54 protein-coding genes (1 of these 54 running past the window's edge) are annotated in these 55,965 nt (G+C 69.1%); 33 read left to right on the top strand and 21 right to left on the bottom strand.

Going from position 1 to position 55,965, the window contains the following annotated elements; all coding sequences use genetic code 11:
- The first annotated feature begins 167 nt into the window (after positions 1-167).
- From INR38_RS04070 to INR38_RS04055, 4 genes are all read left to right on the top strand, one after another.
- Positions 168-1,541 (top strand): aminotransferase class III-fold pyridoxal phosphate-dependent enzyme, encoded by a 1,374-nt coding sequence (locus INR38_RS04070; RefSeq protein WP_034397609.1) that lies wholly within the window; start codon positions 168-170, stop codon positions 1,539-1,541.
- A 7-nt stretch (positions 1,542-1,548) separates the two neighbouring features.
- Positions 1,549-2,622: a GNAT family N-acetyltransferase gene (locus tag INR38_RS04065; protein WP_207442522.1), complete on the top strand. Its 1,074-nt coding sequence runs from the start codon at positions 1,549-1,551 to the stop codon at positions 2,620-2,622.
- On the top strand, positions 2,604-3,515 hold the full coding sequence (locus tag INR38_RS04060) for a hypothetical protein (RefSeq protein ID WP_013800035.1): 912 nt from the start codon (positions 2,604-2,606) through the stop codon (positions 3,513-3,515). Before INR38_RS04065 ends, INR38_RS04060 begins: the two co-directional genes overlap by 19 nt.
- Positions 3,516-3,583: 68 nt before the next feature.
- Positions 3,584-4,888, top strand: coding sequence for a cyclopropane-fatty-acyl-phospholipid synthase family protein (locus tag INR38_RS04055; RefSeq protein WP_207442521.1), 1,305 nt, complete (start codon positions 3,584-3,586; stop codon positions 4,886-4,888).
- Here INR38_RS04055 and INR38_RS04050 read toward each other — a convergent pair.
- From INR38_RS04050 to INR38_RS04010, 9 genes are all read right to left on the bottom strand, one after another.
- Positions 4,851-6,077 carry a DegT/DnrJ/EryC1/StrS family aminotransferase gene (locus tag INR38_RS04050; protein ID WP_207442520.1) on the bottom strand — a complete coding sequence of 409 codons (1,227 nt, stop codon included), beginning with the start codon at positions 6,075-6,077 and terminating at the stop codon, positions 4,851-4,853. The two genes, INR38_RS04055 and INR38_RS04050, sit on opposite strands and share 38 nt — an antisense overlap.
- Positions 6,070-6,564 (bottom strand): DMT family transporter, encoded by a 495-nt coding sequence (locus INR38_RS04045; protein ID WP_034397603.1) that lies wholly within the window; start codon positions 6,562-6,564, stop codon positions 6,070-6,072. The genes INR38_RS04050 and INR38_RS04045 overlap by 8 nt, the downstream gene beginning before the upstream one ends.
- A 1-nt stretch (position 6,565) precedes the next feature.
- Entirely contained in the window at positions 6,566-6,934 is a 369-nt protein-coding gene (locus tag INR38_RS04040; RefSeq protein WP_012202070.1) for an EamA family transporter, read from the bottom strand.
- Positions 6,924-7,871: an alpha/beta fold hydrolase gene (locus INR38_RS04035; RefSeq protein WP_207442519.1), complete on the bottom strand. Its 948-nt coding sequence runs from the start codon at positions 7,869-7,871 to the stop codon at positions 6,924-6,926. Before INR38_RS04035 ends, INR38_RS04040 begins: the two co-directional genes overlap by 11 nt.
- Before the next feature lie 174 nt (positions 7,872-8,045).
- Complete coding sequence (locus INR38_RS04030) at positions 8,046-8,750, bottom strand: MtnX-like HAD-IB family phosphatase (protein ID WP_202757681.1); 705 nt, start codon at positions 8,748-8,750, stop codon at positions 8,046-8,048.
- Positions 8,743-9,687: an HlyD family efflux transporter periplasmic adaptor subunit gene (locus INR38_RS04025; protein WP_034397595.1), complete on the bottom strand. Its 945-nt coding sequence runs from the start codon at positions 9,685-9,687 to the stop codon at positions 8,743-8,745. The genes INR38_RS04030 and INR38_RS04025 overlap by 8 nt, the downstream gene beginning before the upstream one ends.
- Positions 9,684-10,442, bottom strand: coding sequence for an ABC transporter ATP-binding protein (locus INR38_RS04020; RefSeq protein WP_013800028.1), 759 nt, complete (start codon positions 10,440-10,442; stop codon positions 9,684-9,686). The genes INR38_RS04025 and INR38_RS04020 overlap by 4 nt, the downstream gene beginning before the upstream one ends.
- 15 nt (positions 10,443-10,457) lie before the next feature.
- Complete coding sequence (locus tag INR38_RS04015; protein ID WP_012202065.1) at positions 10,458-11,612, bottom strand: ABC transporter permease; 1,155 nt, start codon at positions 11,610-11,612, stop codon at positions 10,458-10,460.
- On the bottom strand, positions 11,609-13,081 hold the full coding sequence (locus tag INR38_RS04010; protein ID WP_043795644.1) for an efflux transporter outer membrane subunit: 1,473 nt from the start codon (positions 13,079-13,081) through the stop codon (positions 11,609-11,611). The genes INR38_RS04015 and INR38_RS04010 overlap by 4 nt, the downstream gene beginning before the upstream one ends.
- A 344-nt stretch (positions 13,082-13,425) precedes the next feature.
- On the opposite strand from INR38_RS04010, the gene INR38_RS04005 reads away from it, so the two are divergent.
- The 3 genes from INR38_RS04005 (at position 13,426) to INR38_RS03995 (ending at position 16,452) form a co-directional block, all read left to right on the top strand.
- Positions 13,426-14,430, top strand: coding sequence for a fimbrial protein (locus INR38_RS04005; protein ID WP_207442518.1), 1,005 nt, complete (start codon positions 13,426-13,428; stop codon positions 14,428-14,430).
- A gap of 133 nt (positions 14,431-14,563) precedes the next feature.
- Positions 14,564-15,289, top strand: coding sequence for a response regulator (locus tag INR38_RS04000; RefSeq protein ID WP_012202062.1), 726 nt, complete (start codon positions 14,564-14,566; stop codon positions 15,287-15,289).
- Positions 15,274-16,452 (top strand): ATP-binding protein, encoded by a 1,179-nt coding sequence (locus INR38_RS03995; protein ID WP_207442517.1) that lies wholly within the window; start codon positions 15,274-15,276, stop codon positions 16,450-16,452. The genes INR38_RS04000 and INR38_RS03995 overlap by 16 nt, the downstream gene beginning before the upstream one ends.
- Before the next feature lie 42 nt (positions 16,453-16,494).
- Here INR38_RS03995 and INR38_RS03990 read toward each other — a convergent pair whose 3' ends face one another.
- Entirely contained in the window at positions 16,495-17,103 is a 609-nt protein-coding gene (locus tag INR38_RS03990) for a TetR/AcrR family transcriptional regulator (protein ID WP_012202060.1), read from the bottom strand.
- Between the two features lie 96 nt (positions 17,104-17,199).
- Here INR38_RS03990 and INR38_RS03985 point away from each other — a divergent pair, with 96 nt between their 5' ends.
- Complete coding sequence (locus tag INR38_RS03985; RefSeq protein WP_207442516.1) at positions 17,200-18,894, top strand: acyl-CoA dehydrogenase family protein; 1,695 nt, start codon at positions 17,200-17,202, stop codon at positions 18,892-18,894.
- 45 nt (positions 18,895-18,939) lie between these two features.
- Positions 18,940-20,460, top strand: coding sequence for an AMP-binding protein (locus INR38_RS03980; protein WP_207442515.1), 1,521 nt, complete (start codon positions 18,940-18,942; stop codon positions 20,458-20,460).
- A gap of 45 nt (positions 20,461-20,505) precedes the next feature.
- Here the strand turns inward: INR38_RS03980 and INR38_RS03975 are convergent, their stop codons facing one another.
- Positions 20,506-21,618, bottom strand: a complete 1,113-nt coding sequence (locus INR38_RS03975; protein WP_207442514.1) for a siderophore-interacting protein — start codon at positions 21,616-21,618, stop codon at positions 20,506-20,508.
- A gap of 123 nt (positions 21,619-21,741) precedes the next feature.
- Positions 21,742-22,770 (bottom strand): AraC family transcriptional regulator, encoded by a 1,029-nt coding sequence (locus INR38_RS03970; protein ID WP_034397583.1) that lies wholly within the window; start codon positions 22,768-22,770, stop codon positions 21,742-21,744.
- A gap of 135 nt (positions 22,771-22,905) precedes the next feature.
- Between INR38_RS03970 and INR38_RS03965 the strand changes: the two genes are divergently transcribed.
- From INR38_RS03965 to INR38_RS03955, 3 genes are all read left to right on the top strand, one after another.
- The gene (locus INR38_RS03965; protein ID WP_065344929.1) at positions 22,906-24,105 is read left to right on the top strand and encodes a threonine ammonia-lyase; all 1,200 of its coding nucleotides are present in this window, start codon (positions 22,906-22,908) and stop codon (positions 24,103-24,105) included.
- A gap of 106 nt (positions 24,106-24,211) precedes the next feature.
- The gene (locus INR38_RS03960) at positions 24,212-24,361 is read left to right on the top strand and encodes a hypothetical protein (protein ID WP_013800017.1); all 150 of its coding nucleotides are present in this window, start codon (positions 24,212-24,214) and stop codon (positions 24,359-24,361) included.
- A gap of 325 nt (positions 24,362-24,686) precedes the next feature.
- On the top strand, positions 24,687-26,552 hold the full coding sequence (locus tag INR38_RS03955) for a phosphoenolpyruvate carboxykinase (GTP) (RefSeq protein WP_043823347.1): 1,866 nt from the start codon (positions 24,687-24,689) through the stop codon (positions 26,550-26,552).
- Positions 26,553-26,845: 293 nt separating this feature from the next.
- Here INR38_RS03955 and INR38_RS03950 read toward each other — a convergent pair whose 3' ends face one another.
- Positions 26,846-27,265: a hypothetical protein gene (locus tag INR38_RS03950; RefSeq protein ID WP_047472899.1), complete on the bottom strand. Its 420-nt coding sequence runs from the start codon at positions 27,263-27,265 to the stop codon at positions 26,846-26,848.
- 141 nt (positions 27,266-27,406) lie between these two features.
- On the opposite strand from INR38_RS03950, the gene INR38_RS03945 reads away from it, so the two are divergent.
- From INR38_RS03945 to INR38_RS03860, 18 genes are all read left to right on the top strand, one after another.
- Positions 27,407-28,366 carry a LysR family transcriptional regulator gene (locus tag INR38_RS03945; protein WP_013800015.1) on the top strand — a complete coding sequence of 320 codons (960 nt, stop codon included), beginning with the start codon at positions 27,407-27,409 and terminating at the stop codon, positions 28,364-28,366.
- A gap of 48 nt (positions 28,367-28,414) precedes the next feature.
- On the top strand, positions 28,415-29,314 hold the full coding sequence (locus INR38_RS03940; RefSeq protein WP_207442513.1) for a metallophosphoesterase: 900 nt from the start codon (positions 28,415-28,417) through the stop codon (positions 29,312-29,314).
- A gap of 63 nt (positions 29,315-29,377) precedes the next feature.
- Positions 29,378-29,800, top strand: a complete 423-nt coding sequence (locus INR38_RS03935; protein ID WP_012202049.1) for a universal stress protein — start codon at positions 29,378-29,380, stop codon at positions 29,798-29,800.
- Between the two features lie 210 nt (positions 29,801-30,010).
- Positions 30,011-33,655, top strand: a complete 3,645-nt coding sequence (locus INR38_RS03930; RefSeq protein WP_242698952.1) for a choice-of-anchor U domain-containing protein — start codon at positions 30,011-30,013, stop codon at positions 33,653-33,655.
- Positions 33,656-33,829: 174 nt separating this feature from the next.
- Positions 33,830-34,510, top strand: coding sequence for a fumarylacetoacetate hydrolase family protein (locus tag INR38_RS03925; RefSeq protein ID WP_047217571.1), 681 nt, complete (start codon positions 33,830-33,832; stop codon positions 34,508-34,510).
- Positions 34,507-35,268, top strand: coding sequence for a fumarylacetoacetate hydrolase family protein (locus INR38_RS03920; protein ID WP_016452249.1), 762 nt, complete (start codon positions 34,507-34,509; stop codon positions 35,266-35,268). Before INR38_RS03925 ends, INR38_RS03920 begins: the two co-directional genes overlap by 4 nt.
- 27 nt (positions 35,269-35,295) lie before the next feature.
- Positions 35,296-36,753 (top strand): 5-carboxymethyl-2-hydroxymuconate semialdehyde dehydrogenase, encoded by a 1,458-nt coding sequence (gene hpaE, locus INR38_RS03915; protein ID WP_207442511.1) that lies wholly within the window; start codon positions 35,296-35,298, stop codon positions 36,751-36,753.
- A gap of 45 nt (positions 36,754-36,798) precedes the next feature.
- Complete coding sequence (locus INR38_RS03910; RefSeq protein WP_207442510.1) at positions 36,799-37,791, top strand: tripartite tricarboxylate transporter substrate binding protein; 993 nt, start codon at positions 36,799-36,801, stop codon at positions 37,789-37,791.
- A gap of 20 nt (positions 37,792-37,811) precedes the next feature.
- The gene (locus INR38_RS03905) at positions 37,812-38,138 is read left to right on the top strand and encodes an aromatic ring-opening dioxygenase subunit LigA (RefSeq protein WP_012202043.1); all 327 of its coding nucleotides are present in this window, start codon (positions 37,812-37,814) and stop codon (positions 38,136-38,138) included.
- 1 nt (position 38,139) lies between these two features.
- Positions 38,140-38,958: an extradiol ring-cleavage dioxygenase gene (locus tag INR38_RS03900; protein WP_012202042.1), complete on the top strand. Its 819-nt coding sequence runs from the start codon at positions 38,140-38,142 to the stop codon at positions 38,956-38,958.
- Positions 38,959-39,393 carry a 5-carboxymethyl-2-hydroxymuconate Delta-isomerase gene (locus tag INR38_RS03895; protein WP_016447338.1) on the top strand — a complete coding sequence of 145 codons (435 nt, stop codon included), beginning with the start codon at positions 38,959-38,961 and terminating at the stop codon, positions 39,391-39,393.
- Position 39,394: 1 nt separating this feature from the next.
- Positions 39,395-40,228 (top strand): 2-oxo-hept-4-ene-1,7-dioate hydratase, encoded by an 834-nt coding sequence (gene hpaH / locus INR38_RS03890; protein ID WP_207442509.1) that lies wholly within the window; start codon positions 39,395-39,397, stop codon positions 40,226-40,228.
- A 45-nt stretch (positions 40,229-40,273) separates the two neighbouring features.
- Positions 40,274-41,728, top strand: a complete 1,455-nt coding sequence (locus tag INR38_RS03885; RefSeq protein WP_207442508.1) for an NAD-dependent succinate-semialdehyde dehydrogenase — start codon at positions 40,274-40,276, stop codon at positions 41,726-41,728.
- Between the two features lie 18 nt (positions 41,729-41,746).
- Complete coding sequence (locus INR38_RS03880) at positions 41,747-42,568, top strand: aldolase/citrate lyase family protein (RefSeq protein WP_012202038.1); 822 nt, start codon at positions 41,747-41,749, stop codon at positions 42,566-42,568.
- A gap of 86 nt (positions 42,569-42,654) precedes the next feature.
- Entirely contained in the window at positions 42,655-43,143 is a 489-nt protein-coding gene (gene hpaR / locus INR38_RS03875; RefSeq protein ID WP_013800005.1) for a homoprotocatechuate degradation operon regulator HpaR, read from the top strand.
- A 44-nt stretch (positions 43,144-43,187) separates the two neighbouring features.
- Positions 43,188-43,823, top strand: a complete 636-nt coding sequence (locus INR38_RS03870; protein WP_013800004.1) for a 3'-5' exonuclease — start codon at positions 43,188-43,190, stop codon at positions 43,821-43,823.
- Positions 43,824-44,013: 190 nt separating this feature from the next.
- Positions 44,014-44,517, top strand: a complete 504-nt coding sequence (locus INR38_RS03865; protein ID WP_012202035.1) for a flavin reductase family protein — start codon at positions 44,014-44,016, stop codon at positions 44,515-44,517.
- Between the two features lie 210 nt (positions 44,518-44,727).
- The gene (locus tag INR38_RS03860; protein WP_207442507.1) at positions 44,728-46,143 is read left to right on the top strand and encodes an amino acid permease; all 1,416 of its coding nucleotides are present in this window, start codon (positions 44,728-44,730) and stop codon (positions 46,141-46,143) included.
- On the opposite strand, the gene INR38_RS03855 is transcribed toward INR38_RS03860, so the two are convergent.
- Positions 46,140-47,339, bottom strand: coding sequence for a DUF5666 domain-containing protein (locus INR38_RS03855; protein WP_207442506.1), 1,200 nt, complete (start codon positions 47,337-47,339; stop codon positions 46,140-46,142). The two genes, INR38_RS03860 and INR38_RS03855, sit on opposite strands and share 4 nt — an antisense overlap.
- 148 nt (positions 47,340-47,487) lie before the next feature.
- Between INR38_RS03855 and INR38_RS03850 the strand changes: the two genes are divergently transcribed.
- From INR38_RS03850 to INR38_RS03840, 3 genes are read left to right on the top strand one after another with little or no spacing between them, the layout of a single operon-like run.
- On the top strand, positions 47,488-48,198 hold the full coding sequence (locus INR38_RS03850; RefSeq protein WP_325100485.1) for a PepSY domain-containing protein: 711 nt from the start codon (positions 47,488-47,490) through the stop codon (positions 48,196-48,198).
- Positions 48,198-48,878, top strand: coding sequence for a response regulator transcription factor (locus INR38_RS03845; protein ID WP_013800000.1), 681 nt, complete (start codon positions 48,198-48,200; stop codon positions 48,876-48,878). Before INR38_RS03850 ends, INR38_RS03845 begins: the two co-directional genes overlap by 1 nt.
- Entirely contained in the window at positions 48,868-50,205 is a 1,338-nt protein-coding gene (locus tag INR38_RS03840) for a sensor histidine kinase (protein WP_097204796.1), read from the top strand. Before INR38_RS03845 ends, INR38_RS03840 begins: the two co-directional genes overlap by 11 nt.
- 19 nt (positions 50,206-50,224) lie before the next feature.
- On the opposite strand, the gene minE is transcribed toward INR38_RS03840, so the two are convergent.
- The 7 genes from minE to INR38_RS03805 all read right to left on the bottom strand — a co-directional run.
- Complete coding sequence (gene minE / locus INR38_RS03835) at positions 50,225-50,488, bottom strand: cell division topological specificity factor MinE (RefSeq protein WP_012202033.1); 264 nt, start codon at positions 50,486-50,488, stop codon at positions 50,225-50,227.
- Positions 50,489-50,494: 6 nt separating this feature from the next.
- On the bottom strand, positions 50,495-51,307 hold the full coding sequence (minD, locus tag INR38_RS03830) for a septum site-determining protein MinD (protein WP_012202032.1): 813 nt from the start codon (positions 51,305-51,307) through the stop codon (positions 50,495-50,497).
- 49 nt (positions 51,308-51,356) lie between these two features.
- Complete coding sequence (gene minC / locus INR38_RS03825; protein ID WP_207442505.1) at positions 51,357-52,103, bottom strand: septum site-determining protein MinC; 747 nt, start codon at positions 52,101-52,103, stop codon at positions 51,357-51,359.
- A gap of 168 nt (positions 52,104-52,271) precedes the next feature.
- Positions 52,272-53,060, bottom strand: coding sequence for a crotonase/enoyl-CoA hydratase family protein (locus INR38_RS03820; protein ID WP_207442504.1), 789 nt, complete (start codon positions 53,058-53,060; stop codon positions 52,272-52,274).
- A 24-nt stretch (positions 53,061-53,084) separates the two neighbouring features.
- Complete coding sequence (locus tag INR38_RS03815) at positions 53,085-54,101, bottom strand: acyl-CoA dehydrogenase (protein WP_207442503.1); 1,017 nt, start codon at positions 54,099-54,101, stop codon at positions 53,085-53,087.
- A gap of 84 nt (positions 54,102-54,185) precedes the next feature.
- Positions 54,186-55,343: an acyl-CoA dehydrogenase family protein gene (locus tag INR38_RS03810; RefSeq protein WP_034397559.1), complete on the bottom strand. Its 1,158-nt coding sequence runs from the start codon at positions 55,341-55,343 to the stop codon at positions 54,186-54,188.
- A gap of 88 nt (positions 55,344-55,431) precedes the next feature.
- A protein-coding gene (locus INR38_RS03805; RefSeq protein WP_207442502.1) for an acetoacetate--CoA ligase crosses the window boundary here: on the bottom strand, positions 55,432-55,965 show its 3' end. 1,530 nt of this gene lie beyond the right edge of the window; only the last 534 of its 2,064 coding nucleotides appear in the window; its start codon lies beyond the right edge, outside the window; it ends in the stop codon at positions 55,432-55,434.

Below are 55,965 nucleotides of genomic sequence, written 5' to 3'. Positions count from 1 at the left end.
TTCTCCCATCAATTGATAATGATTATCATTTGTTTTGTCTCATTTACGTCACAGGGGCCGATCCAGGCTCCGCGCGGGCCTCCTCCACAAACCCCACACAAAGACTCGACAGCGCAGCAAGATTGCCCGCTCACACTGCGGCGGCTGAATATCTGGAGCCCTTTGCTGTGATCAATAACGCCCAACTTCTGGCCGACGAAGCCAAGTACTGCTCGTTCGGGGATACCGTCCACTACGTCAACCCGCCCAAGATCTTCTCGGGCTGCGAAGGCAGCTACATGTACGACGAGGCCGGCACGCCCTACCTTGATCTGCAGATGTGGTATTCGGCCGTGAACTTCGGCTACAAGAACAAGCGCCTCGAGCAGAAGATGATCGAGCAGCTGCAGACCCTGCCCCAGGTCGCCAGCCAGTACCTGCACCCCACCAAGATCGAGCTGGCCAAGTTCATCGCCCAGGATGCGGAGCGCAAGTGGGGCCATGCCGGCCGCGTGCACTTCAACGTGGGCGGCGCCCAGGCCATCGAGGACTCGCTCAAGGTCGTGCGCAATGCCAGCGGCGGCAAGAGCCTGATGTTCGCCTTCGAGGGCGGCTACCACGGCCGCACGCTGGGCGCCTCCAGCATCACCTCCAGCTACCGCTACCGCCGCCGCTACGGCCACTTCGGCGACCGCGCGCAGTTCATCCCCTTCCCCTACCCGTTCCGCCGCCCCAAGGGCATGACGTCCGAGGAATACGCGGACTCCATCGTCCGGGAATTCGCGCGCAAGTTCGAGAACGAATACCACGCCATCTGGGACCCCAAGACCAACCAGTGCGAGTACGCGGCCTTCTACGTGGAGCCCATCCAGGGCACGGGCGGCTACGTCGTGCCGCCGCCCAACTTCTTCAAGGGCCTCAAGAAGGTGCTGGACGACCACGGCGTGCTGATGGTGGTCGATGAAATCCAGATGGGCTTCTGGCGCACCGGCACGCTGTGGTCGGTGGAGAACTTCGGCGTCAAGCCCGACGTGCTGGTCTTCGCCAAGGCGCTGACCAACGGCCTCAACGCCCTGTCGGGCCTTTGGGCGCGCGAGGAGCTGATCAACCCCACCATCTTCCCGCCGGGATCGACGCACTCCACCTTCGCCTCCAACCCGCTGGGCACGGCCCTGGGCCTGGAAGTCATGAAGATGACCCACGAGATGGACTTCGGCCGCCAGGTGCGCGAATCGGGCGCCTACTTCCTCGAAGGCCTCAAGGAGCTGCAAAAGCGCCACAAGGAAATCGGCGATGTGGACGGCCTGGGCCTGGCGCTGCGCGCCGAGATCTGCACCGAAGACGGCTTCACGCCCAACAAGGCGCTGCTGGACAAGATGGTGGACATCGGCCTCGAAGGCGGCCTGGAATACCAGGGCCAGAAACGCGGCCTGGTGCTGGACGTGGGCGGCTACTACAAGAACGTGATCACCTTCGCGCCCTCGCTGATGATCTCGCGCCCCGAGATCGACGAAGCCATGGTCCTGCTGGACCAGTTGCTCACGAAAGCCAAGGCGGCCTGAAGGCGCGATGCCCGCAGAGCGCCTGCACAACCAGCTCGAACCCCCAGGCCTGCTCGCGCAGTTCGCGGCCCATCCTCCCGAGGGCTTCGCACTGCTGCAGGACTGGCCGGCGCCGGCCTTCACGGCGCCCTTCGATCTTCTGACCACGGCGGACGACGCGCTCAAGGCGCGTCTTTTGTCGTTGCCCGGTGGCGGCTGGCTGTCGCGCCGGCTGCGCCTGTCCACCGACTTCGTGGGCACCACGGTCAGCGAGTACGCCGTGCTGCCCATGGGCATCCCTGCCGCCCGGCAGGCTGCCGCGCTGCGTGCGCGCGCAGGCCGACGCATGCTGACCATCGTCAAGGATCTGCCCCAGGATTCACCGCTGCTGCCGGACGCCGACAACGCCCACGCACGGGCGCTGGCGCAGGCGCTGGCCGATGCGGGCTTCATCCTGGTCGAGGGCCAGGCCCTGGCCCATGTGCCCATCGACTTCTCCAGCCTGGACGAATACCTTGCACGCCTGTCCAGGAGCCGCCGCCAGAACCTGCGCCGCAAGCTCAGGAGCCGCGCGCAGCTGCAGGTGCAGCGCATTCCCACGGGCGCGGCCTTTGCCGATGACGCCTGCGTCGATGCCTACTACGCGCTGTTCGATGCGGTGTATGCGCAAAGCGAGATCCACTTCGACAGGCTCACGCGCGATTTCTTCGCGGCCCTGCTGCGCGATGCAGGCAACGGCGGCACCGTGTTCGAGTACCGCGCGCTGCAGGACGACGGCACGCCCGGCGCGCTGCTGGGCTGGAACCTGTGCTTCGAGCACGGCGGCAAGCTGATCGACAAGTACATCGGCCTGTCCTACCCGGCCGCGCGCGAGGCCAATCTCTACTTCGTGAGCTGGATGGTCAACCTTGAATACGCCATCGAACGCGGCCTGAGCCACTACGTGGCCGGCTGGACCGACCCCGAGGTCAAGGCCCAGCTGGGCGCCAGCTTCACCTTCACGCAGCATGCGGTCTTCATCCGCAATCCGCTGCTGCGCGCACTGGGCCGGCGCTTTGCCGGCCACTTCGAAAGCGATCGCCAATGGAGCGAACAGAACTGAATGCCCAGCCGGTCGTGCTGGATGTGGATGGCTCGGTGGGGACCTTGCCCGGCGAGCTGCGCCTGCCGCTGCAGGACTGGCAGGAGCAGGTGCGCTTTGGCTGCGGCCTGCGCCGCTTTGCGCAGTTCCGCGCGGCACTCGACGCGCAACTGCCCGCCGCGCATGGCACGGCCCTCATGGGCAGTGGCGACTTCCACCACCTGAGCTGGCCGCTGATCGAGCGCTGCATCACCGCCCAGGCCCTGTCCGCAGGCCGGCCGCTGCGCGTGGTCGTGCTGGACAACCACCCCGACAACATGCGCTTTCCCTGGGGCGTGCACTGCGGCTCCTGGGTCCGGCGCGTGGCCCTGCATCCGGCCGTCTCGCATGTGCATGTGGCCGGCATCACCTCCGGCGACATCGGCCGCGCGCACGCCTGGGAGAACTACCTCACGCCGCTGCGCGCCGGCCGCCTGAGCTACTGGAGCGCGGGCGTGGACACGGGCTGGGCGCGCCGCCTGGGCGTGGATGCCGCCTTTCGCGGCTTTGCCAGCGTGGCCGACCTGTCGCGCACGCTGGCGCGCATGCTGCGCGAGCAGGCCCAGCCCACCTACCTGAGCATCGACAAGGACGTGTTCGCGCCCGAGGTGGTGCGCACCAACTGGGACCAGGGCCGCATGCAGGAAGGCGAGGCCCTGGACATCATCGGCGCGCTGGCCGGCCAGATCGTGGGCAGCGACATCACGGGCGATGTGTCCTCCTGGCGCTACACGACCTGGTGGAAGCGCTGGATGAGCGCCGGAGACGGCCAGGACACGCAGATCGACGCGCAGACGCTGGCCACCTGGCAGCTGGGCCAGCATGCCTTCAACGAACGGCTGGTCGAATACATCCAGACCTGCACCAGCCCCTAGGATCCGTTCACACCCCGCATCCCCCACGTCCGCGCACCGCGGCCGACCGCAAGACAGGAGGCAACCCCATGATCGACCGGCTGACCGAAAGACTGCTGCAGCGCAGTTTCACACCCCTGGTGCGCAAGGGACTGCTCGAAATCTGCCTGCCCTGGGGACGCATGCTGGCCTTCGGCGACGGCGGCCAGCCGCAGGCACGCATCCGCTTCACGGACAGGCGCGCGCTGTGGGCCCTGATGCGCGACCCGGACCTGAACCTTGGCGAGATGTTCATGCAGCAGCGCCTGGTGGTGGAGCGGGGCAGCATCTACGACGTGCTGGAGCTCGTGCTGCGCAACGCGCGCAACCTGCCCGTGCCGGCCAGCGTGCGGCTGCTCGATGCCTGGCGCATGCGGCTGCGGCCGCTGCTGCAGCACAACCGCCGCAGCAAGGCGCGCGCCAACGTGGCGCACCACTATGACCTCGACGACCGGCTCTATCGGCTCTTTCTGGATGGCGAGCGCCAGTACTCCTGCGCCTACTTCGAGCATGGCGACGAAAGCCTGGAGCAGGCCCAGCGGGCCAAGATGCGCCACATCGCCGCCAAGCTGCTCGTGGAGCCCGGCCACCGCGTGCTGGACATAGGCTGCGGCTGGGGCGGACTGTCGCGCTACCTGGCCGAGGTGGCTTGTGCGGGCCATGTGACGGGCGTGACGCTGTCCGGCGAGCAGCTGGCGGGCGCCCGCCAGCGTGCCGGCCAGTCCCCGTGCGCAGACCGCCTCAGCTACCGCCTGGAAGACTACCGCGACACGCGCGGCACCTTCGACCGCATCGTCTCGGTGGGCATGTTCGAGCATGTGGGCACGCGTTTTCACGACGCCTTCTTCCGCCAGTGCCGGGAGCTGCTGTCCGACGATGGCGTGATGCTGCTGCACTTCATCGGCAACAGCGATGTGCCCGACTTCAACAATCCCTGGATAGAGCGCTACATCTTCCCGGGCGGCCACATCCCGTCCCTGTCGGAGTTCACGCCGGCCATCGAACGCAGCGGCCTGGTGGTCACCGATATCGAAGTGCTGCGCCTGCACTATGCGCGCACGCTGCGGCTGTGGCGCGAGCGCTTCATGGCGCGCCGCGGCGAGGCTGCCGCGCTCTACGACGAGCGCTTTTGCCGCATGTGGGAGTTCTATCTGTCCATGTCGGAAGCCGCCTTCCGCTACCAGGACATCGCCATTTTCCAGGTGCAGCTGGCACGCCGCCAGGAAGCGGTTCCGCTCACGCGCGACTATGTCGCCGAACGCAGCCAGGCCCTGCGCGGGCGCGAGCCACCGCCCGGCGCCACGCAGGCCGCAGCCGTCAGCCAGGCGCGGCGTGCGGCCTCTCCAGCAGGCTGAGCAAGGCCTCGAAGCGCGCGTCGTCGAACCACAGGCTGTTGCCCACGGCCACCAGGCGCCGTGCCCAGTCGCGCCCCTGGTCCACCACGTCCTGGCGCGCCAGGCCCAGCACATGGTCGTAGCGGCCATAGTCGGGCAGCACATGGACGAAGGGCAGCGACAGACCCCAGCCCCGCCCCCATTGCGCGCGCAGCAGCGCATCGCGCGTGGCTGCATCGCGCAGGCGCAGCAGCAGCACGGGCCAGACGCCTTGCGCACCCGGCACGGTGTCACCCACCACCTCGATCCCATCGATGGCCGACAGCCAGGCGCCGCGCTCACGGGCCTGGCGCTGCAGTTGCTGCTGGAAATCCGCCAGCCGCGCCAGCGCGCGCCGGCCCACGCGGCGGCGCCAGGCGCCCAGTTCATGGCGGGGAATGGCGTCGTCGAAATCATCGCCGGCGGCCTGCACCCAGTCGCTGCGCGACAGCGCATCGCGCAGGGGACGGCCATAGGCCAGTTCCAGCCCGGCGGGGCGGTACAGCGCCGCATAGCCCAGCAGCTCCAGGCTGCGGCGCAACTCCCAGCCCCGGTCCTGGCGCACGCTGGCCGCATGTGTCTCGCGCAGTGCCTCGCGCAGCGCGGGGTCGCGCGCCAGCAGCACGCCGCCCTCGAAGGTGGTCAGGCCCTTGCCCACGGCCAGGCTGTAGAAGCCCACATCGCCCTGCCAGCCCACGGGCTCGCCGCGCAGGCGCGCGCCCAGGGCCTGGGCCGCGTCCTCCACCACCCAGGCGCCCACGGCGCGCGCGCAGTCCACGGCCGTGGCCACGTCGGCCACGCGGCCGCACAGATGCGTGGGCAGCACGGCCAGGGTGCGTTCGCTGCACAGGGCGCGCAGGCGCGCGGGGTCCATGTCCAGCGTGTCGGGATGCAGATCGCACAGGCGCAGTTGCAGGCCGCAGTGCGCCACGGCCAGGGCCACCAGCGGGCAGGTATAGGCGGGGGCGATGACTTCGCTGCGGCCCGGCGCCAGGCGGCGCAGGGTCTGCAACGCCACCATCAGCGCCGAGGTGCCCGAGCATTCAAGCTGCACGGCGGGCACGCCCAGCCACTGCGCCAGCGCCGTCGCCAGGTCCGCATCGCCCCAGGGCAGCAGGTCGGCCGCGCGCAGCGGCAGGCCCGCCGTGGGCGGCAGCACGCGTTCAGCCACGGTGCGAGCCGTGCTCGGCCGAGGCCGCCAGATGCGCGGCGCCCGCGCTGGCCGAGCCCGCGCCCGGGTTGCCGCCCGCATGGCCCGGCGTGTCATCGTCTGCGCCGGGCCCCTCGGCCTCCTGCGTCTCACTGACGGCCAGGCAGGCGATGCCGGCCACGATGAACAGGCAGCCGATGATCTGGGGCATGCCTATGCGCTCGTCGAACAGCCAGTACGACAGCGCCAGCACGGAAAGAATCTCCAGGTGCGATGCCGCAAAGGCCGGGCCGATGGGCGCGCGCTTGAGCAAGGTCATCCACGAGAAAAAGGCGCCGATGTAGCCCACGAAGGCGCCATAGATCCAGGGCTGGCCGAACACGCGCGCCAGCCAGGCCGTGGAGAACTCCAGCGGCAGCGCCGCATTGCCGGCCTGCTTGAAGCTCAGCTGGGCCAGCGTGTCGAAGGCCATGAGCACCAGAAAGCCGATGAAATAGAAACGCTTCATTTCAATGGAGGCCCACGATGGCGACGCCTATGGACACGAGGACAATTCCGGCGACCCGCATGGGTGCCAGCTTCTCGGCAAACAGCAGCCGGCCCGCGATCATGATGGCCACGATGTTGATGGAGCCCAGCAGCACGCCTTCGGACAGCGGCACCAGCGAGAGAAAGGCCAGCCACAGCACGAACTCGGCCACATAGCAGCCCACGCCCAGCCACAGCCAGGGCCTGGAGGCCATGAAGCGCCAGCGCGCCAGGCCGTCGAGATCACCGGGCTGGCTGGCGGCTGCCTTGAAGGCCAGCTGGCCCCCACTGTCCACCAGCACGTTCAGCACCCACAGCGTGATGACCAGCGGCGAGAGATCACTGCCCATGCCGTGCGGCCTCCGCAGCCCGCACCTCGCGGGGGGCGGCACCGCTGGCGATGCGCGCCACGAATTCGGTGGTGCGCGCGATCACGGTTCGGCGGTCGCGGTCGATGGTGACCATGTGGTAGCTGTTGTCCAGCAGCACCAGCTCGACATGGGCCTGGCTGGCGCCATGCACGATGTCATGGGCGTTGGCCACCGACGAGATGTCGTCGTTGCGCGCATGGATGACCAGGCAGGGCGAGCGCAGCTGGGGCAGGCGCGCCAGCACATGGGCCGAGAGGCGGCGCAGCTCGATGATGGACCACCAGGGATTGCCCGGCAGGCCGGCCGCCGCGCTGTCGCCCGAATGCATTTGCTCGACCACGCGCGCGCGCAGGGCCTCGTCCTTGATGCCGTAGGGCGGCTGCTCCATGAACACGCTGTGGCGGCCAATGCCCAGCGCGCGGAACAGCGGCAGCAGGAAGGCCAGGCGCGTGTAGAAGGGAATGCTCCAGCCGTCGTAGCGGAAGGTGGTGGACAGGGCGCAGACGCCGTCCACCTTGTCGGGGTGGCGCTGGGCCACGGCCAGGGAGAGCACGGCGCCCATGGACAGGCCGCCGACCACCACATGGTCCATGTGCTGCGACAGTCGCTGCAGCCCGGCCTCCACGCTGGCCAGCCAGTCGGTCCAGCGCGTGTCCACGAGATCTTCCATGCTGCCGCAATGGCCGGCCAGCTGGACCACATAGACGGTGAAGCCCTGCTTGTTCAGCCCCTTGGCCAGCAGGCGCATTTCGGCAGGCGTGCCCGTGAGCCCGTGCACCAGCAGCACGCCGGTGCGCGCGGCAGCGCCCGTGCCCGGCATGACGAATTCATGCTCGGTCACGCAGACATTGTCCAGCCCCGTGGCAGCAGCCTGCTCGCTGTGCTGAACCAAGGAGAGCCCATCACTCAAATTCATGTCAATTTTCCATGACGCTGCGCGTCGCCCTCTGACCGTGAAACTGGCGTGCCCTGAAGCCAGAGACACCGAGGAAGGGCCTTGGCCGGCCGCGCCGCCCCGCACCGAAGGTATCGTCCCCCTTGGGGGGCGCCGTGCAACGGGAAGGCGCGAAGCGACTCAGGGGGTGGTATGTCATGCCAGCGCCTCCAGGCCCAGGACCACCTTGTCGAGAAAGGCCGTGGCCTGCTCGAAATGCTCGAAGGGCGCATGGGCGATGCCCCGGCTTTCGCAGTGGGCGATGAGCTTGTACTTGGCCAGCACGAAGTCGGCCCGGCCCGAGACGCAGAAGTCCGAGGTGCTGTCGCCCACGTAGAGCACGCGGCCGTGCAGGGCCTGCTGCTCGGCCAGGCGCTCGCACTTGCAGTTGCCGCTGGCGCGCGCGCACTGCGCGCTGGCCCAGGGAGAGTCCAGGCGCCAGCTGCGCTCGCCGGTCTGCACCAGGCGGTTGGCGATGACCTGCAGATGGCCCAGGCCATGGCGCTCCAGCACATGGCGTATGGCGTAGTCGATGCCGTCGCTGACCACCTGCACCACCATGCCGTGGGCCTGGGCGGCCGCCACGAAGCCGGCAAAGCCGGGGTCGATCTCGATGGTGTCCAGATGGGCGCGCAGCTCGGCCTCGTCCATGTCCAGCAGCGCGACCTGGCCCTTCATGCATTCGCGCGAGCCGATCTCGCCGCGCTCCCAGGCGTCTTCCAGTTCCTGCCAGCCGGGCTTGCCGAAGCGGTTGAGCAGGGTGTCGGTCACGTCCAGCAGGCTGATCGTGCCGTCGAAGTCGCTTTGCACCATCCAGCCGGGGGCGGCGGTGTCCAGATACAGGGGAATGCGCTTATTCATGAAACTGCACCCTTACGTTTTGACCCACGCGCACGGCGGCGGCGGGAGCTTGCTCGAAGACCAGCACGCACTCGATGACACGCACCGGCCCGCGCTGCTGGTCGTCCTGCAGCCGCGCCGTGCCATAGACGGGGCTGATGCGCAGCACGCGTGCCGAGGGCAGCTGCTGCTGTGCGGCGCCATCGGCGTCCAGCGTCACCGTGGCCCGCATGCCTTCGCGCACGGCGGCGGCGAAGCTTTCGTTGATTTCGGCGCGCACCTGCAGCGGGCGCTGCGGCAGCAGCACCACGGCCGGCGTGCCGGGCACGGCCTGGCTGCCCGCATGGGTGGCCAGGCGCACCACGGTGCCGGCCTCGGGCGCGCGCAGTTCCTGGCGCTTGTGCTGGGCGCGCAATTGTTCGAGCTTGCGCTGTGCCACCTGGGCCTCGGCCGCGGCCACGTCGATCTCGGCCTGGGCATCGCGCAGCGCCTGCGCGGCCTCGTCCACGTTCTGCGCATCGGCGGCGCCCTCGCGCGCTGCGGCCTGCCAGCGCGACAGGGTCTGCTTGAGCTGGGGCAGGCGCGCGGCGCGTGCCTTCTGGCGGGCCTTGGCCAGCTGGGCCTCGGACTCGGCCACGGCCAGGTCGGCCTGGCCCGTATCGTCGGCCAGCCTCAGCAGCAACTGCCCGCGCTGCACGGACTGGCCTTCCTTGACGGACAGCTGCTGCACCACGCCGGCCACGGCGGGCGACAGGTCCAGCAGGCCGCCTTCCACCTCGATCTTGCCGCGCGCCACGGCCACGGCCGCCGGGCCGTTTTGCTGCGCCTTGGCGCTGGCCTGGCCGGCATTGGCAGGCGCATCGTGCGAAGGACCGCAGCCCGCCAGCAGCGCGGCGGCGGCCAGCGCCGCAGCCAGACCGGCAGTGGACGCGGCAAGGCCGCTCAGGGGGTACTTCATTCTTTTTCCTTCAACGGGGAGGTCTGGCGCCAGTCGCTGCGGATGGCGCCGTCCTCCATGCCGAGCACGCGGTCGGCATGGCGCACCAGGCGCGGGTCATGGCTCACGCACAGCACGGTCGTGCCATGGTTGCGCGCCGCGCGGTGCAGGATGTCGATGACGCGCTGGCCGCTTTCGGCATCCAGCGCACTCGTGGGTTCGTCGGCAAACAGCAGCTGCGGCGCCTTGGCCATGGCGCGGGCGATGGCCACGCGCTGCTTTTCGCCGCCCGACAGTTCGGCCGGGCGCATGTGGGCGCGGTGGGACAGGCCGACCTCGTCCAGCGCCTGCTGCGCGCGGCGCAGGGCCTCGTCGCTGCGCAGGCCCATGTAGCCCAGGGGCAGCTGTACCTGCTCGATGGCCGTCAGCGCCGGGAACAGGTTGAAGCCCTGGAAGACGAAGCCCGTATGGCGCAGGCGGAATTTCTCCAGCGCCCGCGTGCCCAGCTTGCCCAGGTCCTCGCCCAGCGCCATGGCGTGGCCGCTGTCGGGCGCCTGCAGGCCCGACATCAGCGACAGCAGCGTGCTCTTGCCGCAGCCCGAGGGCCCGGAGATCAGGCTCAGCTCGCTCGGGTACAGCGACACGGACAGGCCTTGCAGCACCTGCACGCTGACCATGCCCGACAGAAAGGACTTGCACAGGCGCACGGCCTCCAGGCTGGGGGCCGTGCGGGGCGCCGCCGTGGGCGCGGGGGAGTGGGCATTCATCACGTTCATGGGGTCTGGCCGTCTTCAGCGCAGCAGCGTGGCCGGGTCGGCACGCAGCAGGCTGCGCATGGCGCCCAGGCCCGACAGCAGGGACAGCACGGCCACCAGCACGGCGCAGGCCAGCACGGCCGATGCGTTCAGCGCCACGGGCACGCGGTAGGCCATGGCCAGGGCCAGCAATACGGCGCTGGCCAGCGCGGCCATCACAAAGCCCAGGCCGCCGATCCAGCAGGCCTGCTCGACCACCACGCGGCCCAGTGCCGCGCGGCTCACGCCCAGCGCGTTGAGCACGGCGTACTCGCGCGAGGAAGCGGCCACCACGGCCTTGAGCGACTGGCTGGTGACTACCGAGCCCACCAGGCAGACGATGACGGCCATGAACAGCACGCCCGCGCCGGCGCCCGTGTCGAACATCCAGTAGCGCTGCGAGCGCCGCGCGAATTCCCTGGCCGTCCAGGCCTCGTAGGGGCCGAAGCTGGGCGTGGGCTGGTTCAGGCGCTGCTTCACGGCCTTGGCCGAGGCGCCCGGGCGCACGCGCGCCACGAAATAGGTGCTGCCCTGGCCGGGGTCGCCCGCAATCTCGCGGGCCGTGGCCAGCGAGGCCAATACGTTCACGCCGCCCAGGCCACGCAGGCCGTCCACGGCCGCCACCACCTGCACGCGGTGGTTGTTGACCCAGGCCACGCCGCCTTCGCTGGTGCCCAGGGTCTGCAGGTCGGCCCGGTCCACGATCACGGCGCCGGTCTCGCGCAGGCGCTGGCGCTGCCAGGGCTGGAGCACGTGGGAAAACAGCATGGAGGCGTCATCGGTGGCAATGCCCGACAGGTAGACCGACACGCCGCCGCCGTGCTCGCTCGCCGCGCCGCCGGCCGCCGAGTCCGAGCGCCAGTCGCCGTCCACCCAGACATAGGGCTCGACCGCCGCGACATCGGGGTCCATGCGCAGGCGCATGTCCACGTCGCGGCCGATGGTGCGCCCGAAGTTCACGCTCTGCGTGCCCGGGTAGCCGATCCACAGGTCGGCCGAGGAAGCCGTCACATACAGCGCGGCCGAGCCGAAGATGCCCAGCACCAGCGCAGCCTGCATGGCCAGCAGCACGCCGGAGAAGCCCACGGCGAAGACGGAGGGAATGAAGCGGCGCCACTCGTGCACCAGCGTCTTGCGTGCCAGGGCGATCATGAGGGCGCTCCTTGTGCGAGCGGAGCCAGTGGAGCCATGCCGCTGTCGGCAGCGTCCTGGTCCTCGGCCGGCAGCGGCGCGCCGCCCAGGGCCTTGTACAGCGCCACGTAGGCCAGCGCATGGGCGGCCAGGGCCGTGGTCTGCTCGCTGCGCGCCTGCAGCGCGGCGCGACGGGGCGCCAGGCCGCCGAATTCGCTGTCCAGGCCCAGCTTCAGGCGCTGGTCCTGCACGCGCTCGCGCTCGGCCAGCACCTGCTGGGTGGACTGCAGCGAGGCGATGCGCTCGCGCTGGGCGTCCAGCGCGGCCAGTGCGGACTCGACCTCGGCCACGCCGTCGAGCACGCTCTGGCGGTAGGCCTGGATGGCGGCCTGCAGCGCCAGCTCGCTGGCGTCGGCCTGGGAACGACGGCGGCCCCAGTCGAACAGGGGAATGTCGATCTGCGGCCCGAAGGTGGGTGCGTTGTCCTGCGTGGTACGCAGGTTCTGGGTGATGTTGAACGAGTACAGCAGCGAGCCGCCGATCACGAAGCGCGGATACAGCGCCGCATGCGCAATGCCCTGCTCGGCCGCCGCGCGCTCCACGGCGGCCTGCGCCACCTGGATGTCGGGGCGCGTGCGCAGCAGGTCGGCCGGCAGGACGGCCACGCCCAGCGCCTGGGGGCCGGGCAGCGGGGCCTTGGCATCGGCCTGCAGCCACTGCGCATCGGGCCGCGTGCGGCCCAGCAAGGCGGCCAGCATGTGGGCGCTGCGGGCCTGGGTTTCGCGCAGGCTGGCACGCAAGGCCGCGCTCTGGCCGGCCTGCAGTTGCAGCTGGTGCACGGCCTCGGCCGTGCCCAGGCGCTGCTGCTGGCGCACCTGGGCCAGTTGCAGGGCACGCGCATCCAGCAGTGCCTGTTCGTCGATCAGGGCGCGCTGGCGCTGCGCCATGCGGATGTCCAGATAGCGGTGGACCACATCGGCCACCAGGGCCACGCGGGCCGCCTGCAGTCGGCCCCGTGCGTCAAGCACGGAGGCGGCGGCATTGCGCTCGCCGGCCTCGCGGGCGCCGAACAGGCCCAGGTCCCAGCTCACGTCGATGCTGGCGTGGAAATACGAGTCGATGGCCGCAATGTCCTGCAGCGTGCGCGCACCGGCCGTGAACACGGGCCGGAAGGCCGAGCCGGCCGTGCCGGCCAGCAGCCGTTGCTGGCGCAGGCGCGACTGGGCCTGGGACAGGTCGAGGTTGGCGGCCAGCGCCTCCTCGACCAGAGTGTTCAGGGATTCGTCGCCCCAGGCCTTCCACCAGCCCTGCAGGTCGGGCGCTGCGGCCGAGCCAGGTGCACCCGGCGCGGCGGCTGGCAGGGGCTGCGTCCACTGCGTGGGCACCGAGCCGTCAAGCTGCGCCGGAGGCGGCGAGGAGCAACCGGCCAGCGCCAGGGCGGCGCCCAGGCACAGGCTGGAGAGGCGATGCGTCGCGGCGGCGTGGTTCACGGGATGGACAGGCGGGAGGGGATGATCGAGGGGAGGGCCGGGAAAACGAGGCCAGGGAACCATGTCCCCGGATGGCCATTGGACGCGGCCAAGCTTGCGCGAGGTTGCAGGCTTTATGGAGGAAACATGGAGAGCGCAGCGCCTTGCGGGGACCTCTCTGCCCCAACCCGGGCAAGAGCCAGTTGCGGACCGCCCGATCACCGCGGACTCGGATGATTCCGAGTTTATTTTCAGAACGCTCCAATTCCAAGGCCGCATGCAGGTCAGTACATTGGCCGGATATCGCGCCCTATGCCACCCGTCCCAAGGCATTGATCCATATCTTCCAGGCTGGAGTTCACAGCATGTCTTTCACAGCCATCTTGCGCCATGCATTGGCCACGCCTCTCCTCTTGATTTTCTTTATGGCCCCTATTTCATCCTGGGCCCGTTGTTCCTCCCAGGGTTGGAATGCCCAGTTTCCGGGTTCAGCCAACACCCCCACCATCGTCAATGAAAATTATCCGATTGGCAGCGTTGTCTATTCCAGGACAATGAATTTACAAAATACCGGAGCCGGCAGCTACCACATTTCTTGCGACAATGATTTTTATTACATAGAAGGCATTGGAACGGAAAGCGGTGGAATATATTCCACCGCCATTCCCAACCTGGGCATGAGAATCACGTGGGAAAGAGCCGCGCCTTATTCAGGGTCCATGCTGAAACAGGGCATATTCCATTCACTGCCAAGCAACAACATGACCCTCGAGCTCGTGAAAACCGGAGAACTCACATCTGGCGGTTCCCTGAATGGCAGCTTCGCACGAATCTACTCAGGGACCGGCAATGCCCGTGACTTGCTGGCCACGATATTCTTTTCAAGTGGCATCACCGTCAACGTCAGCAGCCGCCCCAGGCCGCCGACCTGCCGGGTGTCCACGGGCAAGATCGACGTGACCATGGCCCCCGCCCCGTTCGCCGATTTCAAGGGAATCGGGTCCGTCACGGCAGCCAAGGACTTCAGCATCGAGTTGACCTGCGCGGGAGGCGAAGCCAATACACGCCTGACCGCCTTCATCACGCTGACGGATGCCACCCAGGCGACCAACCGATCGAGCACGCTGACGCTGGCCCAAAATTCCAAGGCCCGGGGTGTCGGCATACAGGTACTGAGAAACAACGTGCCCGTGAGCTTCGGCCCCGACTCCGGCAGCCTGGGCAATGCCAACCAATGGAATGCGGGCCCGGTCGCACAGGGGCAGAACAGCCTGAAGATTCCGCTGAGCGCGCGCCTGGTGCAGACAGCCGGCAGCGTGACACCTGGCATGGCCTATGGCAGGGCGACCTTCACGATGAGCTACCAATAGCCGCTGATGGGTCCGCAGGAAATGAACAGCGCCAGCCTTGCGCGCGATTGCAGACTTCGTGGAGCCAATATGGAGGGGCGGCGGCATCCAGGGCATCGCACCATAATGTGCGCCTGGCCCTGCCAGCTTTCCCATGAACTCCACAGCACAGCCAACGGCAACCACCCCCCTCGTGCTCGTCGTCGAAGACGAGCCCGCCATCGCCAGCATCCTGACGGCCTATCTCGAGCGGGACGGGCTGCGTTCGCGCATGGCCTCGGACGGCCAGGAGGCGCTGCAGCTGTTCCGCCTGCTGCGGCCCGACCTGGTGCTGCTGGACATCCACCTTCCCGGCATGGATGGCATCGACGTGCTGCGCGCCATCCGCGATGACAGCCAGACGCCCGTGATCATGGTCACGGCGCTGGCCGATGACGTGGACAAGCTGCTGGCCCTGCGTCTGGGCGCCGACGACTACGTGGTCAAGCCCTTCAATCCGCCCGAGGTCGTGGCCCGCGTGCGCGCCGTGCTGCGCCGCACCCAGGCGCGCAAGAACCCGGCGCCCGCGCCCATCCGCGTGGGCCCCATCGAGATCGACGCCGAGGCGCACAGCGCCGTGGTCTACGACAACGAGGGCCGCGCCCTGCCGCTGCCCCTGACGCTGACCGAATTCCGCCTGCTGGCCTGCCTGGCGGCCCAGCCCCGGCGCTGCTTCTCGCGCTCCCACCTGATCGAGCACTGCCTGCCCGAGAGCGATGCGCTGGAGCGCGTCATCGACTCCCATCTGTCCAAGCTGCGCCGCAAGCTGCAGCTGGCCGGCCAGGAAGGCCTGATCGAGACCGTGCGCGGCATTGGCTACCGGCTATGGCCCTGGGACTGAGGCCCAACCGCATCTGGGTGCGCTTCGGCCTGTGGATCACGGCCACCGTGCTCAGCACCATTGCCCTGCTGGCCATCGGCGTGCTGGTGTTCTCCGAGATCCAGTACCGCGACTTCTACAGCAGCCTGCCGCCGGCCGTGCAGATCGAGCTGGACGAACTCAACGCGCAGTCGCTGGAAGACAGCCCGCGCGCCATGCAGATCTACGGCCAGTACTGGACGGGCGATCTGCTGTTCGGCGAGAAATGGTCCCTGGTCATCGGCCTGCTGGTGTGCCTGCCCTTCGGGCTGGCCGTGGGCTTCTGGGTCTCGCGCCTGGTGACGCGGCCCCTGGCGTCCATGGTCGAGGTGGCCAAGCGCGTGGAGCTGGGCGACTTCAGCGCGCGCGCCCTGCCCGGCAAGGCCCATGGCGAAATGGCCGAGATGGTGGTGGCCTTCAACCGCATGATCGATTCGCTGGAGACGCTGGAGGCCGAGCGCCGCGCCACGGCGGCCTCGATCTCGCACGAGCTGCGCACGCCGCTGACCGTGCTGCAGGCGCGCCTGCATGCCATCTGCGACGGCGTCATCGCCGCAGACGACACCGAGCTGAACACGCTGCTGTTCCAGGTCGAGCACCTGGGCCGGCTGGTCGGCGACCTGCACACGCTGTCCATGGCCGATGCCGGCCAGCTGTCGCTGCAAAAGCAGCGCCTGGACCTGGCCGAACTCGTGGCCGAGACGCTGGACCACCTGCACCCCCAGCTCCTGCAGCATGGCATGCAGCTGGAGATGCACCTGCCCGCGCCCAGTGACATCGGCATGGCCGACATCCGTGCCGACGCCGACCGCATGCGCCAGATCCTCTCCAACCTCGTCAGCAACGCCATCCGCCATGCGGCCAGCGGCGCATGGCTGGGCGTGGCGCTGACGGTGGAATCCGATGTCGAAGGCCGTGCCTGGGCCGTGCTGCGCATCAGCGATGCCGGTCCCGGCCTGCCCAGCGAGCTGCGCTCCCACCCCTTCCAGCGCTTTGCCCAGGTGCCCGGCAAGCGCCGCCGCGAGGGCTCGGGCCTGGGCCTGTCCATCGTCAAGGCACTGACCGTCTCCCAGGGCGGCAGCGTGGAGGCCGACGACTCCGAGCAGGGCGGTGCCCGCTTCACGCTGCGCTTTCCGCGGGTCTGATCCTGCCCCGCTGGAGGCCGCCGGGGGCCGCTGCGGGGTCCGCTACGCGGACGGGGCCTGCGCCTCACGCAGCAGCGCATGGATGGCCCAGCCCAGCGGCGCGCGCAGCTGCTGCAGCGTCTGCTGCGGCCCCAGCGCCAGCAGCGATTGCGACACCCAGCCATAGGTCAGCGTGTGCAGCAGCCGTGCCAGGGGCTGGGCCGGCGCGGGCAGCGGCGGATCGCAGTCCTGCAATGCCGTGCCCCACAGCTGTACATAGGCCTGGTAGTGACGGCGGAAGGGCTCGGGCGCGGACACCTTGCGCTCCAGCATGAACAGCGCGGCCCACATCGGCGCCTCGCGCGCAATGCCGTCGACCAGGGTGTCCAGCAGGCGGTCCACGCGCGTGGCCAGCGGCATGCCGGCACTGTCCTGCAGCGTCTGCAGCCCCTGGGCGTGCAGGGCCTGCACCTGGCGGTGGATGCACATGGCCGCCAGCGTGTCCATGTTGCCGAAGTATTCGTAGAAGGTGCCCAGGCCCACGCCGGCCACGGCGGCCACCTCGCGCACCGTGGTGCGCTCGTAGCCCTGCTCGATCACAAGCCGAACAAAGGCGTCCTGCAGCGCCTGCGACGTGGCCTGCGCGCGCGATTGCAGGGGGCGGCGCCGCACTTTGGGCGGCTGCGGCTGCTGCCGTGAAACCCGAACACCTTTGCTGGGCATTTTTCCTAGACTTTTGCGTTGAGACCAACGATCACGGAGACACGCATGAGCACCGGCCAGACATTGCAGACAGGGCACACCTGGAACACGCACGACGTCCTGAACCAGGTCGACGAACTCACCGACTTCAACCTGCTGGAGGCCGACCCTGCCCTGGCCGAGGCCCTTCAGCGCAACGGCGCTGCGCGCCACACTCCTTCGCTGTCGCGCTATGCGCAGCAGCTGGGCGAGCGCGCCACCTGGGAGCTGGCCGAGCAGGCCAACCGCCACACGCCCGAGCTGCACCGCTTCGACGCGCGCGGCCGCATCATCGACGCCGTGGAGTTCCACCCGAGCTGGCACACGCTGCTGGGACTATACCGGCAGCAGGGGCTGATCTCCCTGCCCTTCGAGGACAGCAGCGCGGGCCGCTGGAGCGCCTGGGCCGCAGGTTTCTACCTGCACGGCCAGGTCGAACAGGGCACGCTGTGCCCGGCCACCATGACCACGGCCGCCATCCCGCTGCTGCAAAAGGAACCGGCGCTGTGGCAGCAGCTGCAGGGCAAGCTGTTCAGCCACGAATACGATCCGCGCGACCTGCCCGTGGCCGACAAGGCATCGATGTGGCTGGGCATGGGCATGACCGAGAAGCAGGGCGGCTCCGACGTGCGCGCCAACACGACGGTGGCCATGCCGGTGCACGCCGGCGGGCGTGGCGGCGAGTACCTGCTGCGCGGCCACAAGTGGTTCTTCTCGGCACCCATGTGCGATGCCCACCTGGTGGTGGCGCGCATGGGGGAAGGCGGTGGGCAGGCCTGCTTCTACGTACCGCGCTGGCGCCCGGACGGCAGCAGGAATGCCGTGCGCGTGCAGCGCCTGAAGGACAAGGTGGGCAACCGCAGCAACTCCAGCAGCGAAGTGGAGTTCGAGGACGCCTGGGGCATCCTGATGGGCGAGGAAGGCCGGGGCATTCCCACCATCATCGAGATGGCCACCTACACCCGTCTGAACTGCGTGCTGGGCAGCGCCGCCATCCTGCGCTCGGCCACGGTGCAGGCCCTGGCCTATGCGCGCCGGCGCAGCGTCTTCGGCAAGCACCTGGCCGAGCAGCCGCTGATGCGCACCGTGCTGGCCGACCTGGCGCTGGAAAGCGAGGCCGCGCTGCAGATCGCCATGCGCCTGGCCCAGGCCTATGAGCGTGGAGGCGACGAGGGCGATCCGCTGGAGCGCGCCTGGAAACGCATCATGACGCCAGCGGCCAAGTTCTGGGTCTGCAAGCGCGGCGTGGAGCTGACGGGCGAGGCCATGGAGGTGCTGGGCGGCAACGGCTATGTGGACACGGGCGTGATGGCGCGCCTGTTCCGCGAGGCGCCCGTGAATTCGATCTGGGAAGGCTCGGGCAACGTCATGTGCCTGGACGTGCTGCGTGCCATCTCGCGCGAGCCCGACGGCGCGCAGCTGCTGCTGCAGGACCTGATCGACACGGCAGCGGGCGAGCCCGCGCTGCTGCAGCAGGCGCAATCGCTGGCCCGGCGCCTGTCCGGCCCGCCTGACCAGCTCGAGGCCCAGGCACGCCGCCTGGTGCAGGACCTGGTGCTGCTGGCCCAGGCCTGCCTGCTGCGCCGCCATGCGCCGCCCGCCATGGCCGATGGCTTCATCGCCACGCGCCTGGGGGCGCAGCAGGGCGCCATGGTGGCGGGCGCCTTCGACCCGGCAGGCCTGGACATCGCCGCCATCCTGCAGCGCGCGCTGCCCGCCTGAAGCGGCCGCCGGCCCACCACACAACAAAGCACAAGGAGACAAGACATGAACCTGCTCGACGCCTTCGACAGCGCCGTGCGCAAGACGCCCGCCAAGGCCTTTCTGCGCGACCGCGGCGCCTCCATCAGCTATGCCGACATGCAGCGGCGCTCGCAGCGCGCGGCCGCCGTGCTCCAGGCCCAGGGCGTGGGCCGGGGCGATACCGTGGCCCTGATGTGCCTGAACACGCCGGGCTTTGTCGAAGCCCTGTTCGGCGCCTGGCGCCTGGGCGCCGCGCTGGTGCCCGTCAACCACAAGCTGCAGGCACCCGAGCTGCAGTACATCCTCGACCACGCGCAGTGCAAGGCCCTGGTGTTTGACGCCGCACTCGCGCCCGTGGTCGCCGCCGCGCCACACCCCTGCGCCCGCCTTGTGACCGAGGCGCAAGATGCCGTCCCGGGTGTCCAGGACTGGGACACGCTGGTGGCGGCCGCCAGGCCCATGGAAGGCACGCGGCCCGCCGATGGCGACATTGCCCAGGTGCTCTACACCTCGGGCACCACGGGCCGGCCCAAGGGCTGCCTGCTGAGCCACCGCGCCGTCACGCTGGCGGCGATCACGGCCGCACTGGGCCTGTCCATCACGCGCGAGGAACGCACGCTGATGGCCATGCCCATCTGGCATTCCTCGCCGCTCAACAACTGGTTTGGCGGCACGCTGTACATGGGCGGCACCGTGGTGCTGCTGCGCGAGTACCACCCGCAGCATTTCCTGCAGGCCGTGCAGGACGAGGGCGTGACGCTGTACTTCGGCGCCCCCGTCTCCTACTTTGCGCCGCTGCAGATGCTGCCCGACTTTGCCCGCTACGACCTCAGCAGCGTGCGCGCCTGGGTCTACGGCGGCGGCCCCATCGGCGCCGAGATGGCACGCAAGCTGGCCACGGCCTACCGCAGCGACCGCTTCTACCAGGTCTACGGCATGACCGAGACCGGCCCCACGGGCACCACGCTCTACCCCGAGGAGCAGGTGGAGCGGGCCGGCTCCATCGGCCGCGTGGCCCTGCCCGGCGTGGATATGCGCGTGGTGCGCGACGACGGCGAGGATGCCGGCCCGGGCGACACCGGCGAGATCTGGCTGCGCACCGGCAGCGTGATGGACGGCTACCTGCACGACGCCCAGGCCACGGCTGCCGCCTTCGCACCGGGCGGCTGGTACCGCACGGGCGATCTTGCGCGCCTGGACGACGCGGGCTATCTCTTCATCGTGGACCGGACCAAGGACATGGTCATCACGGGTGGCGAGAACGTGTATTCCAAGGAGGTGGAGGACGCGCTGTCGGCCCATCCCCAGGTCGCCGATGTCGCCGTCGTGGGCAGGCCCCACGCCGAATGGGGCGAGACCGTCGTCGCCCACGTGGTGACGCGCGGCGAGGCCGCGCCGCAGGCCGAGGCACTGCAGCAGTTCCTGGCCGACAGGCTGGCGCGCTACAAGATCCCGCGTGAATTCGTCTTTGCGGCCAGCCTGCCGCGCACGCCCACAGGCAAGCTGCAGAAATTCCTGCTGCGTCAGGAGCCCAACGCCACCTGAGGCGCCGGCCCCCTGCGTGGCCTGCTTCGCGGCCTACTTAGCGGCCTACTTCGCGGCCTTGAAATCCGACTCGCTCATGCCGCGCCGCCAATAGGCCACGACCAGCTGCTCGTGCTTTTCCAGACCGCGCTCCTCGCGCGCCCACTGGCGCACGGCCTGGGCGGTGTCGAATTCGCCAGCGGCCCAGACGAAGCGGCTGGCGGGATGACCGGCCAACGCATCCGGCCAGCGCACGGCGCGCAGCGCGTCGATCAGCAGCGTGGTGGTGCCGGCCTCGGCAGCGCCCCGGTGCAGCCAGTGCCATTGCAGGCCTTCGGGCGCCTGCACGGGCTGCTCGTCCTGCGGACCCTGGACCTCGGCAAACACATGGCCGCGCGTGTGCGCCGGCAGGGCGGCCGCAATGCGCAGCATGGCCGGCAGGCCGGTGTCGTCGCCGGCCAGCAGCATCCAGTCGGCCGGGGTGGCCGTGCGCCCGCCGGGGCCGGTCATGCCGATGCGCTGGCCCGGCTGGGCGCGCGCGGCCCAGGCGGACCCGGGGCCGGCGTCCTCGTGCAGCACGAAGTCCACGTCGATCCATCCGTTGGCGCCGTCTTGGGCCATTCCCATCGCACGCATGGTGTACGTGCGCATGTCCAGGCGCTCGTCGCCCTCGGGCAGGCGCAGCAGGCCGCTGGCCGACAGCGTGGGCCATTCGGGCTCGGTCACGCCCGGCTGCGGAAACAGCAGCTTGACGTGGATGTTGGTGTCCTGCGCATAGCGCGCCATGTCGTCACAGGCAAAGCGCACGCGGCGCATGTGCGGCGTGAGATCGCGCACGGCCAGCACCCGCAGCTCGCGGAAGGCCGGCGGGCGCTGCAGCGCGGCGCCGTCACCCTCCCAGGCCAGGGAGCCGTCGGCGGCGCCCGTGGCCTCCAGCAGCAGGTGGGCCAGCATGAGCTTCATGTCCTGCAACAGCTCCACGCCAGGTGCCGCCACCTCGGCATGGACCTGCCCGCCCTCCAGCCACAGCTGGCCCCGGCCGCCTTCGTAGTCGGCCACCCAGCGCGCGCCTTCGCGGCGCACGGTGATGTCGTGCTCCTGCATGTGCCCGACGATGGCGGCGATGGCCTCCTCGGCCCTGTCCATGCGCACCGAAGTGCGTGCCTGCAGCTGTGTCATTGACGGATGTCCTTTCGTTCGGTGATTGCAGCATCGCGCAGCGCCCGCGGGGTTTGCGCCAGCCCCGCCGACGTTTGCGCAGCGCGCCCATAAGCCCATAAGCCCATACGGCGGCCCTGGCCCTCAGAGCCTGGCGCGCACCAGCTTGGGAGAGATGCCGAAGCGGCGCTTGAAGGCCGTGGAGAAATTGGCGGCGCTGGAATAGCCGGCCGCATGCGCGACCTCGGAGACGCTGCAGCCCGTCTGCTCCAGCGCGGCCCAGGCGCGTTCCAGCCGCTGCTCGCGCCGGTACCCGTCGATGCTCGATCCGTAGGCCAGGCGGAACTGGCGCTGCAGGGCGCTGGCGCTCAGGCCGACCTCGCGCGCGATTTCGGCCAGCGGGCGGCAGCCGTCGCCGCCGCTGTCCAGCAAGGCCTTGAGGCGCGCCATGCGCCGGTGTTCGCGCACGCCCAGCACGCCCGGCACGGTCTGCGCCGGATCGGGCTCGGGCGCGTCCAGCGCCTGCACGGCCTCGTGCACCAGCTCCAGCGTGCGGCTGGCCAGCAGCAGGGGCGCAGAGCCCTCGCGCGCCAGCTGGATGATCTGTTCGGCCACCGCCACGGCGCGCGGCGATGGCTGCCAGGGCTGTATGGCCAGCAACTGCTGCTCCATCCAGTGCCGCAGCAGCGGTGGCGCGACCATGGGCAGGGCCTGGGCGGCAAACCATTGCGGCTGCACGGTGATGCTGAGCTTGCGCTCGAACTTGCCGCGCCGCCAATGCCGCATGAACATGTCGCCGGGCCGCGAATGGATGACGGCGCCGCAGGCCTGCACATGGGCACCGGCCGGGCTGGCGGGCGCCACCTGCATCTGCAGGCCCTGGCTGCCGAAGGCCACGTCCACGCAGCCCTCCAGCAGCACGACCAGATGCAGCCCCGGCACGGCCGGCGAACGCGTGCTCATGGTGCGCAGGTCGCGCGCCTCCACGCCATGCAGCCACAGGCCGGGCTGGACCTGCCAGGACTGCAGGTGCCCGGCCAGCAGCGCGTCCTCGGCCGTGACCTCGGCATCGAGAATGCGGTAGTCGGGACCGCTGAAGTCGCAGGCACGCAGCGTGCCCCGCCCCAGCCAGCGCGGAGGGCGTGCAGGTGTTTGGACAGAGGAAAGAGCCATGGCCAGCCGGAGCGGCGTGCGCCCCAAAGACAAGAATGATTCTCATTTTATGGATCGCGCCGGTGCGGCGCTTTCTGCGGGGAATCCATGGCGTGCCCTGCCGCGCGCCCGGGCCGCCGTGCGCCACAATGCGTGATGCTCAGCCTCCAAGACATCCAGAACGCCGCCGACCGCCTGCGCGGCGCCGTGCTCGAAACGCCCTGCGTGGAATCGCGCACGCTGTCCCAGATCACGGGAGCGCAGGTCTATCTCAAGTTCGAGAACCTGCAGTTCACGGCCTCGTTCAAGGAACGCGGCGCCCTCAACAAGCTGGCCCAGCTCTCGCCCGAGGAGCGCGCACGCGGCGTGGTCGCCATGAGCGCCGGCAACCATGCCCAGGGCGTGGCCTACCACGCGCAGCGCCTGGGCGTGCGTGCCGTCATCGTCATGCCGCGCTTCACGCCGGGCGTGAAGGTGGAGCGCACGCGCGGCTTCGGCGCCGAGATCGTGCTGCACGGCGACTCCCTGGCCGAGGCGCGCCAGCACGCCTACACGCTGGCCGAGCAGCAGGGCCTGTGCTTCGTCCACCCCTATGACGACGAGCAGATCGCGGCGGGTCAGGGCACGCTGGCGCTGGAGATGCTGGCCGAGCAGCCCGACCTGGACCAGCTCATCGTGGCCATCGGCGGCGGCGGCCTGATCGCGGGCGTGGCCACGGCCGCCAAGGGACTGAACCCGGGCATCGAGATCATCGGCGTGCAGACCCAGCGCTTTCCGTCCATGTTCAATGCCGTGCGCCAGGCCGGGCTGCCCATGGGCACCTCGACCATCGCCGAGGGCATTGCCGTCACCCAGCCCGGCGCGATCACGCAGGAAGTCGTTTCGCGCCTGGTGGACGACATGCTGCTGGTCGACGAAGGCGACATCGAGCAGGCCGTGCTCATGCTGCTGGAGATCGAGAAGACCCTGGTCGAGGGTGCGGGCGCCGCGGGCCTGGCCGCGCTACTGCGCCATCCGCAGCACTTCGCGGGCAAGAAGGTGGGGCTGATCCTGTCGGGCGGCAACATCGACCCGCTGCTGCTGGCGGCCATCATCGGGCGCGGCATGGTGCGCTCCGGGCGGCTGGCGCGCATCAAGGTCAGCGCACGCGACGTGCCCGGCGTGCTGGCGCGCATCACGGCCACGGTGGCAGCGGCGGGCGCCAATATCGAGGAAGTCCACCACCAGCGCGCCTTCACCATGCTGGCCGCGCAGAGCGTGGAGATCGAGCTGGTGCTGCAGACCCGCAACAAGGCACACATCGAAGAGGTCATCGCTGCCCTGCAGGCCGAAGGCATGCAGGTCAACGCCGTCTAGAGCCCTAGCAGGCCCATGGCCCCTTGTGTCATGGCTTTCCCCGAAGGCGCTGGCGGGCAGGCCTGCCTAGAATGGGGCATCCCCATTGGCAGCCAGGAGCTTTTGCATGTCGCATGATCCCGCAGCGAACCACGGCGAGCAGTCGCCCCCCGAAGACGCCACCGAGGCCATCGTCCCCTACATGCCCGTCATCCTGCCCCTGGCAGGTGCCGTGATGATGTTTCTGCTGGCCTTCATCGCCGTCAACATGGCCTGATACGGCCCCTTCGCCCCCTGCACCGAGCCCCGCTTTGCGGGGCTTTTTGTTTGCCTATTGCATAGGCAAACAGACAGATCATCTTGCATATTTCAATGCACAGAATGCATAGTTTTTGCCATTCGTTTGCTGACAAATTCGTGACCGCTCCCTAGAATCGAATCCCCAGCCGGTGCGCCGCCAGCTTCCGCCAGCGCCGCCTCGCCGCCCCGAGAAGAGCTTCCTTCGCGCGCCGACTGAACAAGAGCCCGTTTCTCAAAGTTGGTGCGGCAACAGGCGCGTCCCCTTTGAAAAACTGGTTTTTTCAATTGAAGGAAGCTCCGCGATGAACGCACCCGTCATGCAAGGCCTGAACATCCAGGCCCCTGCCTACGTCAAGAACAGCCGACTGATCGCCTGGGTGGCCGAGATGGCCGCACTGTGCAAGCCCGCCCGGATCCACTGGTGCGACGGCTCCCAGGAAGAGTACGAGCAGCTGTGCCAGCAGCTCGTCGATGCCGGCACCTTCAAGAAGCTCGATCCCGTCAAGCGCCCCGGCAGCTACCTGGCCTGGTCCGACCCGTCCGACGTGGCGCGCGTCGAGGACCGCACCTACATCTGCTCGGCCAACAAGGAAGACGCGGGCCCGACCAACAACTGGATGGCCCCGAACGAGATGCGCGCCACGCTGCAGCCGCTGTTCGACGGCTGCATGGCCGGCCGCACCATGTATGTGGTGCCTTTCTCCATGGGCCCGCTGGGCTCGCCCATCGCCCACGTGGGCGTGGAGCTGTCCGACAGCGCCTATGTGGCCGTCAACATGAAGATCATGACCCGCATGGGCCGTGCCGTGTATGACGTGATCGGCGTGGAAGGCGAGTTCGTTCCCTGCGTGCACACCGTGGGCGCGCCCCTGGCCGAAGGCGAGAAGGACCAGACCAGCTGGCCCTGCAACAAGACCAAGTACATTGTCCACTACCCCGAGACGCGCGAGATCTGGAGCTATGGCTCGGGCTACGGCGGCAACGCCCTGCTGGGCAAGAAGTGCTTTGCGCTGCGCATCGCCTCCACCATGGGCCGCGACCAGGGCTGGCTGGCCGAGCACATGCTCATCCTGGGCGTGACCAACCCCCAGGGCAAGAAATACCACGTGGCTGCGGCCTTCCCCAGCGCCTGCGGCAAGACCAATTTCTCGATGCTGGTGCCGCCCAAGGTCTTCGAAGGCTGGAAGGTCACCACCATCGGCGACGACATCGCCTGGATCAAGCCCCAGGCCGACGGCTCGCTGCGCGCCATCAACCCCGAAGCCGGCTACTTCGGCGTGGCCCCGGGCACGAACTACCACACCAACCCCAACTGCATGGCCAGCCTCGACAAGAACGTGATCTTCACGAACGTCGCGCTGACCGATGACAACGACGTGTGGTGGGAAGGCATGGACAAGGACACCGGCAAGCAGCCCGATCACCTGATCGACTGGCAAGGCAAGGACTGGACGCCCCAGATCGCCCGCGAGACCGGCGCCAAGGCCGCCCACCCCAACGCCCGCTTCACCGTGGCCGCGACCAACAACCCCGCGCTGGACGAAGCCTGGGACGATCCCAAGGGCGTGAAGATCGACGCCATCATCTTCGGCGGCCGCCGCTCCACCACCGTGCCGCTGGTGACGGAGGCCCGCAACTGGACCGAAGGCGTCTACATGGCCGCCACCATGGGTTCGGAAACCACGGCCGCCGCCTTCGGCGCCCAGGGCGTGGTGCGCCGCGACCCCTTCGCCATGCTGCCGTTTGCCGGCTACAACATGAGCGACTACTTCCAGCACTGGCTCACGCTGGGCGCCAAGATCGAAGGCCAGGGCGCCGCCCTGCCCAAGATCTTCACCACCAACTGGTTCCGCAAGAACGCCGACGGCAAGTTCGTCTGGCCCGGCTACGGCGAGAACATGCGCGTCCTGAAGTGGATGATCGACCGCCTCGAAGGCCAGGCACAGGGCGAGCAGACCGCCTTCGGCATTGCGCCCCAGTACGCCGAGATCAACTGGACCGGCCTGGACTTCTCCGCCGACCAGTTCGCCAGCGTGACCAGCATCGACAAGGCCGCCTGGGCCGAGGAAATGCAGCTGCACACCGAGCACTTCGACAAGCTGGCCCACAAGCTGCCCCAGGAGCTGCTGGTGACCAAGGCCGAACTGGAAAAGCGCCTGGGGACATAAAGCTCCCCCTGAGCGGCTACGCCGCTTCCCCCTCTCGCTTCGCGGGGGGGACGGCACCCTCGGTGCGGGGCGGCCCTTCCTCGGTGCCCCTTGCTTTGGGCAGCGCCAGTTTCATGGACTGTGGAAGATGCACAGAACAATGAATCCCTGAGTAGCTCTCGACCCATGGAAAAAGCCTCGCAGTGCGAGGCTTTTTTTGTGGCGTTTCAACGACGCCCCCAGACAACAAAAAAGCCGCGCCTTGTGGGCAGCGGCTTTTTTGGAGGAGCGCCGAAAGGCGCCCCAGGCAGAGATCAGTTGCCTTGACGATCCATGGCGCGGGCCAGGTCGGCCATCAGGCGGGCGTCCTGCAGGGCGGCATTCCAGATGCGCTCGTCGGCAGCGGCCTGCTGGCGGCTCTCGGTCCAGGCGCGGTAGCCAGCGCGGGCCATCATGGCAGCGCGGCGGGCGGGAGCGGAGAACAGGGCCAGGCCCATGAAGGCGGCAACCCACAGCACCACCCAGGCGCCCAGCATGTGGCCGTCGGTCCAGTTGTGGGCGACCTCGTTGACCACCACCATCAGCGCGGCCACCAGGGCAGCGAGCAGCAGGGCGCTGGCGCCACGCTTGCCGGAGAAACGCTTGGCAGCGCTCTTGCGGTCATCGGCGGCTTGATAGACATGCACCACACCAGGGTGCTCGACACAGTAGGAGTTGTAAATGAAGTTGCTCATGGCAGATAAACCCAGTTAAATAGCCGCTTTTGACGGCGTGGCGGGCGACTAGGTGTAACTATAGGGTTTACCCTAGAGCTCTTCAAATTTATATCTTGAATCTGTAGCATTCACGCCAGTGATGACTCAGCGCCCGCCGCCATGTCTGCCCTGAACTTCCGCACACTGGATCTGAACCTGCTGCGCGTCTTCGACGAGGTGATGGCAGAGCGCAGCCTGACGCGGGCGGCCCACAAGCTGGCCATCACCCAGCCGGCCGTGAGCAACGCCCTGCGCCGCCTGCGCGAGGCCCTGGGCGACGAGCTCCTGGTGCGCCAGGGCCAGGGCGTGGAGCCCACGCCGCGCGCGCTGGCGCTGTGGCCCGTGATCCGGGAGGCGCTGCAGCAGCTGCAGGACACGCTGACGCCGGGCGAATTCCATCCTTCCACCGCCACCGCCACCTTTGTGCTGGCCATGGCCGACGCCACGGCGGCCACGCTGATCCCGCCCATGTTCAGCCTGCTGGAGCGCGAGGCGCCCGGCGTGGGCATCCGCGTGCTGCCGCTGACCACGCGCGACCCGCGCGGCCTGCTGGAGGCCGGCGAGGCCGACATGGCCGTGGGCTACTTCCCCGCCGCGCTGGCCGACCTGACGGCGCGCGCGCAGTCGGGCGCCCTGGTGGCCTTCGACAGCCGGCGCCTGTACGAAGGCGAGTACCTGTGCGTGATGCGCCAGGGCCATCCGCTGGCCGATGTGCCGCTGACGCTGGACAACTACTGCGCGGCGCGCCACATGCTGGTGAGCTTCTCGGGCCGCTCCTTCGGCTTCATCGACGAGGCCCTGGCCTCGCTGGGCCGCACTCGCCAGGTGGTGCTCACCGTCAACCAGTTCTTCACGGCCGGGCGCGTGGTCATGAACTCCAACCTGCTGACCATCCTGCCGCGCCACTTCGTGCCCGTGACCGGCATGGCCGACAAGCTGGTGCTGCGCGAGCTGCCCTTCGACGTGCAGCCCGTGCATGTGGACGCGCTGTGGCGCCGGCGCGGCCAGCACCCGCAGGCCTATGAATGGCTGCTGCGCACGCTCACGCGCTCGGCAGAGGCCACCTTCCCGCACACCTGAGAGCGTGTTGCGGGGGCGCGCGCCAGCGCAGGTTCTACACTTGGCCGCATGAAGATCCAGCTGCTGTCCGACCTGCACCTCGAGGCCCATCCGCATTTCATCGCCGAGCCCGCACCGGATGCCGACGTGCTGGTGCTTGCCGGCGACATAGGCTCCTACCAAAGCGGCAGCCTGCTGCAAGGCGAGCACTTCGGGCTGGAGCGTTTCTCTCCCCTGCCCCAATACGCGGGCTGGCCCTGCCCCGTGATCTTCGTGCCGGGCAACCATGAGTACGACATGCAGGACTTCGACGCCGCCCATGCCCGCCTGCGCGCCGCCTGCGAGCGCATGGGCATGGTCTGGCTGGAGCGCGAGACCGCCGTGCTGGGCGGCGTGCGCTTCGTGGGCACCACGCTGTGGAGCGACTACGACGCCATGTCCATGCACGAAGGCGTGACCGATCTGGCCCGGCTGCTCAAGCTGCGCGAGAAGGCCTTCCGCGCCGCCAACTTCTACCTGCACAAGACCGGCGGCACGCGCGGCGGCGAGCCCTTCCTGGCCGAGCCCATGCGCGAGCAGTCGCTGGTCTGCCAGCAATGGCTGCGCCAGGCGCTGGCCCGGCCTTTCGATGGTCCCACGGTGGCCGTCACGCACTTCGCGCCCAGCCTGCGCAGCGCCGATCCGCGCTATGGCCTGGTGCCCGGCACGGCCGGTTTTTGCAATGTGCTCGACGATCTGCTGCCCTTTGCCGATCTGTGGCTGCACGGCCACCTGCATTCGCCCAGCGACTATGTGGCCGAGGGCCTGCGCGACGATGGCCGCGCCTGGCGCTGCCGCGTGGTGGCCAACCCGCTGGGCTATGCACGCAAGGGCGAGCAGGAGGGCTTTTTCCCGCGCTCTACCATCGAGTTGCCGGCGCACGTGACCGCAGGGGCGGCAGAGGTGGCAGATGCGCCGGTCCGCGCTTGACCTGGATCAAGCACTCCATCCCGGCTTGGGCTTAGTCTTGGGCCATACCAAAGGAGGACTTTCATGAACATCCTGCTCGCAGTCGATGGCAGCCCCTACACCCAGAAGATGCTGGCCTACCTGACCTCGCACCCCGAGATCCTGGGCTCCGCCCACAGCTACAGCGCCATCACCGTCCAGCCCCAGCTGCCAGCCCGCGCGCGCGCCGCACTGGGCAAGGAGGTGGTGGACGAGTACTACGCCGAGGAATCGACCAAGGTGCTGGACCCCGTGTGCAGCTACCTGGCCGAACACGGCGTGCAGGCCACGCGCCTGAGCAAGGTGGGCCCGGTCGCCGACTCCATCATCAAGGCCGCCGAGGAAGGCAAGTTCGACCTGCTGGTCATGGGCACGCATGGCCATGGCGCGCTGGGCCGCCTGGTCATGGGCTCGGTCAGCACCCAGGTGCTGGCCGGCAGCCAGGTGCCGGTGCTGCTGATCCGCTGATCCGCTGCACCGTGGACATGCGGCGCCCATAACCAGAAAAAGCAAAGCGCAGGCTTCACGGCGCAATGAACCAAAGACGGCTCCCCCGCGGGAGCCGTCTTTTTTTGCATGGCAGCTTGCCGCCGTCGTGCATGGCCTGCCGTCACCGGGCTGTCACAGCCGCCTTTTACAGTCGCGCGATTTGTCACACAGGGGATGGTGAGCATGCGCATGGATACTTTGGATTGGCGGCACAAGGCGATTGCAACGGCCTGCCTGGCCCTGTGTGGCGCTGCATGGTCCGCGCCCTTCACCCCGGGCAACCTGGTGGCCTACCGCGTGGGCACCGGCACGGGCGCCCTGCCTGTGTACCTGGACGAGTACCGCGTGGACGGCACCCTGGTGCAATCGCTGCCGCTGTCAGGCGGAGCAACGCCGCTGACGGCCAGCAGCACGGGCTCGGAAGGCCTGCTCAACCGCTCGGCCAACGGCCTGTGCCTGACGGTCCCCGGCTATGCGGTGGCACCGGGCGGCGCCGATCCCAAGACGGCGGCGGCACGCGGCGTGGCCTTTGTCGATGCCGACGGTGTGGTGGGCAATGGCACGCGGCTGGGCGGTACGGCCCTGGTCGGCGATGCCTTTCGCAGCGTGGTCAGCGACGACTGCAGCCGCGCCTGGGCCAGCGGCAGCGGCAGCCCCAACGCCAACCGCGGCATCTGGTTCGTCCAGAAAGATGCCACCAGCGCCACCCAGCTGAGCAACAAGAACACCCAGGGCATCACCATGGCTGATGGCCAGCTCTACGCGGCCTTTGCCAGCGGCGACACGCTCAACAGGATCGGAACCGGGCTGCCCACGACAGGCACGCCCGCAGTCAGCGCGCTGCCGGGCCTGGCGGGCAACAACCTGCGCGGCCTGGCCTTCCTCGATCTCGATGGCACGCCGGGCGCAGACACGCTCTACGTGGCCGCCAACAACGATGGCACAGGCACGGTGCGCAAGTACACGCTGGAAGCGGGCACCTGGGTGGCCCGGGGCTCGGCGCCGCTGGCAGGCGCCCATGGCCTGGCAGCCGTGCATCTGGGCCAGGGCGCGGTCATGCTGCTGGCCACCGGCTCCGATGGGCAGTTGTATCGCCTGTTCGATGCCTCGGGCCGCACCGGCACGCTGGCTGGCACGCCGCAGCCGCTGGCGTCGGGCATCGACGGCGTGCTGTACGGCCTGGCCTGGGCACCCGAAGTGTCCCCGCCAGCTACCGTGCCCGCAGCCCCTGCGAGCGTGAATGCCAGCGCCTCGGGCAACAGCGTGCAGGCGCAGTGGGCCAGCGTGAGCGGCGCGTCCTACTACCTGGTCGAACTGTCCAGCGACGGCTTCGCCACCGTGTCGCACAGCCTGGCGGTGTTCGGCACCAGCCAGACCGTGGACGGACTGGCGGCCGGCAGCCACCAGGTGCGCGTGCGCGCGGTGAACAGCCTGGGCGGCGGGGCGGCCGGCATTTCGGCGCCCGTCACCACCAGCCCGCCCCCGACGACTTCCCTGCCCGCGCTGACCGCCTATTCGGGCGTGGTCGGCGATGCCAGCGATGTCCTCGCGGGCACGGGCCTGTCCTTCACCGTCAGCGATCCGGCCGCCACGGTCAGCGCCACGTCCAGCAATCTCGCCGTGGTCGCCGCCAACGGCCTGGTGGCGACGCAAAGCGGTGGCAACGCCGTGCTCAGGATCACGCCCACCGGCGTGGGCTATGCCGACATCACCGTCACGCTGACCAACGCGGGCGGCGCCTCCGTCAGCCGCACCATCAAGTACGCGGCCTCGGCCAACACCGCAGCCAACACCAGCCCGCGCTGGCTGGCCGGGCGCTCGGACGCATCGACGGCCATCGTCATCGATGCCACCACCATGCTGGTGGGCGACGACGAGGCGCCTGCCCAGGATGCCTCGGGCAATGCGCTGCCGGCCGGCAACTCCTTCTCGGCCTATGGCCCGGCCGGCGGGCTGCCCATCAAGCCGCTGATGCTGGACAGGACCGCCCTGGGCCTGGCCGATGCCGCCGCCTGCACCGGCGCCGGCCTCACGGGCCTGGACAGCTGCAAGAGCGACGAGGAAATGGACATCGAGGCCAGCTTTGCCCTGGGCAGCCGCGTGTACGTGGCGGGCTCGCACTCCAACAACAAGAGCGGCAAGTCGCGCACCGACCGCTGGCGCCTGGCGGCGATGGATGTGACCGGCTCCGGCGCCTCCACGGCGCTGACCGCACGAGGCTACTACCGCTGGCTGCGCGAGGACCTGCGCAGCTGGGACGCGGCCGCGCATGACGGCCTTGCCGCCAACTACCTGGGCCTGGTGGCCAGCTCGGACGGCGGCGCCACCAAGGCGCCCGAGGCCGAGACGATGAGCGGCTTTTCCATCGAAGGCATGTCCACCAGCCCCGACAACGGCGCCGCCTGGCTGGGCTTTCGCGCGCCGCTGGTGCCGGCACCGGGCGCGCCCGCCGTCACGGCGGACGACGCCACGGGCCGCACGCATGCGCTGATCGTGCCCGTGACCAACTTCGCGGCCCTGCCTGCGGCCGATGGCGGCAGCAAGGGCAGCGCGACCATGGGCCAGCCGATCCGCCTGGACCTGGGCGGCCGAGGCATCCGCGAAATCCGCAAGAACGCGGCCGGCGAGTACCTGATCATTGCCGGTCCCTCGGCCAGCGCCACGGGCACCGCGCCGCGCAACTTCCAGCTCTATTCCTGGGATGGCCGCGTGAACGGCGCAGGCCTGGCCCTGAACCTGCGCCCGCGCGCTGCCGACCTGGCCGCCATCACCGTGCCCAATACCGCCTGCTCGGCCGAAGGCATAGGCGCCATGCCGGCCAGCCTGGACGCAGGCGGCAGCGTGGACATCCTCAGCGACTGCGGCGATGCCGATTTCTACGGCGATGGCACCGTGGCCAAGGACCTGCCCTATGCCGCCTGGAAAAAGGCGCGCCTGGACAGCCTGGCGGTGCCCGCCCTGTCCACCGTGGCCCTGTCCGCCCAGGCCGTGGACCAGACATCGGCCGTGGTCCAGGCCACGCCCAGCATGGGCGGCAGCCTGCGCGCCGTGGCCCTGCCCGCCAACGCACCCGTCCCCAGTTGGGAACAGGTCATGGCCGGCCTGGATGCCGCCGGCCTGCCGGCCCCTGCCAGCAACACGGTCAGCACCGCGGCCAATACCGCTGCCACGCTGTCCTTCACCGGCCTGGACCCCGCCGTGAGCTACCGCGTGCATGCGGTCAACCTGCCGGCATCGGGCATGGCCAGCGCGCCGGCTGTGCTGGCCCTGAGCAAGCCCGTGCCAATCGGCACGCAGATCGGCACGGGCAGCAACACGGCGGGCGTCAGCAACGGCACGGGCAACGTGGGTGCGGACCAATGGCAGTTCGCCTCGAACTCGGCAGGCTTTCAGCCCGCGCCCTCGCAAAGCCCGCTGCCGGGCAACCTGCGCATGCCCTACGGCAGCCTGAGCTTCGTGCTCATGGGCGGCACGCCGGGCTCCATGGCCACCATCCGCATGGACCTGCCCGAAGCCGCGCCCGCCCAGGCCACGCTCTGGAAGTACGGCCCCACGGCCGCCACGCCCACGGCGCACTGGTATGAGCTGGCCGCGTCGGCCTACCGCTTCGCACCCGACCGCCGCTCGGTGAGCTTCGACATCACCGACGGGCAGACGGGAGACAGCGACCTGACCGCCAACGGCGTCATCGTGGACCCCGTGGCGGTGGCCGCGCCTGCGGCCCTGCCGCCCGGCGCCACGGCCACCCCCGTGCCCGGCCTGTCCACACTGGCCCAGGCGCTGCTGGCGCTGGCCCTGGGCGGCATCGCCGCACTGCGCCGCCGCCGCGGCTGACGCCCGCGCGCCTTCTGCACCGGCCGCACCTGGCCGCACCCGGTACCCCCTTCAAGCCCCTGCACGGTTCGCCGCGCACGGGCTTTTTGCTGCGGCCTGGGAAAACCCTGAATCCACCGTGTTGACGGGGCTTGTTGCAAAAACAATAATTACCACGTTAACTAAATCCACACCATGCAGATTCAGCCCTTTCTCCTGGATGACGGCCTTGCGCTGGGCACGGTCTACGGCACGCTGCTCAACCAGCAGGCCACCGTGCAGCGCCTGTCGCCGCAGTTCGACAGCGCGCCCTACAAGGCCGCTCCGCGCGCCCCCGTGCTCTATCTCAAGCCCCGCAACACCTGGGCACGCGATGGCGCTGCGGTGGCCGTGCCGGCCGATCCCGGCGAGGTCCGCGTCGATGCCAGCATCGGCCTGGTGATCGGCCGCAGCGCCACGCGCGTCAGCGAAGCAACGGCCATGGACCATGTGGCCGGCTGGCTGATCGCCAGCGACCTCACGCTGCCGCACGAGAACTACTACCGCCCCGCCATCCGCCAGCGCTGCCGCGACGGTTTCTGCCCGCTGGGCACGCTGGTGCGCGGCGCAGGCTTCGATGCGCAAGCGGCAGAACTCACGGTGTCCATCAATGGTGAACAGGTCTGGCAGCGCGGCTTTGCCGATCTGGTGCGCTCGCCCGCAAGGCTGCTGGCCGACGTGACCGAATTCATGACGCTGTCGCCCGGCGACGTGCTGCTGCTGGGCCCGGGCGAAGGCGCGCCGCTGGCGCGGCCCGGGGACCGCGTGGTCATCGAGGTGCCCGGCCTGGGCCGGCTCACGCATTCGGTGGTGGCAGAACAGGGAGCAGCAGCATGAAGCACGGACGCGTCATCTTCGAAGGACAGACCCTGCAGGTCACCGAAGGCCCGCACGGACAGGTGCAGTTGCCCGATGGCCGCCTGGTGGCGGAGACCGCCGTGCAGTGGCTGCCGCCGCTGCAGTTCGGCACGGTCTTCGCGCTGGGCCTGAACTATGCGGACCATGCCAAGGAAATCGCCTTCAACAAGGCGCCCGAGGAACCGCTGGTCTTCCTCAAGGGCCCGAACACGCTGAACGGCCACCGAGGCCGCACGTACCGGCCCGCCGACGTGGCCTACATGCACTTCGAGTGCGAGCTGGGCGTGGTCATAGGCAAGACCTGCCGCAATGTGCGCCGCGAGGATGCCTACGGCGTGGTCGCCGGCTACTGCACGGCCAACGACTACGCCATACGCGACTACCTGGAGAACTTCTACCGGCCCAACCTGCGCGTGAAGAACCGCGACGGCGCCACACCCGTGGGCCCGTGGTTCGTCGATGCAGCCGATGTGCCCGACCCCATGAACCTGCGCCTGCGCAGCTGGGTCAACGGCGAGCTCAAGCAGGACGGCAGCACGCGCGACATGGTGCATGACATCCCCTCGCTGATCGCCCATCTGTCGGGCTTCATGACGCTGAACCCCGGCGACCTCATCCTCACCGGCACGCCCGACGGCGTGGCCGACTCCCGCGTGGGCGACGAGATCGTCACCGAGATCGAAGGCCTGGGCCGCCTGGTCAACACCATCGTCGGCGACGCGCCGGCCGCCTCCTGAACCCACCGCACACGCCAAGGAATCCCCATGCGCATTGACCACCTGATCGACGGCAAGGCCGTCGCCGGCAAGGACTATTTCGAGACCGTCAACCCCGCCACCCAGGAGGTGCTGGCCGAGGTTGCTGCAGGCGGCGAGGCCGAGGTGCAGGCCGCTGTCGCCGCCGCGAAGAACGCCTTCCCGAAATGGGCCAACACGCCCGCCACCGAACGCGCCAAGCTCGTGCGCAAGCTGGGCGACCTGATCGCCCGCCATGTGCCCGAGATCGCGCAGACCGAGACCAACGACTGCGGCCAGGTCATCGCCCAGACGGGCAAGCAGCTGGTGCCGCGCGCGGCCGACAACTTCTACTACTTTGCCGAGATGTGCACGCGCGTGGACGGCCACACCTATCCCACGCCCACGCACCTGAACTACACCCTGTTCCACCCCGTGGGCGTGTGCGCGCTGATCTCGCCCTGGAACGTGCCCTTCATGACGGCCACCTGGAAGGTGGCGCCCTGCCTGGCCTTCGGCAACACGGCCGTGCTCAAGATGAGCGAGCTGTCGCCCATGACGGCCGCGCGCCTGGGCGAGCTGGCGCTGGAGGCCGGCATTCCGCCCGGCGTGCTCAACCTGGTGCACGGCTACGGCAAGGACGCGGGCGAGCCCCTGGTGCGCCACCGCGATGTGCGCGCCGTCTCGTTCACGGGCTCGACCCAGACCGGCAACCGCATCGTGCAGGCCGCCGGCCTCAAGAAATTCAGCATGGAGCTGGGCGGCAAGAGCCCCTTCGTGATCTTTGACGACGCCGACTTCGAGCGCGCGCTGGATGCGGCCGTGTTCATGATCTTCTCCAACAACGGCGAGCGCTGCACGGCCGGCAGCCGCATCCTGGTGCAAAAGGGCATCTACGCGAAATTCGTCGAGCGCTTCGTGGAGCGCGCCAGGAAGATCACCGTGGGCGACCCGCTGGACGAGTCCACCATCGTCGGCCCCATGATCAGCGCCAGCCACCTGGCCAAGGTGCGCCACTACATCGAACTGGGCCAGAAGGAAGGCGCCAGCATGCTGTGCGGCGGCCTGGACGCGCCGGTGCTGCCCGAGCACGTGCGCAAGGGCAACTACGTCCTGCCCACGGTGTTTGCCGACGTGGACAACCGCATGCAGATCGCCCAGGACGAGATCTTCGGCCCCGTGGCCTGCATCATCCCCTTCAGCGACGAGGCCGAGGCCGTGCGCCTGGCCAACGATATCCAGTACGGCCTGTCCAGCTACGTCTGGACCGAGAGCGTGGGCCGCGCCCACCGCGTGGCCGCCGCCATCGAGGCCGGCATGTGCTTCGTCAACAGCCAGAACGTGCGCGACCTGCGCCAGCCCTTCGGCGGCACCAAGGCCTCGGGCACGGGCCGCGAGGGCGGCAGCTGGAGCTACGAGGTCTTTTGCGAGCCCAAGAACGTGGCCGTCTCGCTGGGCTCGCACCATATTCCGCACTGGGGCGTCTGAACGGGCGACCAGCGACAACGACAAAGAGAACCGAGGAGACAAGACATGCAACGCCGCCATTTCCTGCAATCCACCGCAGCCACCACGGCCGCAGCGCTGATGCTCCCGGGCCTTTCCCAGGCCCAGCCCGGTAGCGCGTCCGGCACCTGGCCCGCAAAGCCGCTGCGCATCATCGTGCCCTTCACGCCGGGCGGCACCACCGACCTGGTGGCGCGCCTGGTGGGCACCGAGCTGGGCAAGTCCCTGGGCCAGCCTGTGATCGTGGAGAACAAGCCCGGCGCGGGCACGGTGATCGGCGTGGACTATGTGTCCAAGCAGCCGGCCGACGGCTACACCCTGGTGTGCGTGGCCAACAGCTTCACGGCCAACAAGACGCTGGTGAAGAACCTGCCCTACGACACCACGCGCGACCTCAAGCCCGTGGCGCTGATGGGCCTGTCCGAGCATGTGCTGGCCACCCACCCGGGCAGCGGACTGAAGACGCTGGCGGACCTGCGCAGCCGCGCCAAGGCCAGGCCCGGCGAGCTCAGCTATGCCTCGTTCGGCAACGGCACCTCGGCCCATCTGTCGGGCGCGCTGCTGTGCCAGGAGATGGGCATCGAGATGGTCCACATCCCCTACAAGGGCCAGGGCCCGGCGCTGGCCGACCTGCTGGGCGGCCAGGTGGACGTGATGTTCGGCAACTGGCCCGAGTTCCGTGGCCATGTGCAAAGCGGCAAGCTGGTGGCACTGGGCATGGCCACGCGCCAGCGCTCGCAGTTCGCTCCCCAGGTGCCCACGCTGGCCGAGCAGGGCGTGGCGCTGGAATCCAACTCCTGGCAGGGTCTGCTGGCACCGGGCGCCACGCCCGATGCGCTGGTGCAGCGCATCAACGCCGCCGTGGTCAAGGCCCTGGCCGAGCCCGCCGTGGTGGATGCCTTCGCGCGCGGCGGCATCGTCTCGCAGGCCGGCACGGCGCAGCAGTTCGCGGCCTTTGTCACCAGCGAAATCGCCAAGTACGAAGCCATCATCCGCCGCGCCAACATCACGCTGGGCTGAGGCCGACACCGGGAGCCGCCATGAGCCTGTACACCATGCAGAAATTCCTGTTCCAGCTCAACCGCGAGCCAGAGGTGCAGCGGCGCTTTGCCGAGGACCGCGCTGCGCTGCTGGCCGAGTACGCGCTGGAGCCCGAGGAGTACGAAGCCATGTTCCATGGCGACATCGGCAAGCTCTACGTGCTGGGCTGCAACGGCCAGCTGCTGATGCACTTCGCGCCGCTGCTGGGCATGCCCTGGGCCGACTACCTGCAGGCCATGCGCGACGGCGTGCAAAAGCACGGACCGGTGCGCGCGGGCGTCTACGCGATGACGACAGCCACCAACGAAAAGATCGCAGGAGTTTGAGATGAGTCTGGTATTTGCAGGCGTTTGCAGCCACGCGCCCGGCATCACGGGCCGCGCACACCTGGCCGATCCGGCCACCAGGGATGCCTTCCATGCCGCCTTCCGCGACATGGGCGCACGGCTGGAGGCGGCGCGGCCCGATGCCGTGATCGTCATCGCGGCCGAGCACTTCGCCAACTTCTTCATGAACAACATGCCGGCCTATGCCATCGGCATGGCAGACCACTACGAAGGGCCCATCGAGGACCCGGCCTGGCTGGGCATAGAGCGCCACCGCATCCCCGGCAATGCCGAGCTGTCGCGGCGCCTGATCACCGAGGTCATGCAGACCGTGGACGTGGCCTTTGCCGAGGAGTGGAAGTTCGACCACGGCATCATGGTCCCGCTGCACTTTCTGACGCCGGCCTATGACAAGGACATCATCCCCGTCAACATCAACTGCCAGGGCCCGCCGCTGACGCCGCTGCACCGCGCATGGGCCTTTGGCGAGGCCCTGCGCCGCGCCTGCGACAAGGCGCCCGAGCGCATCGCCATCGTGGGCACGGGCGGCATCTCGCACTGGCCGGCCACGCCCGACTCGGGCAAGGTCAACTGGGAATGGGACCAGCAGTTCATGGACCGCTGGTGCCGCAACGACCGGGACGCGCTGCTGTCGTACACCGACGCCGAGACCTACCGCGACGGCGGCCAGGGCGGCTTCGAGATCCGCAGCTTCATCGCCGTGGCCGCCGCCGCGCGCGGCGCGGGCCAGGTGCTGTACTGCCAGCCCATTCCCATCTTCGCCGTGAGCTGCACGGCCGCCACCATGGAGGTGGCCTGAATGCCGCACGTGGTCATCCTCTACACGGCCAGCCTGGACGCGCACACCGACATGACGCAGCTGTGCCGCGCCCTGGCCGACACCATGCTCACCGTGCGTGCCGAAGACGGCGCCCAGGTCTTTCCCACGGGCGGCACGCGCGTGCTGGCCTACCCCGCGCCGCACAGCGCCGTGGCCGATGGCGGGGCCGCAGGCCGCGCAGCGGGCGGCGATGGCGACTACGGCTTCATCTACATCAACCTGCGCATGGGCCGGGGCCGCACGGCCGCCGTGCAGCAGCAGGCCGGAGACGCCCTGCTGGCCTGCGCGCGCCGCCATCTGCAGCCGCTGTTCGCGCAGCGCCACCTGGGCCTGACCGTGCAGGTCGATGAAAGCCCGGGCCAGGTCTACGACGGCAAGCACAGCACCCTCCACCCTCTCTTTTCCAGGCCTTGAAATGTTTTCCCAAGAACTGTTGACCCAACTGGCCCAGGAGCTCGACCACAGCGAGAAGACGCGCGTTCAGGTCGAGCATTTCTCCAAGCGCTTTCCCGGCATGACCGTGGAGGATGGCTACCGCGTCTCGCGCGAATGGGTGCGCCTGCAGATCGCGGCGGGCCGCAAGGTGATCGGCCACAAGATCGGCCTGACCTCGCGCGCCATGCAGATATCGAGCCAGATCGACGAGCCCGACTACGGCACCCTGCTCGACAGCATGCTCTACCGCTGCACGCCGGGCCAGGTGCTGGACATCCCGGCCGCCCACTTCATCGCGCCGCGCGTGGAGGTGGAGCTGGCCTTCGTGCTCAAGGCGCCGCTGCGCGGCCCGGGCCTGCCCGGCGGCAGGGAGATCACGCTGCAGGACGTGCTGGACGCCACCGACCACGTGACGCCGGCCATCGAGATCATCGACGCGCGCATCGAGCAGTTCGACCGCCACACCAAGGCCATGCGCAAGGTCTACGACACCATCAGCGACAACGCGGCCAATGCGGGCATCGTGGTCGGCGCCGGGCAGGCTGTTCCCGGGGTGCTTGACCTGCCTTGGTGCGGCGCCATACTGCGCCAGAACGGGGTGGTCGAGGAGACCGGCCTGGCTGCCGGCGTGCAGGGCCATCCTGCCATCGGCGTAGCCTGGCTGGCCAACAAGCTCTCGCCCTGGGGCGAGGCCCTGGAGGCAGGCCAGACCGTGCTGGCCGGCTCGTTCACGCGCCCCGTGGCGGCCAGGGCCGGCGACCTGTTCGATGCCGACTACGGCCCGCTGGGCCGCCTGCAATTCCGTTTTGTCTAGGCGCCGTCGTCCCGACGCCTGCCCCGCCCTTATTGGAGATTTCCCATGCCGCTTGCACTGCGCGACCCCAGCCTGCTCAAGAACCTCTGCCTGATCGACGGCCAATGGCTGGCCGCCGACGATGGCAGCCGCATCGACGTCCACAACCCCGCCACGGGCGAGTCCGTGGGCCATGTGCCCCGCATGGGCGAGGCCGAGACGCAGCGCGCCATCGCCGCCGCCGAGCGCGCCTTCACCCTCTGGAAGCAACAGACCGCCGAGGCCCGCGCGCGCCTGCTGCAGCGCTGGTTCGAGCTGATGATGGAGAACCAGGAAGACCTGGCCCTGATCATGACCAGCGAGCAGGGCAAGCCCCTGGCCGAGTCGCGCGGCGAGATCGCCTACGCGGCCTCCTACGTGCAATGGTTTGCCGAGGAAGCGCGCCGCATCTACGGCTCCACCGTGCCCGCGCCCTGGGCCGACAAGCACATCATCGTGACCAAGGAGCCCGTGGGCGTCTGCGCCGCGATCACGCCCTGGAACTTCCCGGCCGCCATGATCACGCGCAAGGTCGCGCCCGCCCTGGCGGCGGGCTGCACCATCATCGTCAAGCCCGCGCAGCAGACACCGCTGTCGGCCCTGGCCATGGCCGAGCTGGCCCAGCGCGCCGGCATTCCCGAGGGCGTGTTCAGCGTGATCACGGGCTCCTCGCGCGCCATCGGCGGCGTGCTCACGGCCAGCATGGCCGTGCGCAAGCTGACCTTCACGGGCTCCACCGAAGTGGGCCGCGTGCTGGCCGAGCAATGCGCGCCCACGCTCAAGAAGATGTCGCTGGAGCTGGGCGGCAACGCGCCCTTCATCGTCTTCGACGACGCGGACCTGGATGCCGCCGTCGAGGGCGCCATGGCCTCCAAGTACCGCAACACCGGCCAGACCTGCGTGTGCGCCAACCGCCTGCTGGTGCAGGACGGCGTGTACGACGCCTTCATGGCCAGGCTCAAGGTCGCCGTGCAGGCCCTCAAGGTGGGCAATGGCCTGGAGGCCGGCGTGGGCCAGGGCCCGCTGATCGACCAGGCCGCCGTGGACAAGGTCGAGGAGCTGGTGGCCGATGCCGTGAAGAACGGCGCCGAGGTCGTGCTGGGCGGCAAGCGCCATGCGCTGGGCGGCACCTTCTACGAGCCCACCATCCTGGCCAACGCCACGGACCGCATGCGCATCGCCAGGGAAGAGGTCTTCGGCCCCGTGGCGCCCGTGTTCCGCTTCAAGACCGAGGAAGAGGCCATCCGCATGGCCAACGACACCGAGTACGGCCTGGCCGCCTACTTCTACGCCCGCGACGTGGGCCGCGTGTGGCGCGTGGGCGAGGCGCTGGAGTACGGCATGGTGGGCATCAACAGCGGCATCATCAGCACGGCCGTGGCGCCGTTTGGCGGCGTCAAGCAGTCGGGCATGGGCCGCGAGGGCGGCGCCGCCGGCATAGAGGAATACCTGAGCACCAAGTACCTGTGCATGGGCCACTGAGGCCCGGACAATCACACCATGCAGACACCTGTGAACCGCTTCAAGGCCGCCATTGCGGCCGACCAACCCCAGATCGGCCTGTGGCTGGGCCTGGCCGACGCCTATTCGGCGGAAATCTGCGCGGGCGCCGGCTTCGACTGGCTCCTGATCGACGGCGAGCATTCGCCCAACGACACGCGCACCCTGCTGGCGCAGCTGCAGGCCATCGCGGCCTATCCCGACAGCCATGCCATTGCCCGCGTGCCCATGGGACACGGCGAGGTCGGCGAGATGCTGATCAAGCAGTACCTGGACATCGGCGTGCAGACCCTGCTCGTGCCCATGGTGGACACGGCCGAGCAGGCCGCACGCATCGTGCGCGCCGCGCGCTATCCGCAGGCCGACGGCCAGGGCGGCATCCGCGGCATGGGCGGCGCACGCGCCTCGGCCTGGGGCCGGCGCGCCAACTACGCCCATGAAGCCAACGCCCAGGTCTGCGTGCTGGTGCAGGTGGAGACACGCCAGGCGCTGGCCCACCTGGACGCCATTGCCGCCACCGAGGGCGTGGACGGCGTCTTCATCGGCCCGGCCGACCTGTCGGCCTCCATGGGCCACATCGGCAACCCCGGCCATCCCGAGGTGCAGGAGGCGATTGCCGACGCCATCGCGCGCATACGCCGCGCGGGCAAGGCGCCCGGCATCCTCACGCCCAACGAGGCCCTGGCGCGCAAGTACCTGGAGCTGGGCTGCACCTTCACGGCCGTGGGCCTGGACACCAGCGTGCTGGTGCAGGCCACCAGCGCCCTGGCTGCGCGCTTCAAGCAGGCAGCGGCCCCCGCGCCGAAAAGCCAGACCTATTGAGGCCCCGGCCTGACAAGGCGCCCGCAACGCCGCTCCGGGGAGGGAGCGGCGGCTGCATAGAATCCAGCCGACAGATGCTGCCGAACATGCCCCAGACCACGCCCTCTTTTGCCCCCGAGCCGCTGCGCGCCTTCTCGCGCTCCCTGCCCATGGCGCTGCTGCGCGCCCGCGAATCGGTCATGGTGCGCTTTCGGCCCATGCTGCGCGCCCATGGCCTGACCGAACAGCAGTGGCGCGTGCTGCGCGCCATGGCGGCGGTCACGCACAGGCTGCGGCCCATGGAGCTGTCGCAGGCCACCTACATCAGCATGCCCAGCCTCTCGCGCCTGCTCAAGACGCTGGAAGGCCGGCAGCTGGTGGAGCGCTCGCGCCACGCCAGCGACATGCGCGGCGCCGAGTTCGAGCTCACGGCGGCCGGCCACGCCATCGTGGCAGAGATCGCGCCGCATTCCTCCGAGACCTATGCCGAGATCGAGCGCCTGGTGGGCCATGAAGAAATCGAGCAGCTCTACGCCCTGCTCGACCAGGTCGTGCAGCGCCTGGGCGCGGCCGACGGCAGCCAGGCCGAGGAATAGCCGCCCCGGCACGCCGGTCGGGCACTGCCGGGCACAATCGCCCCATGCCGCAGCCGATTGCCGTCATCGACTTTGAAACCACGGGCATGGCGCCCGCCCAGGGCGCGCGTGCCACCGAGGTCGCCATCGTGCTGATCGAGGGCGGCCAGGTGGTGGACCGCTTCCAGAGCCTGATGCGCACGGGCGCCTGGATACCGCCCTTCATCACGCGGCTGACCGGCATCACCAACGCCATGGTCGCCGCCGCGCCGCCCGCCGAGGACGTGATGCGCGATGCCGCGCGCTTCGTGGGCAGCGCCCCCATGGTGGCGCACAACGCGGCCTTCGACAGCAAGTTCTGGCAGTCCGAGCTGGCCCTGGCCGGCGAGGCCGCACCCCAGCCCTTTGCCTGCACCGTGCTGCTGTCGCGCCGCATCTACCCGGAGGCGCCCAGCCACAGCCTGAGCCGGCTCACCGCCCACCTGGGCCTGCCCGTGGCCGAGCGTGCCCACCGGGCGCTGGCCGATGCCGAGATGGCCGCCGCCCTGCTGGCGCGCATGCAGCAGGACCTGTGCCTGCGCCACGCGCTGGCCTGGCCCGAGCATGCCCTGCTGATGCAGCTGCAGCGCTGCACGCGGGCCCGCATGAAGGCCTGGCTGAACGAGAACGCCGCGCCCGCCCAGATGAGCATGGCGCTGTGAGCCGGCGCCGCGCACACAGGGCAAAGACCTCCCTGGCAGAGGCCCCATCGGCCGCTTCTGCCGGCATCCGCACCCATAATGCAAGGTTGCTGCCCGGCTCCGGGCGCCCGTCCCAAACGCTGCAGCCCTGCTGCGGCCTTGCTGCCGCCTGGTTCTTGCACCCGTGAATTCCGCACTGCCTCCCGCCGCCATGGCCGCCCTGCCTCCACAGTCCCCGTTCTCGTCGCGCGAGTTCCGCGACGCGCTGGGCCAGTTCGCCACGGGCGTGACCATCGTCACCGCACGCAGCCCGCAGGGCCATCCGGTGGGCGTCACCGTGAGCTCGTTCAACTCCGTCTCGCTCACGCCGCCGCTGGTGCTGTGGAGCATGGCGCTGTCGGCGGCCTCGCTGCCCGTGTTCCAGCATTGCTCGCACTACGCCATCCACGTGCTGTCGGCCTCGCAAAAGCCCCTGGCCGAGCTGTTCGCGCGCAAGGGCGTGGACCGCTTCGCCAACACCGCCTGGCGCAGCTCGGCACAAGGCGTGCCCCTGCTGTCCGAAGCCACCACCGTCTTCGAGTGCCGCAATCGCCATCGCCATGAAGAGGGCGACCATGTGATCTTCATCGGCGAGGTCGAGCAGTGCAGCCACCAGGCCGGCCACACGCCGCTGCTGTACCACGCAGGCCGCATGCACACGGGCGGCCTGGGCTGATACCGGGGCCTGCGGCAGCACTCCCGTCGCCTCTTTCGGCGGCTCCCCCATTCCCGTTCCTTCCCGCCCCCGGGTAATCCCCCGTCCGGGAAATCGGTGTCTGCGCATATTGTATATACAGGCTTATACATCTGATCGCAGACCCATCCGCAGGCTGATGAAGCCTGTGGATGCGGCAGCAATTTCACCAATGACGGGGGGAGACAGCGCATGAGTTCACCATCTGCAGGCAGCCTGCACCGAGGGCTGTCGGCCCGCCATATCCGCTTCATGGCACTGGGCTCGGCCATAGGCACGGGGCTGTTCTACGGCTCGGCCAAGGCCATACAGCAGGCGGGGCCCTCGGTGCTGATCGCCTACCTGCTGGCGGGCGCGGCGGTCTACATGGTGATGCGCGCGCTGGGCGAGATGGCCGTGCACAACCCCGTGCCCGGCTCCTTCGGCCAGTACGCCAGCGACTACCTGGGACCGTTCGCCGGCTTCGTCACGGGCTGGACCTATACCTTCGAGATGGTCATCGTCTGCCTGGCCGACGTGACGGCCTTCGGCATCTACATGGGGTTCTGGTTTCCCGAGGTGCCGCGCTGGATCTGGGTGCTGTCCATCGTCTGCTTCATCGGCGCGCTCAACCTGTGCTCGGTCAAGGTGTTCGGCGAGATGGAGTTCTGGCTGTCCCTGCTCAAGGTGGCGGCCATCATCGCCATGATCGGCGGCGGCCTGGGCATCATGGTGTTCGGCTTCGGCATGGCGGCCGGCCAGGCGCCGACCGGCGTGCAGAACCTGTGGGTGCACGGCGGCTTCATGCCCAATGGCGTCTCGGGGCTGATTGCATCGCTGGCAGTGGTGGTGTTCGCGTTCGGCGGCATCGAGATCATCGGCATCTCGGCCGGCGAGGCCAAGGACCCGGCGCGCGTGATCCCGCGCGCCATCAACGCCGTACCGCTGCGCATCCTGCTGTTCTACGTGCTCACGCTGTTCGTGCTGATGAGCATCTTCCCCTGGCCACAGATCGGCAGCCAGGGCAGCCCCTTCGTGCAGATCTTCAGCGGCCTGGGCATTTCCTCGGCCGCCACCATCCTCAACATCGTGGTGATCTCGGCGGCCGTGTCGGCCATCAACAGCGACATCTTCGGTGCCGGCCGCATGCTGTACGGCATGGCGCACCAGGGCCAGGCCCCCGCCGGCTTCGGCCGCGTCTCGCGCCATGGCGTGCCCTGGATGACGGTGGTGGTGATGGCCGTGGCGCTGCTGGCCGGCGTGGTGCTGAACTACCTGATCCCCGAGGACGTGTTCCTGCTGATCGCCTCCATCGCCACCTTCGCCACGGTCTGGGTCTGGCTGATGATCCTGCTGTCGCAGTTCGCGGCGCGCCGCCGCATGAGCCCGCAGCAGGTGGCCGCGCTGAAGTTCCCGGTCCCGCTGTGGCCCGCCGCGCCCCTGGCCGCCATCGCCTTCATGCTGCTGGTGCTGGGCGTGCTCGGCTACTTCCCCCACACCCGTGCAGCCCTGGTCGTGGGCGGCCTGTGGATCGTGCTGCTGGGCGCTGCCTACCTGCTGTGGGTGCGCCCCGCCGCCGCGCGTGCGCAGAGCGAGGCCATGCGGCCTGCGGCGAACGCGAACCCTTAGTCGAACTCGACCTCGGTGGCCACCACCATCGCGCCATCGACCGAGAGCCGGCCCTTGACCTCGACCACGCGCCCCACGGCAATTTGGGCAGCGCTGCCATCCTCGAAGCGCGCATTGCGATAGTCCACGCGCACGCCGCGCAGCTCGAAGATGCCGGCCAGGCTGTCGACAGCGGTGATGCGGCCCTCGATCTCGAAGCCATCGTCACTGTCCAGCCGCAGCTTGCGCTCGACCTCGGAGGCGCGAAGCACCCCGTCCTGGAACATACCCTCGACCTCGACCAGGTCGCCCACGGCAAGGCCTGCGGGCAGGCGTGTGGCGCTGCCCGCGTCCACGCTCAGGCCGTCCACGACGAAGCGGGTCGGCGAGTCCATGCGGGTGATATGGCCGGTGACGTCCGCCTCCACGCCTGCCTGTTCGGGCAGCGTGGGACGCTGCACCGACAGTGCGGTGGCCACCCACAGGCCGGCGGCATCTGGCTGGCGCGCCAGGCGCAGGCTGACCACGTCGCCGGCAGCCAGCGCGGCGGCAACCTGCACGCCGCTCCAGTTGACGATGGCCTCGCCGATGCGCAGGGTGCGGCGCGACGCGTCAACGGCATCGACAGGCGCGCGCAGGCGCCAGGGCTCGTCGGCGTCATCCTCGATCTCGATGCGGCTGGCAAGAATGCGGCCCTGCGCATCGCGCAGGCCGTGGACTTCCAGCACACGGCCGACCTGCAGCGCCGCCGCGCGGCCGTCCTCGAACACCGTGGCCGCATCGACGATCACGGTCTGGCCCAGTACGGTCAGCCGGCCGCCCACAACCGCGCTCAACGGACCTTCCAGATCGCTGCGCACAAGAATCTGGCGGGCCATGGCGCGCGCCACACCATCGCTTCCGGTGGTCACGGGGTCGGCCGTGACATGGACCGCCATGCCCAGCTTGAGCGCATCGCTGGCCAGCAGGACGCCATCGCCATCGGTGATCCGGGCCTGGCGCTCGTCATACCGCACCCCATTGACCAGGATGGAGCCGAAGCCGTCAATGGTGCCCGACGCATAGCTGGCGCTGGGAGTGACCGGCGTGGGGGCGGGCTTGTCAGCCCCGCCGCCGCCACCGCCGCAGGCGGCCAGCAGCACGGACAGCGAGAGCGCGCCAGCGCCCAGGGCCCGGTGCAATGGCGGGGCGGAGCGGGAAAAGCGAAGAAAATGCATGGTGTTCGATGCCAGAAAGAAACAGATGAAAAGGCACCGCGGCGGGGCCATCGGTGCAACCGCCTGCAGTGTCGGCAAAGGCGCCTAAACCGCGCATGAATGGCGCGTTCATGCACTGTTTAAGAACGTGCACATAAGATGCGTTGCCGTGAAACTCCGCCTCGCACTTGCTGCCTTGCTGGCCCTGACGCTGGCGCCCGCCTCTGCCACCACGCCAGCGGAGCATGAAAGCGTGCGCCGCGAGGTGCAGTCGAAGCGCCTGCGGCCCTTGGCGGAAATCCTCCAGGACGTGCAGCAGCGCCACAAAGGGCGCGTCATCGACATCGAACTCGAGCGCGGCGCCGACGGCCGGCGCTGGTACGAAATCAAGCTCGCCAATGGCCAGCGCACGGAGATCTATATCGATGCAGTCACGGGACAGGACATCCCCCGGCCGGGCGCGACCACCGCCGTGCTGATACCCATGTCCGCCGTGGCGGCAGCCGTCACCCGCTTGCATCCCGGCACCGTGCTGCAGATCGAGCTGGAGGAAACGCGCAGCCCCAGGCCCTACTACGAGATCCAGCTGCTCACGCGCGAAGGCCGTGAGCAGCTGCTGCGCGCCGACGCCCAGACGGGCCGCATCCTGGTGGAGCCTGTCCTGAGTCGGGAGCAGGCCGCCACGCTGCAACCGCTGCCGCGCATTCTTGAGGAACTGGAGCGCAAGTACCAGGCCCGCGCCACAGAGGCCGAGCTCAAGATCGACGTCCGGCAGCGCGCCTACTACGAGGTCGAGTTGCAGCTGAGCGCCGGCCGCAGCATCGAAGTGCATGTGGATGCGTACAGCGGCCAGCCCATCGAAGAGGACGGACTGCGCTGATGCGGGTGCTCATCGTCGAAGACGACGCCGATCTTGCTGCAGGCCTGCAGGCCATCCTGCAGGAGGCCGGCATGCTGGCCGAGTGCTGCGCGGACGGCCGCCTCGCCCAGGAACTGGGCAGCGTCGAACACTATGACGCCGCCTTGCTGGACCTGGGGCTGCCAGGACAGGACGGCGTCTCGGTGCTGCGCCATTGGCGCGAGCAGGGCCGCTCCTTTCCCGTGCTGGTGCTCACGGCCCGCAACCGCTGGAGCGACAAGCTCACGGCCTTCCAGGCCGGCGCAGACGACTACCTGACCAAGCCCTTTCTGCACGAGGAGGTCGTCACGCGGCTGCGCGTGCTGCACCGGCGCGCAGCAGGCGGCAGCCGGCCCCTGGTGCAGATAGGCCCGCTGGCCTACGACACCATGGCAGACCGCTTCACGCTCGAAGGTCGGCCGCTTGCGCTGACCGCGCAGGAGCAACGCATCCTGAGCTTTCTGACCAACCGGCATGGACAGCTCGTCAGCCGCGCCGACATCAGCGAGCATGTCTACGCACGCGACCTGGACCCGGACTCCAACACCGTGGACGTGCTGGTCGGCCGCATCCGCCGCAAACTGTCCCCGCATGGCCTGATCCATACCGAGCGCGGACGGGGCTTTCGCCTGCAGCAGGCCAGCGGCGACCATGCGTCCTAGGCACTGGGGCCTGTCGGAGCGCCTGCTGGCACTGAGCCTGGTGGCCACGCTGGCCTGCGGCACGGCCGCCAGCTGGCTGCTGCGCGAGCAGTTGCACGATGCGGTGCTGCGCAGCTTCAAGGCCGGCCTGCAGGACCGTGCCGAGCGGCTGCAGGCCGAGCTGCAGTCCCCTGGGCCCCTGACCGGACAGGGCACGCGGCTCAATCGCGGCGAGTTCGGCCGCATTTTCTCGGGCTGGTACTGGACACTGGAGCAGGACGGGCGGCTGCAGCAGTCGCGCTCGGTCTGGGACGACAGCCTGGAGCTGGACGACGCCCGTCCCTGGCCCCGGAACAAGGGCAGCGAGACGCTGCTGTCGCTGCGCGGGCCGCAGGGGCGCGAACTGCTGGGCCTGCGCCGCAGCTTCGATGTCGCGGGCCGGCGCGTGCAGCTGCATGTCTTCGGCCCGCTGGACGGTACGCGCCAGGAATGGCGCCGCATCGACCGCATCCTGCTGGTCACCGAGCTGGGCCTGGTCGCCGCGCTGCTGCTGTGCACGGTGGCGCTGGTGCGCCTGGGATTGCAGCCGCTGCGCAGCCTGCAGCAGGCGCTGCAGGACATGGAAGACGGCACACGCACGCAGCTGGGGCGGCACTTCGGCCCCGACCTGGACCCGATTGCCGAGGCCGTGGACCAGGTGCTGCAGCGCAATGCCCAGGTCGTAGAGCGCGCGCGCCACCAGGCGGCCGACCTGAGCCATGCGCTCAAGAAGCCGCTGGCCGTGCTCGGCATCCAGGCACGCGGCCATCAGGTCGATGGCCCGTGGCTGCGTGACCAGGTACAGGCCATGTCCCACACCATCGACCGCCATCTGGCGCGCTTCGCCAGCGGCGCCGGCAGCGCCGGCAGCGTGGCGCTGGATGAGGTGCTGGCCCGGCTGCTGGATGCCATGCGCCAGATCCACGCCCAGCGGCGCCTGTCCTGGTCCATGCAGACCTCCACGCCGCTGCCCGGCCATGGGCTGCGCTGGCGCGGCGCGGCCTCGGACCTGGAGGAGATGGCGGGAAACCTGCTGGACAACGCCGGCAAGTGGGCGCGCAGCCGCGTCACGCTGGCCGTGTGCCAGGACGGCACGACGACGCTGCTGCAGATCGATGACGACGGCCCAGGCCTGGCGCCGGAGCATCTCGCGCAGGCCATGGAGCGCGGTGTCCGCTTCGACGAACAGGCCCAGGGCCACGGCCTGGGCCTGGCCATCGTGCGCGACATCGCCGAGACCTATGGTGGATCGCTGGAGATGGGGCCCAGCCCGCTGGGCGGGTTGCGCTGCACGCTGCGCCTGGGCTGAGCACGGCGCCGGGCAGCGCTCAGCGCGAGGCGTCGGGCAGTTCGATCTTGACTTCGAGCACTTCGAGGTTTTCCTGGCGCTCCAGGTGCACCTTGATGTCGTTGACGTCGATGTCCACGTACTTGGAGATCACCGCCATCAGCTCCTTTTGCAGCGCAGGCAGGTAGTCGGGACCGCCGCCGTTGCCGCCCACGCGTTCGCGCGCGAGGATGATCTGCAGGCGCTCCTTGGCCACCGAGGCCGTCTTCTTCTTTTCTCCGAGCAGGAAAGAGAGCATGGACATGGCCGCTTACCTCCCCCCGAACATGCGTTTGAAGAAGCCGGGCTTTTGCGCTTCGGTGAAGCGCATGGGCTTTTCCTCGCCCAGGAAGCGCGCGACCACGTCCTGGTAGGCCTCGGCCACGTCCGAGCCCTGCATGTGCACGGCGGGAATGCCCTGGTTGGAGGCCTGCAGCACGGTTTCGGACTCGGGCACGACACCGATCAGCTCGATGCGCAGGATGTCCTGGATGTCCTCCAGCGACAGCATCTGGCCGTCCTGCACGCGGTTGGGGTTGTAGCGCGTGATCAGCAGGTGCTCCTTGACGCTCTCGCCCGCAATGGCGCGCGCGGTCTTGGAGCTGAGCATGCCCAGGATGCGGTCTGAGTCGCGCACCGAGGAGACTTCGGGGTTGGTCACGACCAGGGCCTCGTCGGCGAAGTGCATGGCGATCAGGGCGCCGCTTTCGATGCCGGCCGGCGAGTCGCAGATGATGTACTCGAAGTCCATGCCCGCCAGGTCGTCCAGGATCTTCTTGACGCCGTCCTGCGTCAGCGCATCCTTGTCACGCGTCTGGGAGGCGGCCAGCACGAAGAGGTTGTCGCACTGCTTGTCCTTGATCAGGGCCTGGTTGAGGTTGGCCTCGCCCTGGATGACGTTGATCAGGTCGTAGACCACGCGGCGCTCGCAGCCCATGATCAGGTCCAGGTTGCGCAGGCCCACGTCGAAATCGATGACGGCGGTCTTGTGCCCGCGCAATGCGAGGCCCGATGCGAAGCTGGCGCTGGTGGTGGTCTTGCCCACGCCACCCTTGCCGGAGGTCACGACGACTATTTTGGCCATGTTTGCACGGTTCCTTAAAGACTGGAGAGCAAAGAAGAGGGGTCCGGTGTCATACCGGCTCGATGAGGATTTTCTCGCCGTCGAGACGCACCTTGGCGGGCCTGGCAGCCACGTCCGCCGGGAGATCGGTCTCGATTGTGCGATAGATGCCGGCAATCGACAGCAGCTGTGCTTCCATGCAGGTGCTGAAGATGCGCGCCTCGGTGTTGCCGCGCGCCCCGGCGATGGCCCTGCCGCGCAGCGGCGCGTAGACATGGACGTTGCCGTCGGCGATGACTTCGGCACCATAGCTGACCATGGCCAGCACCACGATGTCGGTGCCGCGCGCATAGACGCGCTGGCCCGAGCGCAGCGGCTTGTCCACGATGAGGGCGTCGGCCTGGGGTGCAGGCACCTCGCGCACCACCTCGACCTCGCGCACGACTTCCTGGATCTCGATCTCGGGCACCGTGGGCCGCACGGGTGCGGCCTCGGGCGCGGGCGCCAGGCCTGCGGCACGCGCCGCCTCCATCTGCGCCGGGCTGCCGCCGCGCACGGCCACGGGCACGGTGCGGTGAAAGCGCAGCGCCTCCACGAGCACGGCGAAGTCGATGGCCTCCTCGGCCTCGCGCACATGGGTCAGGTCGATCAGTACGGGGTCGTTGTCGAAGAAATCCGGGTCGTCGGCCAGGCGCTGGGCCAGGTCGGCCACAAGCGCACGTACGTCGGTATCCCGCAGGGTCACGGCCACCACGGGCAGCTGCGCGCTCTTGAGGTCGAAGCTGGGGCGGGCAGTACTCGTCGTTTCAACGGCCATGGGACTGGGAGTGCGGTGGATGGGAGAGTTGCCTCTCGACGCGCAAAGTGTACTGTGTGCGCAGTACATGGGCGCCCACTCCCGCCGGGAGGCCGGCACCGGGGAGTGTCCATTTGTGTTGTGTCACATACGGCCCATGCCCCCGTGGCGGGGGCCGGGCGGGCCCGGTCACTGAAACCGGGGCTTACGCTTCTCCACGAAGGCCATCACGGCCTCGCGGTGGTCGGCAGTCTTGTGGGCCAGGGCCTGGTAGCCGGCGGACAGCTCCAGCAGCGACTCCAGCGTGCTGTGCTCACCCTCGCGCAGCAGGCGCTTGGTCATGCGCATCACGGCGCCGGGGTTGGCGGCGATCTTGTCAGCCAGCGCGCGCGCCGTGGCCAGCAGCTGGTCGGCGGGCACGACGCGGCTGACCAGGCCGCAGGCCAGGGCCTGCTGCGCGTCGATGGCCTCGCCCGTGAATGCCATCTCGGCCGCCTTGGCGCGACCCACGGCGCGCGGCAGCAGCCAGGCCCCCCCGTCCCCGGGGACGATGCCCACGCGCACGAAGCTCTCGGCAAAGGTGGCCGTCTCGCTGGCGATGCGGATGTCGCACATGCAGGTCAGGTCCAGCCCCGCGCCGATGGCCGGGCCGTTGATGGCGCAGATCACGGGCACGTCCAGCTGGGTCAGGGCACGCGGAATGCGCTGTATGCCCTGGCGGTACTCCTCGCGGATGGCGTCGGGCGTGAGCGCGTCGTCGAAGAAGCGCTGCATGTCCTTGACGTTGCCGCCCGAGCTGAAGATGGGGCCCGCGCCCGTGAGGATGACGGCCTTGACCGAGGCATCGCGCCGGATCTCGTCGCAGACCTGCACGAATTCCTCCACGGCCGTGTTGCCCGTGAGCGCGTTGCGCGTCTCGGGCTGGTTCATGGTGAGGGTCCAGATGGCGCCGTCGCGCTCGATGTTCAGAAAGGGCATGGATGGGGTTCCTTCGAGAGCCTGTCAGGCGGTGATATCGGTGGTGGAGCGGATCAGATCCAGGGTGCTGCCCGCGTGGCCATGGACCAGCGCGGCGCCTGCCACACCGTGCCAGTACGACTCGGAGCCCGCCGTCTGGCGCCAGGCATGCAGGCGGCGCGTGAGCAGTTGCAGGTCGTATTCCTCGGTGAAGCCCATGGCGCCGTGGATGGCGTGGGCCGCCTCGGCCACGGCCAGCGCGGCCTGGCTGCAGCGCGCCTTGGCCACGGCCACGCGCAGCCGATCGGGGAAGACGCCCTGCCCCGCGCAGCCCAGCCGGGCGGCCATGCGCGCGGCGAAGACATGCTCGCTCATCACCGCCAGCTGGTGCTGAATGGCCTGGAACTTGCCGATGGGGCGGCCGAACTGCTGGCGGTCATTCGCATACTGCAGCGTGCGCTGGAACACCTCCATGAGCGCGCCCGCGAGCTGCGCCGCCACCAGGCCGGCCTGCAGCGTGCGCAGGTCCAGCCCATCCGGCAGGGCGATAGCGGGAGCAGATGCCGCGCGGACCTGATCGGCGCTCCAGCGCAGGTTCACGTCCAAGCAGAAGGCCGCCGGCTCGGACTGCGCCTGCGCCACGGGCAGCAGGCTCCAGCCCTGCGCATGCTGCACCAGCACGCTGTCCGCCACCGCGCCCAGGCGCACGGGTTCGCAGTGCAGGCTGCCATCCGGCTGGAGCAGGCCTTGCGCCAACGCGATGGCGCCTGGTGGACGCTCCGCCCCCGCGCCCGCCAACAGCGCGCGCGCCAGCATGGTTTCGCCCAGCGGCACGGGCAGCGCATGGGCGCCGGCCTGCGACCACACATCGAACAGCTGCGCCAGCGCCAGCCCCGCGCCGCCCGCGTGCTCAGGCACCAGGGCATCGGCAAAGCCGGCCTGCTCCAGCGATTGCCACAGCGCCCGGGGCGAGCCCCCGGCCTCGATGGCGCGCACCCGCGCGGGCGTGCACTCGCCCTGCAGCAGCTGGCGTGCGGCATCGGCAAACAAATCGTCTTCCATGTCTCTCTCCATTCATGACACATGACGCCAGGCCTTGGGCGTTCCGTTTGAAACTGGCGCGCCCCAACTCAAGGGGAACCTTATTCAACGCAGGCCGAGGCCACGCGCGATCATTCCGCGCAGGATGTCGCGCGTGCCGCCGCGCAGCGAGTACGAAGGTGCCACCTCGGTCACGTAGTTGAGGGTGCGCAGCAGCTCCAGCGGAACCTCGGACGCCTCGCGTGCGAACAGGTCGTCGGCGATGGCGGCGGGAATGGACTGCTCCAGCGTCGTGCCCAGCTCCTTGACCAGGGCCGCCTCGACGATGGGGCTTTCGCCGCGCACCAGCTTGTCCTGCACGGCCACCGACATGGCGCGCAGCGGGGCCAGCTCGGTGAACACGCGGCCGGCCAGGCGCAGCGCGCCTTCGCTGCGCTCGCCCGTTGCACGCAGCCAGGCCAGCCATTCGTCGAACAGCACGATGCTGGAGAACAGCCGCTCGGGTCCGCTGCGCTCGAAGGCCAGCTCGGCCGTGACCTGCTCCCAGCCCTGGCCTTCCTGGCCGATCAGGGCGTCGGGCGGCAGCTGCACGTTGTCGAAGAAGACTTCGCAGAAATGGCTGTCGCCCGAGAGGTCGGTGATGGGCCGCACGGTCACGCCCGGCAGCGACAGGTCCACGATGACCTGGGACAGCCCCTTGTGCCGGTCACCCGCCTCGCCCGAGGTGCGCACCAGGGCGATCATGTAGTGGCAGTGGTGGGCGTTGGTGGTCCAGATCTTCTGGCCGTTGAGCACGAAGCCCTTGTCGTTCGGCGCGGCGCGCGTCTTCACGCTGGCCAGGTCCGAGCCCGCGCCGGGCTCGCTCATGCCAATGCAAAAGAAGGCCTCGCCCCGGCAGATGCGCGGCAGGTAGAACCGCTTTTGCGCCTCGGTGCCGTACTTGAGGATCAGCGGGCCGCTCTGGCGGTCGGCAATCCAGTGCGAGCCCACGGGCGCGCCGCAGGCCAGGTATTCCTCCACCAGCACATAGCGCGTGAAGGCGCTGCGCCCGCCACCGCCGTACTCGCGCGGCAGGGTGACGCCAATCCAGCCCTTTTCGCCCAGTTGCCGGCTCAGTTCGGCGCTGTAGCCGCCCCAGGAGCGCGCACGCACATGGGGCGGCAGGCCGCTTATGGCCTGGGCGAGGAAGGCGCGCACCTCGGCGCGCAGGGCTTCGTCCTCGGCGGGGATGCGGGTCAGGGCAAGGGAATCAAGCACGCTCATTGCAGGGCTCCATGGTTGGACCCCACTCTAGGCAGCCAGTCTGTCGCAGTCCAATATTAAAAACCGAGCCACTGATACCGTTTGAATATCAGGCGGCCTGTGCCTTGGCATGCTGCGCCGCAAAGCCCACATACCAGTCCAGGCAGCCCGGGTTGGCCATGGCCTCCTTGTTGACCACCTTGTCCAGCGGCTGGCCCAGCATCAGCTTCTTGATGGGCAGCTCCTGCTTCTTGCCGCTGAGCGTGCGCGGGATCTCGGCCACCTGCACGATCTCGTCGGGCACGAAGCGCGGCGACAGGGCCTGGCGGATGGCGCCCTGCAGGCGCGCGCGCAGGGCGTCGTCCAGATCCACGCCCGGGCGCAGCACCACGAACAGCGGCATGTAGCTTTCGCGGCCCAGGTATTCGAGGTCCACGACCATGGAGTCCAGCACTTCGGGCAGGGCCTCGACGGCGCTGTAGATCTCGCTGGTGCCCATGCGCAGGCCGTGGCGGTTGATGGTGGCGTCGCTGCGGCCGTAGATGATGCAGCCGCCCTCCGGGAGGATGCGTATCCAGTCGCCGTGGCGCCAGACCGGGCCCATGGCGGCGGGGCCGTCGCCGCCGCCGGGCGCGCGGCCATG

Source organism: Delftia sp. SD018 (assembly GCF_017355445.1).
Lineage (GTDB): Bacteria > Pseudomonadota > Gammaproteobacteria > Burkholderiales > Burkholderiaceae_C > Comamonas > Comamonas acidovorans.
The sequence above is the reverse complement of the archived record's forward strand: the minus strand, read 5'-3'. Positions and strand labels throughout refer to the sequence as shown.

Excerpts from the sequence above, each read along its gene's own strand:
- INR38_RS04065 (WP_207442522.1), top strand. The coding sequence starts at position 1,549 with ATGCCCGCAGAGCGCCTGCACAACCAGCTCGAACCCCCAGGCCTGCTC.
- INR38_RS04060 (WP_013800035.1), top strand. The coding sequence starts at position 2,604 with ATGGAGCGAACAGAACTGAATGCCCAGCCGGTCGTGCTGGATGTGGAT.
- INR38_RS04055 (WP_207442521.1), top strand. The coding sequence starts at position 3,584 with ATGATCGACCGGCTGACCGAAAGACTGCTGCAGCGCAGTTTCACACCC.
- INR38_RS04045 (WP_034397603.1), bottom strand. The coding sequence starts at position 6,564 with ATGAAGCGTTTCTATTTCATCGGCTTTCTGGTGCTCATGGCCTTCGAC.
- INR38_RS04040 (WP_012202070.1), bottom strand. The coding sequence starts at position 6,934 with ATGGGCAGTGATCTCTCGCCGCTGGTCATCACGCTGTGGGTGCTGAAC.
- INR38_RS04035 (WP_207442519.1), bottom strand. The coding sequence starts at position 7,871 with ATGAATTTGAGTGATGGGCTCTCCTTGGTTCAGCACAGCGAGCAGGCT.
- INR38_RS04030 (WP_202757681.1), bottom strand. The coding sequence starts at position 8,750 with ATGAATAAGCGCATTCCCCTGTATCTGGACACCGCCGCCCCCGGCTGG.
- INR38_RS04025 (WP_034397595.1), bottom strand. The coding sequence starts at position 9,687 with ATGAAGTACCCCCTGAGCGGCCTTGCCGCGTCCACTGCCGGTCTGGCT.
- INR38_RS04020 (WP_013800028.1), bottom strand. The coding sequence starts at position 10,442 with ATGAACGTGATGAATGCCCACTCCCCCGCGCCCACGGCGGCGCCCCGC.
- INR38_RS04015 (WP_012202065.1), bottom strand. The coding sequence starts at position 11,612 with ATGATCGCCCTGGCACGCAAGACGCTGGTGCACGAGTGGCGCCGCTTC.
- INR38_RS04005 (WP_207442518.1), top strand. The coding sequence starts at position 13,426 with ATGTCTTTCACAGCCATCTTGCGCCATGCATTGGCCACGCCTCTCCTC.
- INR38_RS04000 (WP_012202062.1), top strand. The coding sequence starts at position 14,564 with ATGAACTCCACAGCACAGCCAACGGCAACCACCCCCCTCGTGCTCGTC.
- INR38_RS03995 (WP_207442517.1), top strand. The coding sequence starts at position 15,274 with ATGGCCCTGGGACTGAGGCCCAACCGCATCTGGGTGCGCTTCGGCCTG.
- INR38_RS03985 (WP_207442516.1), top strand. The coding sequence starts at position 17,200 with ATGAGCACCGGCCAGACATTGCAGACAGGGCACACCTGGAACACGCAC.
- INR38_RS03980 (WP_207442515.1), top strand. The coding sequence starts at position 18,940 with ATGAACCTGCTCGACGCCTTCGACAGCGCCGTGCGCAAGACGCCCGCC.
- INR38_RS03975 (WP_207442514.1), bottom strand. The coding sequence starts at position 21,618 with ATGACACAGCTGCAGGCACGCACTTCGGTGCGCATGGACAGGGCCGAG.
- INR38_RS03970 (WP_034397583.1), bottom strand. The coding sequence starts at position 22,770 with ATGGCTCTTTCCTCTGTCCAAACACCTGCACGCCCTCCGCGCTGGCTG.
- INR38_RS03965 (WP_065344929.1), top strand. The coding sequence starts at position 22,906 with ATGCTCAGCCTCCAAGACATCCAGAACGCCGCCGACCGCCTGCGCGGC.
- INR38_RS03960 (WP_013800017.1), top strand. The coding sequence starts at position 24,212 with ATGTCGCATGATCCCGCAGCGAACCACGGCGAGCAGTCGCCCCCCGAA.
- INR38_RS03955 (WP_043823347.1), top strand. The coding sequence starts at position 24,687 with ATGAACGCACCCGTCATGCAAGGCCTGAACATCCAGGCCCCTGCCTAC.
- INR38_RS03950 (WP_047472899.1), bottom strand. The coding sequence starts at position 27,265 with ATGAGCAACTTCATTTACAACTCCTACTGTGTCGAGCACCCTGGTGTG.
- INR38_RS03945 (WP_013800015.1), top strand. The coding sequence starts at position 27,407 with ATGTCTGCCCTGAACTTCCGCACACTGGATCTGAACCTGCTGCGCGTC.
- INR38_RS03940 (WP_207442513.1), top strand. The coding sequence starts at position 28,415 with ATGAAGATCCAGCTGCTGTCCGACCTGCACCTCGAGGCCCATCCGCAT.
- INR38_RS03935 (WP_012202049.1), top strand. The coding sequence starts at position 29,378 with ATGAACATCCTGCTCGCAGTCGATGGCAGCCCCTACACCCAGAAGATG.
- INR38_RS03930 (WP_242698952.1), top strand. The coding sequence starts at position 30,011 with ATGGATACTTTGGATTGGCGGCACAAGGCGATTGCAACGGCCTGCCTG.
- INR38_RS03925 (WP_047217571.1), top strand. The coding sequence starts at position 33,830 with ATGCAGATTCAGCCCTTTCTCCTGGATGACGGCCTTGCGCTGGGCACG.
- INR38_RS03920 (WP_016452249.1), top strand. The coding sequence starts at position 34,507 with ATGAAGCACGGACGCGTCATCTTCGAAGGACAGACCCTGCAGGTCACC.
- hpaE (WP_207442511.1), top strand. The coding sequence starts at position 35,296 with ATGCGCATTGACCACCTGATCGACGGCAAGGCCGTCGCCGGCAAGGAC.
- INR38_RS03910 (WP_207442510.1), top strand. The coding sequence starts at position 36,799 with ATGCAACGCCGCCATTTCCTGCAATCCACCGCAGCCACCACGGCCGCA.
- INR38_RS03905 (WP_012202043.1), top strand. The coding sequence starts at position 37,812 with ATGAGCCTGTACACCATGCAGAAATTCCTGTTCCAGCTCAACCGCGAG.
- INR38_RS03900 (WP_012202042.1), top strand. The coding sequence starts at position 38,140 with ATGAGTCTGGTATTTGCAGGCGTTTGCAGCCACGCGCCCGGCATCACG.
- INR38_RS03895 (WP_016447338.1), top strand. The coding sequence starts at position 38,959 with ATGCCGCACGTGGTCATCCTCTACACGGCCAGCCTGGACGCGCACACC.
- hpaH (WP_207442509.1), top strand. The coding sequence starts at position 39,395 with ATGTTTTCCCAAGAACTGTTGACCCAACTGGCCCAGGAGCTCGACCAC.
- INR38_RS03885 (WP_207442508.1), top strand. The coding sequence starts at position 40,274 with ATGCCGCTTGCACTGCGCGACCCCAGCCTGCTCAAGAACCTCTGCCTG.
- INR38_RS03880 (WP_012202038.1), top strand. The coding sequence starts at position 41,747 with ATGCAGACACCTGTGAACCGCTTCAAGGCCGCCATTGCGGCCGACCAA.
- hpaR (WP_013800005.1), top strand. The coding sequence starts at position 42,655 with ATGCCCCAGACCACGCCCTCTTTTGCCCCCGAGCCGCTGCGCGCCTTC.
- INR38_RS03870 (WP_013800004.1), top strand. The coding sequence starts at position 43,188 with ATGCCGCAGCCGATTGCCGTCATCGACTTTGAAACCACGGGCATGGCG.
- INR38_RS03865 (WP_012202035.1), top strand. The coding sequence starts at position 44,014 with ATGGCCGCCCTGCCTCCACAGTCCCCGTTCTCGTCGCGCGAGTTCCGC.
- INR38_RS03860 (WP_207442507.1), top strand. The coding sequence starts at position 44,728 with ATGAGTTCACCATCTGCAGGCAGCCTGCACCGAGGGCTGTCGGCCCGC.
- INR38_RS03855 (WP_207442506.1), bottom strand. The coding sequence starts at position 47,339 with ATGCATTTTCTTCGCTTTTCCCGCTCCGCCCCGCCATTGCACCGGGCC.
- INR38_RS03845 (WP_013800000.1), top strand. The coding sequence starts at position 48,198 with ATGCGGGTGCTCATCGTCGAAGACGACGCCGATCTTGCTGCAGGCCTG.
- INR38_RS03840 (WP_097204796.1), top strand. The coding sequence starts at position 48,868 with ATGCGTCCTAGGCACTGGGGCCTGTCGGAGCGCCTGCTGGCACTGAGC.
- minE (WP_012202033.1), bottom strand. The coding sequence starts at position 50,488 with ATGTCCATGCTCTCTTTCCTGCTCGGAGAAAAGAAGAAGACGGCCTCG.
- minD (WP_012202032.1), bottom strand. The coding sequence starts at position 51,307 with ATGGCCAAAATAGTCGTCGTGACCTCCGGCAAGGGTGGCGTGGGCAAG.
- minC (WP_207442505.1), bottom strand. The coding sequence starts at position 52,103 with ATGGCCGTTGAAACGACGAGTACTGCCCGCCCCAGCTTCGACCTCAAG.
- INR38_RS03820 (WP_207442504.1), bottom strand. The coding sequence starts at position 53,060 with ATGCCCTTTCTGAACATCGAGCGCGACGGCGCCATCTGGACCCTCACC.
- INR38_RS03815 (WP_207442503.1), bottom strand. The coding sequence starts at position 54,101 with ATGGAAGACGATTTGTTTGCCGATGCCGCACGCCAGCTGCTGCAGGGC.
- INR38_RS03810 (WP_034397559.1), bottom strand. The coding sequence starts at position 55,343 with ATGAGCGTGCTTGATTCCCTTGCCCTGACCCGCATCCCCGCCGAGGAC.